General features: G+C 45.2%; 45 protein-coding genes, 4 tRNA genes, 3 rRNA genes and 4 pseudogenes (2 of these 56 only partly in view). 29 read left to right on the top strand and 27 right to left on the bottom strand.

Annotation, left to right across the window (positions count from 1 at the left end; translation table 11 throughout):
- Positions 1 to 1539, top strand: partial view of a catalase/peroxidase HPI gene (katG, locus tag P4S58_RS15350; protein WP_102964079.1) — the 3' portion only. Its footprint begins 636 nt before the window's first position; only the last 1539 of its 2175 coding nucleotides appear in the window; the start codon falls outside the window, past its left edge; it ends in the stop codon at positions 1537 to 1539.
- A 124-nt stretch (positions 1540 to 1663) separates the two neighbouring features.
- On the opposite strand, the gene ilvA is transcribed toward katG, so the two are convergent.
- The 4 genes from ilvA to ilvG are packed head-to-tail and all read right to left on the bottom strand — an operon-like array spanning position 1664 to position 7041.
- A complete protein-coding gene (ilvA, locus tag P4S58_RS15355) occupies positions 1664 to 3196 on the bottom strand; it encodes a threonine ammonia-lyase, biosynthetic (RefSeq protein ID WP_102964080.1) in 1533 nt (510 codons plus the stop codon).
- 4 nt (positions 3197 to 3200) lie between these two features.
- Positions 3201 to 5042, bottom strand: coding sequence for a dihydroxy-acid dehydratase (gene ilvD, locus P4S58_RS15360; RefSeq protein WP_102964081.1), 1842 nt, complete (start codon positions 5040 to 5042; stop codon positions 3201 to 3203).
- 55 nt (positions 5043 to 5097) lie between these two features.
- On the bottom strand, positions 5098 to 5382 hold the full coding sequence (gene ilvM / locus P4S58_RS15365; RefSeq protein ID WP_042489461.1) for an acetolactate synthase 2 small subunit: 285 nt from the start codon (positions 5380 to 5382) through the stop codon (positions 5098 to 5100).
- A gap of 12 nt (positions 5383 to 5394) precedes the next feature.
- Entirely contained in the window at positions 5395 to 7041 is a 1647-nt protein-coding gene (ilvG, locus tag P4S58_RS15370; protein WP_102964082.1) for an acetolactate synthase 2 catalytic subunit, read from the bottom strand.
- Positions 7042 to 7670: 629 nt separating this feature from the next.
- On the opposite strand from ilvG, the pseudogene P4S58_RS15375 reads away from it, so the two are divergent.
- A pseudogene (locus P4S58_RS15375) lies at positions 7671 to 9196 on the top strand (YifB family Mg chelatase-like AAA ATPase).
- Positions 9197 to 9336: 140 nt separating this feature from the next.
- The gene (locus P4S58_RS15380; protein ID WP_102964096.1) at positions 9337 to 10215 is read left to right on the top strand and encodes an acyltransferase; all 879 of its coding nucleotides are present in this window, start codon (positions 9337 to 9339) and stop codon (positions 10213 to 10215) included.
- A 38-nt stretch (positions 10216 to 10253) separates the two neighbouring features.
- On the opposite strand, the gene P4S58_RS15385 is transcribed toward P4S58_RS15380, so the two are convergent.
- The 5 genes from P4S58_RS15385 to P4S58_RS15405 form a co-directional block, all read right to left on the bottom strand.
- Complete coding sequence (locus tag P4S58_RS15385; protein ID WP_102964097.1) at positions 10254 to 10856, bottom strand: thiol:disulfide interchange protein DsbA/DsbL; 603 nt, start codon at positions 10854 to 10856, stop codon at positions 10254 to 10256.
- Between the two features lie 34 nt (positions 10857 to 10890).
- A complete protein-coding gene (locus tag P4S58_RS15390; protein ID WP_102964098.1) occupies positions 10891 to 11877 on the bottom strand; it encodes a serine/threonine protein kinase in 987 nt (328 codons plus the stop codon).
- Positions 11878 to 11928: 51 nt separating this feature from the next.
- Entirely contained in the window at positions 11929 to 13353 is a 1425-nt protein-coding gene (ccoG, locus tag P4S58_RS15395; protein ID WP_102964099.1) for a cytochrome c oxidase accessory protein CcoG, read from the bottom strand.
- Positions 13354 to 13619: 266 nt separating this feature from the next.
- Positions 13620 to 13889: a YihD family protein gene (locus P4S58_RS15400; RefSeq protein ID WP_102964100.1), complete on the bottom strand. Its 270-nt coding sequence runs from the start codon at positions 13887 to 13889 to the stop codon at positions 13620 to 13622.
- A 117-nt stretch (positions 13890 to 14006) separates the two neighbouring features.
- Positions 14007 to 14174 (bottom strand): hypothetical protein, encoded by a 168-nt coding sequence (locus tag P4S58_RS15405; protein ID WP_102955528.1) that lies wholly within the window; start codon positions 14172 to 14174, stop codon positions 14007 to 14009.
- Positions 14175 to 14488: 314 nt separating this feature from the next.
- Here P4S58_RS15405 and P4S58_RS15410 point away from each other — a divergent pair, with 314 nt between their 5' ends.
- The gene (locus P4S58_RS15410) at positions 14489 to 15280 is read left to right on the top strand and encodes a sporulation protein (RefSeq protein WP_102964101.1); all 792 of its coding nucleotides are present in this window, start codon (positions 14489 to 14491) and stop codon (positions 15278 to 15280) included.
- A 90-nt stretch (positions 15281 to 15370) separates the two neighbouring features.
- Complete coding sequence (gene trhA, locus P4S58_RS15415; protein WP_102964102.1) at positions 15371 to 16015, top strand: PAQR family membrane homeostasis protein TrhA; 645 nt, start codon at positions 15371 to 15373, stop codon at positions 16013 to 16015.
- On the opposite strand, the gene P4S58_RS15420 is transcribed toward trhA, so the two are convergent.
- The 6 genes from P4S58_RS15420 to def form a co-directional block, all read right to left on the bottom strand.
- Positions 16012 to 16563: a DUF3157 family protein gene (locus P4S58_RS15420; RefSeq protein ID WP_102964103.1), complete on the bottom strand. Its 552-nt coding sequence runs from the start codon at positions 16561 to 16563 to the stop codon at positions 16012 to 16014. The genes trhA and P4S58_RS15420 overlap by 4 nt on opposite strands.
- A 2-nt stretch (positions 16564 to 16565) precedes the next feature.
- The gene (locus tag P4S58_RS15425; RefSeq protein ID WP_102964104.1) at positions 16566 to 18011 is read right to left on the bottom strand and encodes a TrkH family potassium uptake protein; all 1446 of its coding nucleotides are present in this window, start codon (positions 18009 to 18011) and stop codon (positions 16566 to 16568) included.
- 15 nt (positions 18012 to 18026) lie between these two features.
- The gene (trkA, locus tag P4S58_RS15430; protein ID WP_042489427.1) at positions 18027 to 19403 is read right to left on the bottom strand and encodes a Trk system potassium transporter TrkA; all 1377 of its coding nucleotides are present in this window, start codon (positions 19401 to 19403) and stop codon (positions 18027 to 18029) included.
- Between the two features lie 62 nt (positions 19404 to 19465).
- A complete protein-coding gene (rsmB, locus tag P4S58_RS15435) occupies positions 19466 to 20746 on the bottom strand; it encodes a 16S rRNA (cytosine(967)-C(5))-methyltransferase RsmB (RefSeq protein WP_102964105.1) in 1281 nt (426 codons plus the stop codon).
- Between the two features lie 120 nt (positions 20747 to 20866).
- Entirely contained in the window at positions 20867 to 21814 is a 948-nt protein-coding gene (gene fmt / locus P4S58_RS15440) for a methionyl-tRNA formyltransferase (protein WP_102964106.1), read from the bottom strand.
- A gap of 15 nt (positions 21815 to 21829) precedes the next feature.
- Positions 21830 to 22342 (bottom strand): peptide deformylase, encoded by a 513-nt coding sequence (gene def / locus P4S58_RS15445; RefSeq protein ID WP_042489422.1) that lies wholly within the window; start codon positions 22340 to 22342, stop codon positions 21830 to 21832.
- Between the two features lie 138 nt (positions 22343 to 22480).
- Between def and P4S58_RS15450 the strand changes: the two genes are divergently transcribed.
- The 4 genes from P4S58_RS15450 to P4S58_RS15465 are packed head-to-tail and all read left to right on the top strand — an operon-like array spanning position 22481 to position 25764.
- On the top strand, positions 22481 to 23578 hold the full coding sequence (locus P4S58_RS15450; protein ID WP_180980174.1) for a LysM peptidoglycan-binding domain-containing protein: 1098 nt from the start codon (positions 22481 to 22483) through the stop codon (positions 23576 to 23578).
- Between the two features lie 12 nt (positions 23579 to 23590).
- The gene (gene dprA / locus P4S58_RS15455; RefSeq protein WP_102964108.1) at positions 23591 to 24706 is read left to right on the top strand and encodes a DNA-processing protein DprA; all 1116 of its coding nucleotides are present in this window, start codon (positions 23591 to 23593) and stop codon (positions 24704 to 24706) included.
- Between the two features lie 2 nt (positions 24707 to 24708).
- Positions 24709 to 25185 (top strand): DUF494 family protein, encoded by a 477-nt coding sequence (locus P4S58_RS15460; RefSeq protein ID WP_042489417.1) that lies wholly within the window; start codon positions 24709 to 24711, stop codon positions 25183 to 25185.
- A gap of 15 nt (positions 25186 to 25200) precedes the next feature.
- Positions 25201 to 25764, top strand: coding sequence for a DNA topoisomerase family protein (locus P4S58_RS15465; RefSeq protein WP_102964109.1), 564 nt, complete (start codon positions 25201 to 25203; stop codon positions 25762 to 25764).
- A 51-nt stretch (positions 25765 to 25815) separates the two neighbouring features.
- Here P4S58_RS15465 and P4S58_RS15470 read toward each other — a convergent pair whose 3' ends face one another.
- Both P4S58_RS15470 and purE read right to left on the bottom strand, forming a co-directional pair.
- The gene (locus P4S58_RS15470; RefSeq protein ID WP_102964110.1) at positions 25816 to 26949 is read right to left on the bottom strand and encodes a 5-(carboxyamino)imidazole ribonucleotide synthase; all 1134 of its coding nucleotides are present in this window, start codon (positions 26947 to 26949) and stop codon (positions 25816 to 25818) included.
- A gap of 3 nt (positions 26950 to 26952) precedes the next feature.
- Entirely contained in the window at positions 26953 to 27438 is a 486-nt protein-coding gene (gene purE / locus P4S58_RS15475; RefSeq protein ID WP_042489409.1) for a 5-(carboxyamino)imidazole ribonucleotide mutase, read from the bottom strand.
- A 236-nt stretch (positions 27439 to 27674) separates the two neighbouring features.
- Here purE and P4S58_RS15480 point away from each other — a divergent pair, with 236 nt between their 5' ends.
- The 4 genes and pseudogenes from P4S58_RS15480 to P4S58_RS15495 all read left to right on the top strand — a co-directional run bounded on the left by P4S58_RS15480 (position 27675) and on the right by P4S58_RS15495 (position 30360).
- Positions 27675 to 28232, top strand: coding sequence for an L-threonylcarbamoyladenylate synthase (locus P4S58_RS15480; protein WP_102955518.1), 558 nt, complete (start codon positions 27675 to 27677; stop codon positions 28230 to 28232).
- A gap of 35 nt (positions 28233 to 28267) precedes the next feature.
- Positions 28268 to 29182 carry an oxygen-dependent coproporphyrinogen oxidase gene (hemF, locus tag P4S58_RS15485; RefSeq protein WP_102964111.1) on the top strand — a complete coding sequence of 305 codons (915 nt, stop codon included), beginning with the start codon at positions 28268 to 28270 and terminating at the stop codon, positions 29180 to 29182.
- 82 nt (positions 29183 to 29264) lie between these two features.
- Positions 29265 to 30094 (top strand): annotated as a pseudogene (gene aroE, locus P4S58_RS15490) (shikimate dehydrogenase).
- Positions 30094 to 30360, top strand: a complete 267-nt coding sequence (locus P4S58_RS15495; protein ID WP_102964113.1) for a DUF1488 domain-containing protein — start codon at positions 30094 to 30096, stop codon at positions 30358 to 30360. Before aroE ends, P4S58_RS15495 begins: the two are co-directional and overlap by 1 nt.
- Here the strand turns inward: P4S58_RS15495 and P4S58_RS15500 are convergent, their stop codons facing one another.
- Complete coding sequence (locus P4S58_RS15500; RefSeq protein ID WP_102964114.1) at positions 30361 to 30912, bottom strand: gamma carbonic anhydrase family protein; 552 nt, start codon at positions 30910 to 30912, stop codon at positions 30361 to 30363.
- Between the two features lie 565 nt (positions 30913 to 31477).
- On the opposite strand from P4S58_RS15500, the gene P4S58_RS15505 reads away from it, so the two are divergent.
- The 10 genes and pseudogenes from P4S58_RS15505 to nagE form a co-directional block, all read left to right on the top strand.
- Positions 31478 to 33019: ribosomal RNA gene (locus P4S58_RS15505) — 16S ribosomal RNA — on the top strand.
- A gap of 67 nt (positions 33020 to 33086) precedes the next feature.
- Positions 33087 to 33162: transfer RNA gene (locus P4S58_RS15510), tRNA-Glu, on the top strand.
- Position 33163: 1 nt separating this feature from the next.
- Positions 33164 to 33239, top strand: a tRNA-Lys gene (locus P4S58_RS15515).
- A gap of 62 nt (positions 33240 to 33301) precedes the next feature.
- Positions 33302 to 33377, top strand: a tRNA-Val gene (locus P4S58_RS15520).
- A 355-nt stretch (positions 33378 to 33732) separates the two neighbouring features.
- Positions 33733 to 36621 (top strand): 23S ribosomal RNA (locus P4S58_RS15525).
- Positions 36622 to 36709: 88 nt separating this feature from the next.
- A 5S ribosomal RNA gene (rrf, locus tag P4S58_RS15530) occupies positions 36710 to 36825 on the top strand.
- Together the 16S, 23S and 5S rRNA genes with 4 tRNA genes alongside form the textbook arrangement of a ribosomal RNA operon.
- Before the next feature lie 107 nt (positions 36826 to 36932).
- Positions 36933 to 37023 (top strand) — tRNA-Ser (locus P4S58_RS15535).
- Between the two features lie 155 nt (positions 37024 to 37178).
- Complete coding sequence (locus P4S58_RS15540; protein ID WP_337164452.1) at positions 37179 to 37334, top strand: hypothetical protein; 156 nt, start codon at positions 37179 to 37181, stop codon at positions 37332 to 37334.
- Between the two features lie 32 nt (positions 37335 to 37366).
- A pseudogene (locus P4S58_RS15545) lies at positions 37367 to 38401 on the top strand (IS630 family transposase).
- Positions 38402 to 38414: 13 nt separating this feature from the next.
- Positions 38415 to 39779: pseudogene (gene nagE / locus P4S58_RS15550) on the top strand (N-acetylglucosamine-specific PTS transporter subunit IIBC); the annotation flags it as partial.
- A 55-nt stretch (positions 39780 to 39834) separates the two neighbouring features.
- Here the strand turns inward: nagE and P4S58_RS15555 are convergent.
- On the bottom strand, positions 39835 to 41121 hold the full coding sequence (locus P4S58_RS15555; protein ID WP_102964116.1) for a sensor histidine kinase: 1287 nt from the start codon (positions 41119 to 41121) through the stop codon (positions 39835 to 39837).
- Positions 41105 to 41779, bottom strand: coding sequence for a response regulator transcription factor (locus P4S58_RS15560; protein WP_102964117.1), 675 nt, complete (start codon positions 41777 to 41779; stop codon positions 41105 to 41107). The genes P4S58_RS15555 and P4S58_RS15560 overlap by 17 nt, the downstream gene beginning before the upstream one ends.
- A gap of 320 nt (positions 41780 to 42099) precedes the next feature.
- Between P4S58_RS15560 and P4S58_RS15565 the strand changes: the two genes are divergently transcribed.
- Positions 42100 to 42630: a hypothetical protein gene (locus P4S58_RS15565; RefSeq protein ID WP_146029096.1), complete on the top strand. Its 531-nt coding sequence runs from the start codon at positions 42100 to 42102 to the stop codon at positions 42628 to 42630.
- Between the two features lie 30 nt (positions 42631 to 42660).
- Here the strand turns inward: P4S58_RS15565 and ilvY are convergent, their stop codons facing one another.
- Entirely contained in the window at positions 42661 to 43551 is an 891-nt protein-coding gene (gene ilvY / locus P4S58_RS15570) for an HTH-type transcriptional activator IlvY (RefSeq protein WP_042489822.1), read from the bottom strand.
- A 137-nt stretch (positions 43552 to 43688) separates the two neighbouring features.
- On the opposite strand from ilvY, the gene ilvC reads away from it, so the two are divergent.
- Positions 43689 to 45173 carry a ketol-acid reductoisomerase gene (gene ilvC, locus P4S58_RS15575; RefSeq protein WP_102954948.1) on the top strand — a complete coding sequence of 495 codons (1485 nt, stop codon included), beginning with the start codon at positions 43689 to 43691 and terminating at the stop codon, positions 45171 to 45173.
- Between the two features lie 149 nt (positions 45174 to 45322).
- Here ilvC and ubiK read toward each other — a convergent pair whose 3' ends face one another.
- From ubiK to P4S58_RS15590, 3 genes are all read right to left on the bottom strand, one after another.
- Entirely contained in the window at positions 45323 to 45574 is a 252-nt protein-coding gene (ubiK, locus tag P4S58_RS15580) for a ubiquinone biosynthesis accessory factor UbiK (protein WP_042489818.1), read from the bottom strand.
- A 117-nt stretch (positions 45575 to 45691) separates the two neighbouring features.
- Positions 45692 to 48799: a multidrug efflux RND transporter permease subunit gene (locus P4S58_RS15585; protein ID WP_102954949.1), complete on the bottom strand. Its 3108-nt coding sequence runs from the start codon at positions 48797 to 48799 to the stop codon at positions 45692 to 45694.
- Between the two features lie 11 nt (positions 48800 to 48810).
- The gene (locus P4S58_RS15590) at positions 48811 to 49917 is read right to left on the bottom strand and encodes an efflux RND transporter periplasmic adaptor subunit (protein WP_102964119.1); all 1107 of its coding nucleotides are present in this window, start codon (positions 49915 to 49917) and stop codon (positions 48811 to 48813) included.
- Between the two features lie 270 nt (positions 49918 to 50187).
- Here P4S58_RS15590 and rep point away from each other — a divergent pair, with 270 nt between their 5' ends.
- Positions 50188 to 52203 carry a DNA helicase Rep gene (gene rep / locus P4S58_RS15595; RefSeq protein ID WP_102954951.1) on the top strand — a complete coding sequence of 672 codons (2016 nt, stop codon included), beginning with the start codon at positions 50188 to 50190 and terminating at the stop codon, positions 52201 to 52203.
- Positions 52204 to 52238: 35 nt separating this feature from the next.
- On the opposite strand, the gene P4S58_RS15600 is transcribed toward rep, so the two are convergent.
- From P4S58_RS15600 to P4S58_RS15610, 3 genes are all read right to left on the bottom strand, one after another.
- Positions 52239 to 52925 (bottom strand): Lcl domain-containing protein, encoded by a 687-nt coding sequence (locus P4S58_RS15600; RefSeq protein ID WP_102964120.1) that lies wholly within the window; start codon positions 52923 to 52925, stop codon positions 52239 to 52241.
- A 13-nt stretch (positions 52926 to 52938) separates the two neighbouring features.
- Entirely contained in the window at positions 52939 to 55305 is a 2367-nt protein-coding gene (locus P4S58_RS15605) for an Lcl domain-containing protein (protein WP_337164456.1), read from the bottom strand.
- A gap of 293 nt (positions 55306 to 55598) precedes the next feature.
- Complete coding sequence (locus P4S58_RS15610; protein ID WP_337164458.1) at positions 55599 to 56486, bottom strand: hypothetical protein; 888 nt, start codon at positions 56484 to 56486, stop codon at positions 55599 to 55601.
- Between the two features lie 258 nt (positions 56487 to 56744).
- Here P4S58_RS15610 and P4S58_RS15615 point away from each other — a divergent pair, with 258 nt between their 5' ends.
- The 3 genes from P4S58_RS15615 to cpaB all read left to right on the top strand — a co-directional run.
- A complete protein-coding gene (locus P4S58_RS15615) occupies positions 56745 to 56945 on the top strand; it encodes a Flp family type IVb pilin (protein ID WP_237292787.1) in 201 nt (66 codons plus the stop codon).
- A gap of 13 nt (positions 56946 to 56958) precedes the next feature.
- Positions 56959 to 57249 (top strand): prepilin peptidase, encoded by a 291-nt coding sequence (locus P4S58_RS15620; RefSeq protein WP_337164459.1) that lies wholly within the window; start codon positions 56959 to 56961, stop codon positions 57247 to 57249.
- Between the two features lie 134 nt (positions 57250 to 57383).
- Positions 57384 to 57671, top strand: the beginning of a protein-coding gene (gene cpaB, locus P4S58_RS15625) for a Flp pilus assembly protein CpaB (RefSeq protein WP_102964123.1). Its footprint extends 600 nt past the window's final position; the window shows 288 of its 888 coding nt (coding positions 1-288); the start codon lies at positions 57384 to 57386; its stop codon lies beyond the right edge, outside the window.

Below are 57671 nucleotides of genomic sequence, written 5' to 3' on the forward strand. Positions count from 1 at the left end.
GAAAACCCTTTAGCAGCAGTAATGATGGGCTTAATCTACGTAAACCCAGAAGGTGTGGACGGAAAACCTGACCCACTTAAAACTGCGGCTGATATGCGCGTGACCTTTGCTCGCATGGCAATGAACGATGAAGAAACCGTAGCGCTAACGGCTGGTGGTCATACTGTAGGTAAAGCTCACGGTAACGGCAAAGCTGAAAATCTAGGCCCAGATCCAGAAGGCGCTGATGTTGAAGAGCAAGGTCTGGGCTGGAACAACCATAAATCACGTGGTATCGGTCGCGACACAGTGACAAGTGGTATCGAAGGTGCATGGACAACTCATCCAACACAGTGGGACAACGGCTTCTTCAAGATGCTGCTAGAGCACGAATGGAAACTGACTAAGAGCCCTGCAGGTGCATGGCAATATGAGCCAGTAGACATCGCAGAACAAGACAAACCAGTAGACGTTGAAGATCCATCAATCCGTTACAACCCAATGATGACGGATGCGGACATGGCTCTGAAAGTTGACCCAGATTACCGTAAGATTTCTGAGCGTTTCTACCAAGATCCAGCGTACTTTAACGAAGTGTTTGCGCGTGCTTGGTTCAAACTGACGCACCGCGATTTAGGTCCGAAAGCAAACTATGTTGGTCCAGATGTGCCAGCAGAAGATTTGATTTGGCAAGACCCTATTCCAGCAGGCGTAACTGGTTACGATGTTGAAGCGGTAAAAGCAAAAATCGCAGCGACGGGTTTAACTGTCTCTGAGTTGGTTGCTACTGCATGGGATAGTGCGCGTACCTTCCGTAATTCAGACTTACGTGGTGGTGCAAACGGTGCTCGTATTCGCCTTGCTCCACAAAACGCATGGGAAAGTAACGAACCTGAGCGTCTAGCTCGAGTGCTTGCTGAATTAACTAAGATTGCACAAGAGTTTGGTATCAGCATTGCAGATACGATTGTTCTTGCAGGTAACGTTGGTATCGAGAAAGCGGTTAAAGCAGCCGGTTACGACTTTAAAGTACCATTTGCAGCGGGTCGTGGTGATGCGACAGCAGAGCAAACCGATGCCGAATCATTTGATGTACTTGAGCCTGTCGCAGACGGTTTCCGTAACTGGCAGAAGAAACATTACACAGTGACACCTGAAGAAATGTTGCTAGACCGTGCTCAACTGCTTGGTTTGACTGCGCCAGAAATGACAGTGCTTATTGGTGGTATGCGTGTACTAGGTACTAACCACGGTGGCAGCAAACACGGCGTGTTTACAGACCGCGTAGGTACTTTGACTAACGATTTCTTCGTTAACCTTACCGACATGGCATTTACTTGGAAACCAACAGGCCGCAACTCTTACGACATCTGTGACCGTAAGACTGGCGAAGCTAAGTTCACTGCAACTCGTGCTGACCTAGTGTTTGGTTCAAACTCTGTCTTGCGCTCATACGCGGAAGTGTATGCTCAAGATGACAACCAAGAGAAGTTCGTAAAAGACTTCATCGCCGCTTGGACTAAAGTGATGAACGCAGACCGTTTTGATCTGAACAAGTAAGACTTAGAAATCTAAGTGTCATTAAAGCTCCTGCCATTGGTGGGAGCTTTTCTTTTGCGGAAAAGCCAAAACAAGCAGAAAAAAGAAAAGCCATCGACTTTCGATGGCTTTTGTACTGAAGTTGCTATTTCGCTAAGAAGAAACGGTAAGACGGGTTGTCGGTTTCATCTTTACAGCGATAGCCCAGCTCAACCAGATGAGCAGAGAAACGCTCTAAATCAGATTGTTCAAGCTCAAAACCACACAGTACGCGACCATAGTCAGCACCGTGGTTACGGTAGTTGAACAGACTGATGTTCCAGTGAGTACCAAGAGTGCTTAAGAACTTAAGCAGTGCGCCCGGATATTCAGGGAATTCGAAGCTGTATAAACGCTCTTTCAATGGCTTAGATGGCTTACCACCAATCATATAGCGGGTGTGCAGTTTCGCCATTTCATCGTCAGAGAGATCCTGAACTGGATAACCAGAGTTATGCAATTCTTTGATGATGGATTGTAGCTCTTCCTGACCGCCTACCAAGCGAACACCGACAAAGATGTTTGCTAGTTCGTCATCGCTATAACGGTAGTTGAACTCTGTCACTGCACGGTTGCCAATGATTTGGCAGAACTTAAAGAACGCACCTTTCTGCTCTGGAATGGTGACCGCAAGTAAGCCTTCGCGTTTTTCACCCAATTCACAGCGCTCAGAAACATAACGCAGACCGTGGAAGTTTGTGTTCGCACCCGATAGCACGGTTGCCAGCTTTTTATCTTTCAGTTGGTTTTTCTCAGCGAATTTTTTCAATCCAGCCAGAGCTAAAGCGCCTGAAGGCTCGGCAATTGCACGAGTATCTTCAAAGATATCTTTTACTGCGGCGCAGATTTCATCACTTGATACCGTGATATGACCGTCCAGATATTGCTGACATAGGCGGAAGGTTTCATCGCCGATGCGTTTTACTGCCACGCCGTCGGCAAACATGCTGACTTGGTCTAACACCACAGGTTCACCTGCATCCAGAGCAGCTTTTAAACACGCTGAATCTTCAGGTTCTACCGCAATAACTTTAATTTCCGGCATCAACTGCTTAACCAGTACCGCAACACCCGCTGCTAAACCGCCACCGCCAACTGGGACAAAAATGTAATCGAGATGGCCGTTTTGTTGCAGCATCTCCATACCAATAGTGCCTTGGCCTGCAATGACCAGTGGGTGGTCAAAAGGTGGCACAAAGGTATAACCGTTTTCTACCGATAGACGTTCAGCTTCCGCTTTCGCTTCGTCAAAATTGCTGCCGTGAAGAATGACGTTGCCGCCAAAACCGCGAACTGCTTCAACCTTAATATCCGGTGTGGTGCGAGGCATAACTATGGTGGTTTTAATACCGAGCTTAGTCCCTGATAGCGCCATACCTTGAGCGTGGTTGCCCGCAGATGCCGCGATAACACCGGCTGCTTTTTGCTCTTCAGTCAGGTTTGCCACCATGTTGTAAGCACCACGCAATTTAAACGAGTGCACTGGCTGGCGGTCTTCACGCTTGATCTGCACTTGGTTACCGATACGAGCAGACAGACGAGGCATATCTTGAAGTGGCGTGACATTTGCCACCTCATAGACAGGAGCTCGAAGGACTTGGCGCAGATAATCTGCGCCAGTTTGTTGGGTTAAGGTCATAAAGCTAGCCCTCTAGCTTAGATTTATCTCGCACCGCACCTTTGTCAGCACTGGTTGCCATGCTGGCATAAGCTTTTAGTGCAAAAGAAACTTCACGTTGACGATCAACCGGCTTCCAACCAAGTTTATCTTGTTCAGCGCGGCGCTCAGCAAGCTCCTGCTCTGATACTTGTAGAGAAATAGTACGGTTTGGAATGTCGATTGAGATAGTGTCGCCTGCTTTCACCAAACCGATCGTGCCACCATTAGCTGCTTCAGGAGAAACGTGACCAATCGACAGTCCAGAAGTACCGCCAGAGAAGCGACCGTCAGTTAATAGTGCACACTCTTTACCTAGACCCATAGATTTTAAGTAAGTGGTTGGGTAAAGCATCTCTTGCATACCCGGACCACCTTTAGGGCCTTCGTAACGGATAACGACCACATCACCAGATTTCACTTTGCCACCAAGAATGCCTTCAACCGCATCTTCTTGGCTTTCAAATACCACTGCTGGACCTTCAAACTTGAGGATACTTTCATCTACGCCTGCAGTTTTAACGATACAGCCATCCAATGCGATGTTACCGCTAAGCACAGCTAGGCCACCGTCTTGGCTGAAAGCGTATTGTTTCTCACGGATACAACCTTCTTTACGGTCAACGTCCAGCGTGTCCCAACGGCAGTCTTGAGAGAAAGCTTTAGTAGTACGGATACCCGCAGGGCCTGCGCGGAAAAAGTCTTTTACCGCGTCCGAATTGGTCTGCATCACATCGTATTGACTCAGCTGCTCTTCCATCGTTAAACCTAGCACCGTGTTGGTTTTACTATGTAGCAAGCCTGCACGGTTGAGTTCGCCCAAAATACCCATTACGCCACCAGCGCGGTGAACGTCTTCCATGTGATATTTCTGAGTTGATGGCGCCACTTTACACAGATGAGGAATTAAGCGAGACATGCGGTCGATATCGGTCATATCGAAATCCACTTCGCCTTCTTGAGCTGCAGCAAGCAAGTGAAGAACCGTGTTAGTTGAACCACCCATTGCGATATCTAACGCCATTGCGTTTTCGAACGCATCTTTGTTCGCGATATTGCGTGGCAGAGCGGTTACATCATCTTGCTCGTAGTAACGCTTTGTCAGTTCAACGATACGACGGCCTGCATTGAGGAACAGTTCTTTACGATCAGCATGCGTTGCAAGCATTGAACCGTTACCCGGTTGAGAAAGACCGAGAGCTTCTGTCAGACAGTTCATTGAGTTTGCGGTGAACATACCTGAACAAGAACCACAGGTTGGACATGCAGAACGTTCTATTTGCTCACTTTGCGCATCAGAGACTTTAGGGTCAGCACCTTGCATCATGGCATCAACAAGGTCTAGCTTGATGATTTGGTCAGAAAGCTTGGTTTTACCCGCTTCCATTGGACCACCAGAAACAAAGATCACCGGAATATTCAGGCGCATTGACGCCATTAGCATCCCCGGAGTGATTTTGTCACAGTTAGAGATACACACCATTGCATCAGCACAGTGTGCGTTCACCATGTACTCTACTGAGTCTGCGATAAGTTCACGAGATGGCAATGAGTAAAGCATACCGCCGTGACCCATTGCGATACCATCATCAACCGCGATGGTGTTGAATTCTTTTGCGATGCCGCCTGCGGCTTCGATTTCTGCGGCAACTAGCTGACCTAAATCTTTTAGGTGAACGTGACCCGGAACGAACTGAGTGAACGAGTTGACGACAGCGATAATTGGTTTACCGAAATCTTCTTCTTTGACGCCAGTGGCACGCCATAGTGCGCGTGCTCCAGCCATATTGCGTCCATGTGTTGTTGTGGCCGAACGGTATTTAGGCATGTTGTGTTTCCTTACCTTATTTCTTTATAAATTAGTGGCTTTAAGAACTAATGCTTTAAGCGCAAATTTGTTGTTGTAAATTGTTATTTGGCAGCTCGTCGTTTCTGATGTTGGTCACATCAACAGTGCGAACATCCCATAATTTTTCAATCTGATTGGTCAATGTTGTGATTGGCCTGTCGCTGTCGACAATAATCTCTACACTTGCAACCTTGCTTTCATGGTTTTGAGTTGCCGCTACTTGTCTAATGATAAAACCGCGGTGGCGAATAACACGCAGAACACGCTCAAGTAGTACTGGTTTATCGTCTGCTTTGATGTCTAACAGATATCTTTGCATGGTGAGCCTCTCTTAAGTGTTCTCTAGCATGTCATTGTTGGATGCGCCCGGTGGTACCAGCGGCCATACGTTTTCTTCTTCATCAATTAAGACATGAAGCAGATAAGCGGTTTTGCTTTCAAGCATCTCTTTTAGTGCGGGTTCAACTTCTTCTTTCTTAGTGATGGTTTTACCCGGAATATCGAAGGCTTTTGCCAGCATGACGAAATCTGGGTTATCGTCTAGGATAGTTTCACTGTGGCGACCATCGAAGAATAGCGATTGCCATTGACGTACCATACCTAAACGTTGGTTGTTCAACAGAACCATCTTCACCGGAATTTTACGGCGTTTCAGGGTACCAAGCTCTTGAACGTTCATCATGAATGAACCGTCTCCAGAAACCAGAATCGATTGGTCTTCTGGACGAGCGACCGCTGCGCCCATCGCCGCAGGTAAACCAAAGCCCATCGTGCCTAGACCCGCTGACGAGATGAAGTTTTGTGGCATGCGCGGCTGTACATGTTGCGCTGCCCACATCTGATGTTGACCTACGTCGGTAGAAACAATCGAGCTATCAGGCATCATGTCAGACAGTTGCTTCAATAGCAGTGGAGCATAAATAAGATCGCCCGGATGGTCATAGCGCCATTTAAAGCCACTGCGTAAGCTTTCACTGTGGTGAACCCAAGGAGCAATGTCGTGGCTCAGTTCCAGTTGAGGCAAGATGCTGTTGATGTCACCACGCAGTGCGGCATTCGCTTTACGTAGTTTGTTGAATTCCGCTGCATCAATATCAATGTGAATGACTTTCGCGTGTGGCGCAAAGGTATCCAGCTTGCCGGTTACACGGTCATCAAAACGAGCACCCACTACGATCAACAAATCACTTTCCTGAACGACTAGGTTAGCGGCTTTGGTACCGTGCATACCCAACATACCAAGGTAATGTGGGTCGTGGCGCTCGATGGTTCCCAAACCTTTCAGTGTGCTCACTGAAGGCATAGGGTTCAAACGTAAGAAGTTGCGCACGCAGTCGGTAGCATGAGCCAGTTGAACACCACCGCCGACATACAAAACAGGACGTTTGCTTTCAGTCATCAGCTGCTGAGCTTTGACTAACTGCTGAGGGTCAACTTGAGGAATCGCTGGTGGGGTAAAGCTCGGTAGCGAAGTCACTGGTGCTTGACCAAGTTGCACATCTTTAGCGATATCAACGATAACAGGACCTGGGCGGCCAGTTTTGGCAACTTCAAATGCTTCTGCAAGTGTTGGAGCAAGCTCATTAATATCGGTAACGAGGTAGCTGTGCTTGGTACAAGAGAGAGACATACCTATCACATCCATTTCTTGGAAAGCGTCAGTACCAATGTGAGAGCTGGCGACCTGACCTGTGATAGCAACGAGTGGAACGGAATCTAGAAAGGCATCGGCAAGGCCGGTTACAAGGTTAGTGGCTCCAGGGCCTGATGTTGCCATACATACTGCTACGTCTTGAGTTGCTCTGGCCATACCGATGGCAGCCATTGCAGCACCTTGTTCGTGGCGACACAGTATGTGTTCTACTCCGCCATCATACAAAGCATCATAGATGGGCATGATTGCGCCACCCGGATAACCAAAAACGGTCTTGATACCCTGCTGTTTTAAAGCGGCTACGACTAGTTGCGCTCCCGTCATCGTATGCCTCCGTTATTGCGATTTGAATCGCTGTGATTGTTTGTTGTGTTGTGTTTGCACGTCATGTGCGCTCCCATTCTTCCTGACATATCCGACTAGGTATTAATCAGTATGTGCTTTTTATTTATCCCCTTCCTACTTGAATCTGCAGCGGTGTTGTCTTCGTTCGTTCACCCCAATCACATAGTTATCTATGCTCATGGGGATTTACTCACTTGCCGCCTACCTGCAACTTCAAGTAGTTTGGGTATAGTCTTATTGTTTTTGTTTCAGCACAAAGGCTGTAAAAAAGCCCCCGGACTTTTCAGTGCGGGGGCTTTTTGAATCTTGGCAATTATTTTACGCCTGCAAGTCCCCGCGCGGTCTTAATAATGACCACGATAATCAGGGTAATCAGAGAGTTAAAGCGGGCGTTCAAATTCATTATTTGCTCTAAAAAATCGTTTTAATAGTATGCGCAATTGTTTGCGTCTCTAGTGGTAACACACATCTCCGTTACATGACAAGCAAAAACTCATTCTTTTTTCACATTCTCGTTTTGAACTGCCACGATATATAACAATTGCCACTAGCCGATTGGAGACTCGATTGGCTGCTGAGTGATTGTTAATCAAAGAATAAGGGAAAAAATGGGACTCGCGATTATTCATAGCCGGGCAAGTGTGGGTGTGGAAGCACCTTCAGTGACAGTGGAAGTTCATATTAGTAACGGCATGCCGGGGTTCACTCTGGTGGGGTTACCTGAAACCACCGTAAAGGAATCAAGAGACAGAGTACGCAGTGCCATTATCAATTCTCAGTTTGTGTTTCCTGCCAAAAAAATCACGGTTAACTTAGCACCCGCCGATCTGCCTAAGGAGGGGGAAGATTTGATTTGCCTATTGCGTTAGGCATCTTGGCGGCATCGAACCAAATTTCTCAAACCAGTTTGAATAAACACGAATTTATCGGTGAACTTGCTTTGTCTGGTGAACTTCGTCGTGTGAAAGGTGTGCTACCAGCGGCGTTAGCGGCGTCTAAAAAGAGTCGTTGTTTGGTTGTTCCGCATTGGAATGGCGATCAGGCTGCTCTCGTAGACAGAAAGCTACATAAATCAGCGCAAACTTTACTGGAAGTGTGTGCAGACCTTTGTGGACAGAAAACACTGAGCTTGTTTGAGAGTTCAAATATCGCACCAAGCGCACACACTCAAAGAGACTTGCAAGATATTATCGGTCAACAACAGGGCAAGCGAGCTTTAGAAATTGCAGCGGCGGGTAACCATAATCTGCTGTTTTTGGGGCCACCCGGAACAGGCAAAACCATGCTGGCTTCGCGTTTATGTGACTTATTGCCGCCAATGAGCGACGTTGAGGCAATGGAAACCGCCTCTGTCGCTTCCCTCACTCAGCAAGAGATCAATATTCACAACTGGAAGCAAAGACCGTTTCGTTCGCCTCATCACTCCAGCTCTATGGCGGCGTTAGTGGGCGGAGGTTCGATTCCTCGTCCGGGAGAAATTTCGCTCGCTCACAATGGATTGCTGTTTCTCGACGAAATGCCCGAGTTTGAACGAAAAGTCTTAGACTCACTTCGTGAACCTTTGGAGTCTGGCGAAATCATTATTTCTCGCGTGCAAGGTAAGACGCGTTTCCCCGCTCGTTTTCAGCTGGTGGGGGCATTAAACCCAAGTCCGACTGGGTATCACGAGGGGGAACAAGCTCGAGTCAATCCTCAGGTGATTTTGCGTTATTTGAGTCGCCTGTCAGGTCCATTGCTCGACAGGTTTGATATGTCGATAGAGATCCCCGCTTTACCGAAAGGCACACTGTCTAATGGTGGAGACAGAGGAGAGCCTACGGCGAATGTCAAAGAGCGAGTGCTGCAAGCGCGTGAAATAATGTTAGAGCGAAGCGGAAAAGTGAATGCCTTGCTGCAGAGCCGAGAGATAGAGCAAGTTTGCCCTTTAACTAAGCCGGATGCGGAATTTCTAGAAAATGCTCTGCACCGTTTGGGGTTATCCGTTCGGGCGTATCATCGCATCATCAAAGTCGCGCGTACGATTGCTGATTTACAGGGCGAGATACAGATAAATCGTTCTCACCTAGCGGAAGCATTGGGTTACCGAGCGATGGATAGGCTACTCAAACAACTTACTTCACAGTCGATTGGTTAATAGAAACGGATGTTTAGTTGACGTTTACTTATAAGCACTGGCTATGAGTACTCTGACCATTGCTGAACGATATTTTAAAAAAAGAACAAACTTGTATAATTGGGCGCTTATTTTTTGTTCATTGAATTGAAGGCTCTGCGTTGTCTTATTTTCTGCTCATTATTAATGCATTACTGGTTATCGTTAATACGGCGATAAGCTCTCTGATTATCTGTGCAATTGCTGTCATTAAAGTGCTGTTGCCAACTCCAAAACTGAAAGCGCGAGCCACTCAGATGGCAGATAAAGCTATGTGGATGTGGGCGACGGTGAATACTAGATTGCTTGCTGTTTCAAATCCTGTGCAGTGGGATATTGAAGGGGGTGAAGACTTAAAGAAAGATGGCTGGTACTTGCTGATCAGCAATCATTTGAGCTGGACGGATATTGTGGTGCTGTGCTCGGTATTTAAGGATCGTATACCTATGCCAAAGTTTTTCTTAAAGCATCAGCTCCTGTATGTGCCTTTTGTTGGAATGGGTTGTTGGGCGCTTGATATGCCTTTTATGCGTCGTTATTCCCGTGAATATTTGCTTCGTCATCCGGATAAACGTGGTCAGGATTTGCAAACGACTCGCCGCTCATGTGAGAAGTTTAAGTTTCATCCGACCACAGTGGTTAACTATGTTGAAGGTACTCGTTTTGATACCCACAAGCAGCAAGTGGTACGTTCTTCTTATCAACACCTTCTGCCGCCGAAATCCGGTGGTATGGCTTATACCTTAGCGGCGATGGGTGAGCAGTTTGAAAACATTATAGATGTCACTCTGGCGTATCCAGACAATTTAGAAAAACCATTCCGAGACATGTTGATGGGGCGTATGAAAAGAGTTGTCGTGCGTGTTCGAGTATTGCCTGTTGATGAGAATGTCTCTGGCGATTATTTCAATGACAAACCATATAAACGTCAGTTTCAGCAGTGGCTGGGGGATGTGTGGCAAGACAAAGATAAGATGTTGGAAGAGATTTATAAATCTTAATCAAAAACAAAAGGGAGCTTGAGCTCCCTTTGTTGTGTTTATTTCTTATTGACTAAGAAGTTCACCAACTCGAAGTATTCATCCAATGTTTTGATGCCTTGAGCCTGAACCAAGTAGTGGTTGTTGACCACAACCGCAGGAACACCGCTTAGACCACTTTCTTGGAACTGTTTGTCAAAACGACGAACCATAGAATCTACCGCAAAGCCGTTAAATGCAGCGTCGAACTTGCCGCCATCAATACCTTCATCAGTAAAGATCTGACGAAGCTCTTGATCGTCTTTTGGTGTCTTACGCAAGTTGTGAATACGATTGAACATGACAGGTATCATTTTATCTTCAACGCCTAGTGCAATCATAGTTGCGTAAGCTTTGCTCATTGATTTACCCATGTTACCGCCCATGAAAGATACGTGATTCTTTTGCAGTTTCACGCCTTCTGGCAGCTTGTCTTTTAGTTGGGCAATGATCGGCTCAAACGAATTACAGTGCGGGCAGTAAAAAGAGAAATACTCTACTACGTTAGGTTTTGAAGAAGGGGTTAGGTCGAGCTCTTTGTAGTGCACTCCTTCCTGAAAGTCTGTTGCGTAAGCCGAAAGGCTGAACATCAGGGTTGCAACTAGTGCAAACAATTTTTTCATTACGGACTCCATTTTTCCTTTTAAAGGCAATAAATTACCATTGTGGCATCAGTGAGAGCGCAGGCTCGTCTAATGCTGAGATTTGTTCTTTGAATGACAGCACTTGGCTTTCCCAATATTTAGGATCGTTGAACCAAGGAAAGGCGATTGGGAATGCTGGGTCATCCCAACGTTTTGCCAACCAAGCCATGTAGTGCACCATTCGTAGACCACGAAGTGGCTCAATTAGTTTCAATTCCGAGACGTTAAAATCGCAAAACTCTTGGTAGCCTTCAAGCAAAATATCCAGTTGAACGAGCTTATCTTGTCTTTCACCGTTAAGTAGCATCCACAGATCTTGCACGGCAGGGCCATTACGAGCGTCATCGAGATCGACGAACATAGGACCGTCACGCCATAAAATATTACCGGGATGGCAGTCGCCATGGAGGCGAATGTTTGCATGTTTACTTGACCATTGCTGCTCGATTTTCTTGATCAGATAGTCTAGGTCATTAAAGAAGACATTCTCTAAATGCATTGGAATGCACTGAGAGTTTTGTAGCAGCTCTCGAGGCTGATATAGGTATTCTTCCAAGCTCAAAGTTGGTCTATGTTGGAAAGTTTTCTCAGAACCGATTTTATGAATTCGTCCTAAAAAGCGACCCACCCACTCCAATTGCTCTTCGTTATCGACTTCAAATTGACGACCACCGACACTATTGAACAGTGCAAAGTCATAGCCTTGATAGTGATGAAGGCTAGCACCGTTGATGACCAGTGGTGGGACTAGCGGGATCTCCGCTTCTGCCAATTCGAGTGCAAATTCATGTTCTTCGCGAATTTGGTCGGCAGTCCAGCGTTCTGGACGATAGAACTTTACGACGAAGCGTCGTTTGTCTTCATCCACAAACTGATACACACGGTTTTCATAGCTATTAAGAGCAAGAAAGCCGGATTCTGCACGAATACCGATGCTCTCTAGTGCGTACCACATGAGATCGGGGGTTAATGCGTCAAAGTGAAACGTTGCTTGAGTCATTGATTAAAAAGGGCTCATTACTGAGCCCTTTTCCTTTGATAATGATGAAGTCTATAGCTTCTTAATAAAGCGGCTTTCAACTTCTATCGTGAATTGGTTGGTATCGTCGCTGAGTATAAACTGAATTGTCGCAACAGGAGAACTTAAGCTATCCGGTTTGACACCTAAACTCATTGGTAGGTTGACCACTTCGCCCGGTTTCACCTGTACTGTTTGTTTACCATACCAAGTCACATCAGTGAGCCCTGAGACATCGAGTTGATAATCTTGGGTCTGTTGTGTTTTGTTGATGACTTTTAGCGTGTAGGTATTTTCTACTTCACCTGCGCTATTGGTTCTAAATAACTGGTTCCGATCGCGAATCACGCTTAGACCAGCAGGGTCGACCGCGGCAATTTGAGCAACAAACAGCCCGCACATGACCAGTAACACAGCGCCATAGCCAATCAGTTTTGGACGCATAACTTTGGTGTGTTTACCGGATAGACGATGCTCTGTGGTGTAGCTAATCAAACCTTTCTCATAGCCCATACGTTCCATTGTAGTATCACAAGCATCGATACAGGCACCACAGTTGATACACTCATACTGCAAGCCGTCCCGAATATCGATACCAGTAGGGCACACCTGAACACACAAGTCGCAGTCAATACAGTCACCCAAACCTAGTGCTTTAGGATCGGCTTTGCGTGAACGAGGTCCACGTTGTTCACCGCGATCGGTGTTGTAGCCAACAATGAAGGTGTCTTTATCAAACATAGCAGATTGGAAACGAGCGTAAGGACACATGTGAATGCACATGATTGAACGCATCCAACCTGCATTACCATAAGTACAGATGGCAAAGAACAGAACCCAGAACACCGGCCAGAAAGTTGCATTTATAGTGAAAAAGTCGACAACTAGGTCGCGAATAGGCACGAAATAGCCAACAAAAGTGAAGCCGGTGATTAAAGCAATCGCAAACCAAGCAATATGCTTGAGCGTTTTACGCATTGCCAGTTTAGCCGTCATTTTGCCTTCATCTTGCTTACGACGTTTATTGGCGCTGCCTTCGAGCTTTTCTTCAAACCATATGTACATAAAGGTCCATACGGTTTGTGGGCAGAGGTAGCCACACCATACTCGTCCTAAGAATGTGGTCAGGAAGAACAGTCCGAATGCGGCAATCATAAACAGGAGTGCAAGCAAGGTTAAATCTTGCGGATAAAGTGTGGTGCCGAAAAAGTTGAACTGTTGGTTACCCATATCCAATAGAATAGCTTGGCGATCGCCGTAAGAGATCCAAGGTACCAATCCAAAAAGTAATAATAAGAACCAGCCACCATAGCGACGCAGTTTCTGGTAAGTGCCTTTACTTTCTCGAACGTATATCCCTTTGCTCGGGTTGAATCTGTCTCCTTCCTGACCTTTGTGGGTTTTGGGATTAAAGACTTTGGGAGTCACATCTTTAATGTCTATTTTGTCCTGACTCATGGAATATTCCTTTGGGCTTTTTGGTGCCGTTTCAAAATGACGGCACTCTCTGACATTGCTTTCCCCTTCCGCACTCAGTGAGAAGGATGAGTATTGTTTTAATAAGTGGGCGATTATAACGCCATCAACATTTTTATTTCTTTAAGGCAATCAATCTTTAACAACAAAATGTGTATTTCTGCTCAGTTATCAACACAAACTCGTTGCTAAAAAAACGGTGATAACAAAAAAGAGCGACATGAAAGTCGCTCCGTTCGATGAGTTTCTTAATCTTTGATGACACCACGAGCACGAAGCAGCGCGGTTTTAAAATCATCTTCGTAATCTTTCTTTAGCCCGGGAATGACTTCATCTTTTGAGCTGTTACGCATTTTAAGGTGATAGATGAGAACATCGTCAGTGAGTTCTTCCAACTGACCTTTGTAACCCGCTTCGCCTGCTAATTTCACGATGAACTGGAGCAAGTTACATTCAGAATCTTTTTGCCATTCAGGCTCAAGTAACTCAAGTAACTCTTCAATACGGTGACACTTCATAGCTTTCTCCACAGTCTTTTAATGGTTTTAAGCTAAAGGTACCAAATGTAGGAAAAAGTAGAAAAGAAAAAAGCGCAGATTACTATTTGTAAGCAAATAGCTCTGCGCTTTTCTATATTAAGCAGCCTGTTCGACTTTTGTTTCTGGCGATGCAGTCAGTGCATTGGTCTCAACAAGAGTTTTTGCAGGTGCAAGCTTTTTCGCAACCGGCGCAGCAACGAAGCCACTACGACGACGCATTGCACTGCGGTTTGTGTGCGAAAACCTGACAGTTGTTGGGCGCATTCATTTACCTAACAGTCAGGCATATCCATTGCCGATGTAATGGACCTAGGCAACTATGAGCTGCTCTTCTGGCACCGAGGTGTTTGAAGGATGGCTCCTTCTGGCAATCGCCAATCCACTTAAATTGTCTAGGAATAACGATATAAATCATATCGAAGTTAGATTAGCACCAAGTTTTCAATTGGTCGATAGTTAACCAGTTAATATGTTAAAAAAAATGAATTGGTTGTGTGAGAGCTGTAATTGAGTTTTTTTATTCATACGTTTTACTATGGAATACGCTTTACTATGAATAGCGATAGAAGGAGGTGTGTATGTCGTTTATCAAGAAAACCCTCGCAAGTTTTGGAATAGGTTCAGCAAAGGTGGATTCCGTTCTGCAACAAGAAGTGCTTTATCCCGGTCAATCAGTGAAATTTACCGTTCACGTTTATGGCGGTTCTAGTGCACAGGATATTGATAATATTGAATTAAAATTGTGCTGTCGCTATGTAGAAGAAGTCTTGGAAGACAGGTCCAAACAGCATGGTTCGCGTAAGCGTAAAGTTCATCAAACTCACGTTCTAGCGGATTGGTCGTTGCCGTATTCATTTACTATTCAGCCGGGCGAGACGCGTGATTTTGATGTTGAGATGGATGTGCCTTGGAACACCCCAGTGACTATTGGCGATGCAAAAGTTTGGTTGGAGACTGGTCTCGATATTGCGATGGCGCTTGATCCGACCGATAAAGATATTTTAACTGTTCGGCCAGATCCTCTGATGGATGGCATTTTTTCTGAACTGGAAGAGCAGGGGTTACGCTTACGTCAGGTTGAATGTGAAGCTGCAAAAGGCTTTGAGTTACCATTTGTGCAAGAGTTCGAGTTTGTTCCGACCACCGGGCCTTTTCATGGACGCTGGCGTGAGTTGGAAATTGTCGCTTATCGCGACAAGGACTCTTTGCAAATGTGGTTTGAAATTGATCGCTACCAAAGAGGGGCGACTGGCATGTTAGCGAGTCTTTTGGGTTTAGGTGAACTAAAACGTCAAATGACGATTACGAGCGGTGAATCACCACAAGCTGCTGGGACAAGAGTGCTTGAATATCTGGATTCTCACTCATAGTTGCTTAACTAAAAATTAACATTTCTAGCTTACAGTTGTAAGCTGAATATGTCATAATCTGCTTACTGTCCTGTTCTATGTGGGTGTGGTATGTCGGTGAGTGAATACAGTGTGAAAGAAGAAATAGCCAATGCGATTAGCCATGGCATTGGTTTGATATTGGGTATTGTTGGCTTGGTTTTATTGCTGGTAAAAGCGGTAAACCATAGTGCAGATACCCTGACTATTGCCAGCATGAGTGTATATGGTGGCAGCATGATCGCACTGTTTCTTGCTTCGACGCTTTACCACGCCGTTCCCTATCAAAGAGCGAAACATTGGTTAAAAATCTTCGACCACTGTGCCATTTACTTATTGATCGCGGGTAGCTATACCCCTTTCCTGCTCGTTGGCTTACGCACTCCGCTTGCTTTTGGTTTGATGATAGTAATCTGGTCGATTGCTCTGTTGGGTATCGTCATGAAAATCGCTTTTGTGTATCGATTTAAGCGTTTTTCACTGTTCTCCTATCTCGCAATGGGTTGGCTATCTCTGGTGGTGATTTACCAACTCGCTTTGAATCTGGATGTGGGCGGATTAACACTACTGGCGGCGGGTGGCGTGGTTTATTCACTGGGTGTGATTTTCTACGTAGCGAAGCGCATCCCATATAACCATGCGATTTGGCACGGATTTGTTCTTGCGGGTTGCGCTTGCCACTTCTTGGCGATCTATCTGTACGTAAATCCGATTTAGCGGGTTTCTAGGTTTGAAACCGTCGCAATAAGCTGATAGCTCTCTGCTTTCGGCACTTCAATTTCTATCACTTTGCCTTCTGCGGCTGTCTTTGGTCGCAGATAGGTGTCCGCCAGACGTTTTATAGATTGCCAAACCGTCGTTTCTTGCTCTGTGAGCTTTTTCCCCTGGCTGTCCAAAAGCTCTATCTTGAGTTGAACATTGATCACCGATAGCGAACTTTGGTTGGTGATAGCGGTTGGTAAAACGACCTTACCATTTTGGTAACTTGCGGTACCAATAACAATATCCACACCAGAGTCAGACAGTTGCAGGCTTGGTTTACCGCTCTCAAGTGTGAGCGTTGTCCCGCGTTGTGAAGAGATAATGGGCGCAGCTACAGCAAGGGCTGTTGCTTGATGAGTGTTTTCAGGCTGAATATATTGCCAAGTAAAATCATCATTGAGCTGAACTTTACGTCCATCCTGTAGTTCGATGACTTGGCTAGCCGCTGCATTAGCAGTGATGGCAATTAAAGTGATTGCCACTGAAGTAGGGATACATTTCATGATTAGCGTCTCCAGAACGCTGGGAAGAACAATACCAGTATTGTCAAAATTTCTAAACGCCCCATCAGCATGCCAAAACTTAACACCCACTTTGCTGCATCCGGCAGTGGGGCAAAGTTACCTGTTGGACCAATAACAGTGCCCATTCCCGGTCCAACGTTTGCTACTGCGGTGATCGACCCTGAAATACTGGTCACAGGATCCAGTCCCATCGCGGATAAACAACCTGCAATTAAAATGATGGTGATGGCAAAGGTAAGACCGAAAGCAACCACGGAGCGGACAATATCTTCATTCACAGGGCGTTGGTTATAACGCTGAACGAAAACACCATTTGGGTGAATCAGCCTCATCATCTGGTTTTTGAGTAAGGCGAAGCAGATTTGGAAACGGAAGATTTTAATACCACCCGCAGTCGAACCGGAACAGGCTCCCACCATCATAATAAAACCAAAGAGTGTGGTTGGAAGTGCGCCCCAAGCCGTGAAGTCATCAAGCCCATACCCTGTGGTGGTGACCACGGAAACAATGTTGAACATGGATACGCGCAGAGCGTCCAGTACTGAGTAGCCATTGTTAAGATTGAGCCATGCCGCAACCATTAGACTTGCAACAATGAACAGCAGGAAGAACCCTTGTATCTGTGCATCCTTCAACAGCACCATAGGGCTACGTTTTCTCAACGTAGCCACAAACAGCAGGAATGGCAGTCCACCAAGGAACATAAACAGAGTAGCAATCCAATGAGCACCATTAGAGAAGTGATTCATTGAGCTGTCAGAAGTTGAGTAACCACCAGTGGACAGCGTGGTGAACGCATGGTTAATGGCATCAAATAAGCCCATTCCAGTCAGCATGTAGCCCATAATGCACAGTAGGGTCAGCACTAAGTACACCGCAACAATGTTCTTCGCGACCGTTTTGGCTCGTGGGCTGCTTTTATCAGACCAATCTGAAGATTCCGTTTGGAACAGTTTCATACCACCGACGTTGAGCATTGGTAGTACAGCTACGGCCATTACGATAAAGCCTACACCACCAAGCCATTGCAAAATCGAACGCCATAACAGGATGCTTAGCGCCATATCATCAAGCCCACTCAACACGGTTGAACCTGTGGTCGTTAAGCCAGACATGGTTTCAAAGTAGGCATCGGTAAAGCTGATGTGGTTGATGAAGACAAAAGGCAGTGCAGCGAACGCACTGGCAACTGTCCACACTAAACTGGTGATAAGGAACATGTCTCGCACACTGAGACGAAAATCAGATGTCCGGCCTATGGTCAAGCAAATGAAAGCCACAATGTGCGTGATGATGACGGCTTGTGCGAAATCGAGGAATCCGCCTGTACCCGTTATGAATGCGACTATGGTTGGCACATACATAAACAGGGCTAGTTTCGAGAGAACTAACCCTACAACAAACAAAATGGGGCGTAAATTCAGCATAGTGACGCCGGCATCCTATAAGAAGAAAGGACTTGGTTGGAACAATGCTTCGACATCCGGCACGTATTTCTTGTTTACAAGGAACATAACGACGTGATCATCCTGTTCAATAACCGTACGGTCATGGGCAATCAAAACTTCTTCGCCACGCACAATAGCACCAATGGTGGTACCCGGCGGAAGCTTAATATCACCGACTGCACGGCCAACAACTTTTGAGGTCGTTTCATCACCATGAGCGATGGCTTCAATCGCTTCCGCTGCGCCTCTGCGAAGAGAAGATACGTTAACAATATCTGCACGACGAACGTGAGTAAGCAGCGCTGAAATGGTCGCTTGTTGCGGCGAAATCGCCACATCAATTACACCACCCTGAACCAGATCGACGTATGCGCCACGCTGGATCAGTACCATTACCTTTTTCGCACCAAGGCGTTTTGCCAGCATCGCTGACATGATGTTGGTTTCATCTTCGTTGGTTAAGGCAATGAACACATCAACTTGGTCGATGTTTTCTTCCGTTAGCAGTTCTTGGTCTGCGGCGTCGCCACAGAAAACGATACTGTTCTCCAGCTCTTCGGAAAGTTGTTCCGCGCGGCTGTAGTTACGTTCAATCAGCTTAACGCTGTAAGTGTGTTCAAGACGTTTTGCTAGGCTTGAACCTATGTTACCGCCACCAACAATCATAATTCGGCGATAAGGCTTTTCTAAACGCTGCAATTCACTCATGACAGAGCGAATATGGTTACTTGCTGCGACGAAGAACACTTCGTCATCCGCTTCAATGATGGTTGTACCTTGAGGGCGGATAGGTCGACCTTGACGGAAGATAGCTGCAACACGGGTATCGATGTGAGGCATGTGCTCGCGTAGTGCTGACAGGGCATTACCCACCAGTGGACCACCGTAATAGGCTTTTACCGCAACTAGACTGACTTTCTCGTCCGCAAAGCTAACCACTTGTAGAGCGCCTGGATATTGAACTAAGCGTTCGATATAGCTTGTCACCAGTTCTTCAGGTGCGATTAGGTGATCAACGGGTACTGCGCCTGACTGGAATAGCGCTTCTTTTTCAGCAAGATATTGAGGTGAACGAATACGGGCAATTCGGTTCGGGGTGTTAAACAGAGTAAAAGCGACTTGGCAGGCTGCCATATTGGTTTCATCGGTATTGGTTACCGCAACCAGCATGTCTGCATCTTGTGCGCCCGCTTCTCTCAGTACGTCAGGGTGGCTGGCATGGCCATTCACAACGCGTAAATCATATTTATCTTGCAGTTCTCTGAGGCGGTCACCGTTTTTATCAACAACAGTAATATCGTTGTTTTCGCCCACTAAGTTTTCGGCGAGTGTGCCGCCAACTTGCCCTGCACCAAGAATGATGATTTTCATACCTGTTCTCTTATTCTCTACTAATATCAAAGGCAGCCTGAGGCTGCCTTTGATTCAATAACTTACGCGTTTTTAACCATAACAGCGTAGTAGAAGCCATCCATATCTTGCTCACCAGGAAGAATTTGACGACCTGGTTGCTCTGGATCTGAACCAATCAGTTGCGCGTCAGCTGTACGCGCTAAAAAGTCTTTAACCTGCAGGACATTTTCCTGAGGGGTAATTGAGCATGTTGCGTAAACTAACGTACCACCAGGCTTCAATTGTTGCCACATTACCTGCAATATTTCACGCTGTAGCTCGGCTAATGCATCAATATCATTCGCGCGGCGTAACCATTTGATGTCCGGATGACGACGAATGACACCTGTCGCAGAACATGGCGCATCGAGCAAAATACGATCAAATTGTCCGCCTTGCCACCACTGTTGCGGATAACGTGCATCACCACAAATAACATCGGCCTTCAGGTTTAAACGTTCTAGGTTGTCGTGCACTCGATTCAGTCGTGTCGCATCGCTATCAAGCGCAACCACTTCTGTATCTTCGGTATGTTCCAGAATATGTGCAGTTTTACCACCCGGCGCCGCACAGCAATCAAGAATGAGTTCACCTTCTTTTGGTTGAAGGTAATCAATCGCCAACTGAGCTGCTGCATCTTGCACCGATACCCAGCCTTTTTCAAAGCCCGGAAGCAAGGTGACATCACAAGGTGTGGTCAGTTTAATCGCATCAGCCGCTTCTGGGTGAAGAGTGTATTCAATCTCCGCCTCGTCCAGAAGGATTTGGTATTCATCTCGAGTATGATGCTGGCGGTTCACACGCAACCACATTGGTGCTTTGCTGTTGTTCGCTTCTACGATCGCTTCCCACTGTTGTGGGTAGCTTTCTTGCAGCATTTTAAGAATCCAGTTTGGGTGACCATATTTACCCGCGTTGTGACTAACGGCGAATTGGTCCAGCTCTTCTTGATTGCGCAGATAATTACGCAATACAGCGTTAATGAGTCCACTCAGGTTTTCACCACGCAGAGTTTTTGTGCCTTCCACTGTATCAGCAACTGCTGCGTGAGAAGGAATGCGCATGAAACCTAATTGATACAGCCCGACCAGAATCAGGTGGTGAAAAACGCGCTTCTTACCCTTGAGAGGATTCTCCATTAGCTCATTGGCAATAGACTCTAAACGAGGAAGATAACGTAGAGCGCCGTAGCAAATCTCTTGCAACAGAGCATGATCTCTCGGGCGAATGGTTTTTTGAGCTGCTGGAAGAGCGTGAGAAAGTGAATGACCTTTGTCGACCACTTGGAAAAGGACGTTAGCAGCTGCTGCGCGAACATTCATGGTGAAACCCTTAAAATTCAATAGGGACATCTCTGCCCCTGTGATTAATGTACTTTCCCTTACTGACATCATTCAGTTCAGGGAGATCTAGCCACAACTCAGTGAAGTGGCTAGGAACCGTTAGTTCAGTAGAGAGCCGACTTCAAACCAGCTTGCGCGTGCATTAAGGATGTCTTGTACAGGCATTGCTTTTTTACCCGGAACTTGAAGCTGTTCTAGTACCAATACACCCTTGCCTGTTGCCACATAAATACCGGTTTTGTCGGCTTGTATTATGGTACCAGCAGGTTGGTCTGAGCTTTGATCCACAACACGGCTTTGCCAAACTTTGATGCTATTTTCTGCAACTTCAAAGTGACTCATTGGCCATGGGTTAAATGCACGAACGCATCGTTCGATGTGTGCTGCATCATCACTCCAGTTGATACGAGCTTCTTCTTTGCTCAGTTTCTTGGCGTAATTGGCAAGCTCATCGTCTTGTTTTTCAGCTTTCGCATTGCCGTTCGCAATATCGACTAAACATTCAACCAAAGCTTGTGGGCCTAGATCTGCAAGTTTCTCGTACATGGATGCGCTGGTATCCGTTGCTTCGATTGGCAGCGTAGCAATTTTCAGCATATCGCCAGTATCTAAACCGATGTCCATTTGCATGATGGTTACACCTGTTTCCGCATCACCCGCCCAGATAGAGCGCTGAATCGGAGCCGCACCACGCCAGCGTGGCAGGATTGAACCATGCACATTAATACAACCCAGTTTTGGTGTATCTAAAACTGCTTGTGGTAACAGTAGACCGTAAGCAACCACAACCATTAAATCAGCATTTAGATCAGCCAACTCTTGTTTGGCTTCATCTGATTTAAAGTTCTCAGGTTGATAAATAGGAATATCATACTCAAGCGCTAGAGTTTTTACTGGGCTGGCAGTCAGTTTTTTACCGCGGCCCGCAGGACGGTCCGGCTGAGTATAAACTGCAATAACTTCGTGCTCCGAAGACAACAACGCCGCCAAGTGACGGGCGGCGAAATCCGGAGTACCTGCAAAGACAATACGTAATGATTGGCTCAAGGTAACCTCTCTATTTTATTGATTCTTATCGTTGAAGCGTTTGATTTTCTCTAGCTTCTCTTTGATGCGCTTACGTTTTAGCGGTGAAAGATAATCAACAAATAGTTTGCCTTCTAAGTGGTCTAATTCGTGTTGTACACAAATCGCCAGAAGGTCATCTGCTTCAAAAGTATATTCTTCACCATCACGGTTAAGAGCTTTAACGGTGACTTCAGCAGCACGTGGCACAAGAGCACGAGCACCAGGGACAGATAAACAGCCCTCTTCAATACCATCTTCGCCGCGCTTCTCAATAATTTCTGGGTTAATCAATACCATTGGCTGATCACGGCTGTCAGAAATATCAATCACCACGATGCGTTGGTGAATGTCGACTTGCGTCGCAGCTAAACCAATACCTTCTTCGTCGTACATGGTTTCAATCATGTTATCTACGATGGTTTGGATCTCTGGTGTGACTTTTTCAACCGGCTTGGCAACGGTGCGAAGACGGTCATCTGGGAATGTTAATACTTGTAATACAGACATATACACTCGAAATATTGAACTAGGCCGAAACAGGATAAAGCTTGTTGGCTCAATTCTAGACATTTTATGAGTCAAATGACAGCATCCTGCGTGATTTATCAAAATCATTCTCATTCATTTAACGCAGGATATAAGGTCATGACTCGATTGAAAGGTTATTTTCTCCTAGTGTTCATTGCGCTAAATGGCTTTTCTTTAAAGGCTTTCGCCCAACAACCTACCCAATTGACGCTTAAGCAAGGCGCGCCGACGACTTACACAGTCGTGAAAGGAGATACCTTGTGGGATATATCGGCCATGTACTTAAACAACCCTTGGTTGTGGCCGCAGCTGTGGGACATCAACTCTGATATTGAAAACCCACATTTAATTTATCCCGGTGATCAGCTCTATTTAGTCTGGAACAACGGTAAGCCTCAGCTGAAGTTCAAACCTAAAGTCACCCTAAGCCCTAAAGTTCGTAAAGTGAAAAAGCAACCGGTGCCGATTGTGGAACAAGGTTTAGTGATGCCTTATTTACAGTCTGACCGATTGATAAGCAAAGACGTTTTGGCAACCAGCAGTAAAGTAATAGGGGATAGTGAAGGACATCAGTACATCACCCAACAAGATCAGCTCTATTTTACTGGGCGTCACACTCAAGCCCAATGGGGGGTTTATCGCCCCGCCAGTGAATTTGAGCGAGAGAAGGAAGTATTAGTGGCACTGCGCCTAATCGCGACGGGCGAACTTGTCCAAGCCGACGAAACGATTTCAACATTGCGTATTAAAGAACAGTCTCAAGAAGTGGTACAAAACGATATCGTTTTACCCCTAGTTGATATTGAGAGCTTAAAACTGACCACCACATTTTTCCCTCATCCTGCTCCAGAAAGTGTCAATGCCCGTATATTGGGAGCACTGGAAGGCAGTCAGTATTATGCCCAAGGGCAGGTTGTTATTTTGAGCCAAGGTGGTGAAGATGGCTTAAAACAAGGCTGTATGTTCGAAGTTTTTAATACGGGCAGTCATGTTTTTGGTTCGCAAGGTCAGTTTAGCTATGAAAAGAAATGGTTTGATAAAGGGATGCGATTGCCAAGCAAGAAAGTCGGCGAGTTAATGGTCATCCGTCCGTATGACAAATTCAGCTTAGCGTTAATCACCCGCAGTCAAACGGCATTCAATCAAGATGTTATGGCCTTGTCTCCGCTCGCGGCTAATGCCGCTCTGCCTCAATCTTTTGATACGGACGATTAAATAGAGTCAGTCATGAATGAAAGGGATTTATCAGCATGGTTGGCGCTAAGTTTTACGCCAAAATTGAGCAAAAAGTCTGTTAAACAGTTATTGAGCCGAGATTCCCTCTCCAACATTTTTAGCTATTCAGCCAGCCAGTGGCAGTCGGCTGGCTTGTCTTCAAATCAGGTCCACTATTTAGTGCATGATGCTCAGCGAGAGGTGGAAGAATCTCTCGAATGGTTAAAGGCACAAGCCGGAAGGCATATCATCACGCCATTTTGTGATTCGTATCCTGCTCTACTGCAACAAATCTCCTCAAAACCAGATGTTTTGTTTGTTGAAGGACAACCGGAAACATTGAATCAGCCACAAATCGCTATTGTTGGTAGTCGTAACGCCAGTATTGATAGTCAGAAGATTGCTCATCAGTTTGCAGGGCAGTTAGTGGAACAAGAGTTGGTGATCACTAGTGGTTTAGCCTTGGGAGTTGATGGCTATGCACATGATGGTGCCTTAAAAGCAGGTGGCAAAACGATCGCTGTTTTAGGTTCTGGGCTAGCGTCTATCTATCCTTCAAGACATAAAAATCTCGCTGCTCGTATTATTGAAAACGGAGCTTTAGTTTCAGAGTTTCGTCCTAATGCGAAACCTCGCCCAACCCATTTTCCTCGGCGCAACCGAATCATCAGTGGTTTATCTATGGGGGTTCTGGTTGTTGAGGCGGCCGAAAAAAGCGGATCTTTGATTACCGCTCGCTATGCAACAGAACAAAACCGAGAGGTTTTTGTGGTACCGGGATCTATTCTTAATCCCAATTGTGTGGGCAGTAATCGCTTAATTCAGCAGGGCGCATGCTTAGTTCAGAATGTACAACAGATTGTTGATGAACTTGAATCTATGCTGGATTTCAATCGCTTACAGCATCAGCAATGTCAGCATACACTTTTTTTACCCTTAAATAGCGAAGATGAATTGCCATTTCCCGAGCTGTTAGCTAACGTAGGAGAAGAAGCTATACCAGTTGATATTCTTGCAAGCAGGACCCATATACCTGTCCAAGAAGTCATGATGCAGCTCTTAGAGCTTGAGCTTTCAGGGCATGTTGTTGCAGTTTCCGGTGGCTATATTCGTAAGGGGAGGGGCTAGCTATGATGATGGATATTCTGATGTATCTGTTTGAAACTTATATCCATAGCGATGCAGAGTTGCAAGTGGATCAAGACGAGCTTGAAGATGAATTGCTTCGAGCAGGGTTTCACCAAAAAGATATCTACAAAGCCCTAAACTGGTTAGAAGAGCTAGCAGCATTGCAACAAACGGATGCACAGTCAGCGATTTCAACCAGTGCGGCGACATCTATGCGTATTTTTACAGCGCAAGAGATGGAGCGTCTAGACCTAGAATCTCGTGGTTTCATCCTATTTTTAGAGCAAATTAAGGTATTAACACCTGAAACTCGCGAAATGGTGATCGATCGAGTGATGGGGCTAGAGACCAATGAATTAGAGTTGGATGACCTGAAGTGGATCATTCTAATGGTGCTGTTCAACGTTCCCGGGAATGAGAATGCTTATACGCTTATGGAAGAGCTCTTGTACAGCAAAGAGCAAGGTATTCTTCATTAAGCTAATAGACGTATTATGAGCGGTAAAATTGATAGCGAGCTATTTTCAGCTCATGAGCATGCGCTGAACGAACCTTGTCCGAAGTGTGGCGGAGCGTTACAGCTTCGCCATGGCAAACACGGCCCGTTTCTCGGCTGTACTCAATATCCTGATTGCGATTACATAAAACCACTGCACCAGAATGACGGACATATAGTGAAAGAACTTGGTGTGCCATGTCCTGAATGTGGGAGTGAGTTGGTATTGCGCCAAGGGCGTTATGGCATGTTTATCGGCTGTAGTGCTTACCCTAAATGTCACCATATCGAATCGCAAGATAATCCTGCAGATGAAACTAAACAAAGCAAGTTACATGCTTGTCCTGAGTGCGGTAAAGGGCATCTTGCCGAGCGTAAAACGCGTTTCGGTAAAACGTTTTATGCTTGTGATACTTATCCTAAGTGCAAATTTGCCGTTAACTTACCTCCAGTAGCAGGTAAGTGCGAGAAATGCGGTTTCTCATTACTGGTTGAGAAGAAGCTCGCTAGCGGCACTAAGTATCAATGTGCGGATCGCAAGTGTGGGCATATTCAGGAATAGAACCATAAAAAACGGCGCTTTAAGCGCCGTTTTTGTATCTGGAATTAAATCTTAAGATTTAAATTGTTTGGCAACTTCCTGAACTGCTGGAAATGCTTCTGCATCTAAAACATCCGCCAGTTCACACAGTTTACGAACTAGTTCGCCGTGGTAGTCAGCCGTCACGTTGATGTGGCCCATTTTTCTGCCCGGACGCTTTTCTTTTCCGTACCAGTGAATATGGCAACCTTCCATTGCTAGCAGACTTTCTGGTAACGAGTCTTCGCCAAGAATATTGATCATCGATGTCTCGCGAACCAGTTTGGTACTGCCTAATGGCATGCCGCAAACCGCGCGTAGATGATTTTCAAACTGACAGGTTTCCGCACCTTGTTGTGTCCAGTGACCAGAGTTGTGTACGCGAGGTGCAATTTCGTTAACCAGCAGTTTTCCTTGAACATCAAAGAACTCTAGAGCTAAAACGCCAACGTAATCTAAGCTGTTTGCCACAGCTGTAAACATCTCTTTTGCTTGTTCTTGTAGCTCAGGAGCATCAATAGCGGTTGAAAGGCTAAGGACGCCATTCACGTGCACGTTTTCAGCTAATGGATAAACGGCAACTTCGCCATTTTTGCCTCGAGCACCAACCAGAGAAACTTCACGGTCAAAAGGAACAAATTCTTCTGCAACAATCGCTTGGTTATTAGAAGAAGCAATACACTCTGCCATTTCTGGCCAAATTTCATCTGCATCTTCCTTGTTCTTCAGACGCCATTGACCTTTGCCGTCATAACCACCTAAAGCACTTTTTAGTACCATAGGAACGTCTACATGAGCGATCGCAGTATCGAAATCTTCACGGCTATTGATAACGGTGTACTTTGCATTACGTACGCCAGCGTTATCTAACAGTGCTTTTTCAAGTCGACGGTCACCGCCAGCTTTAATGGAGTCTGTGCTTGGCAGGAACTTTCCGCTACGTTCACACACTTCAAGCACATCATGAGGAATATGCTCAAACTCAGCGGTAATGACATCTGCCTTTTCAATCGCTTGCTCTAAACCATGACCAATCACAGCTTGAGTTAAAGGATGAACAACATTCTTGCTGTTAACGTCAAACGCAGAAATTTCAATATTAAGTGGTGCGCCAGCCAATGACATCATACGTGCAAGCTGACCTGAACCTAATACCAATACGTGCATCAATTATTCCTCGGCTGGATTTGGATTTGCCAGTACAGATTCTGTTTGAGCCGTGCGGAAAGCTTCCACTTTTGCCATCACTTCTTCATCAAAAGTACCGATGATTTGAGCCGCTAGAAGCCCTGCATTAGCCGCGCCAGCTTCACCAATCGCAAGCGTACCTACCGCAATGCCTTTTGGCATTTGAACAATAGAGTATAGGGAGTCTAAGCCAGAAAGAGCACGAGACTGAACCGGTACACCAAGAACTGGCAAGCTAGTGAATGCTGCTGTCATTCCCGGTAGGTGGGCAGCACCGCCAGCACCAGCGATAATAACCTTTAGGCCGCGTTCTTTCGCGCTGCTTGCGTAGTCTGCTAGGAGTTGTGGAGTGCGATGAGCTGAAACTACTTTCGTTTCATAAGGAACACCGAATTGCTCTAGCATCTCTGCTGCAAGTTTCATGGTTGGCCAATCCGATTTGGAACCCATGATAATACCGACTTTCATCTCAAACTCCTTCAAGCATATTTATTTTGGTGAGCGAACGCCGCGCATTATACGAGGATTTTTACATCAAGCAAACGATTGCGTTGTTGTAATCAACAAATGTTGGCGGACAAATTACCCTTCGATGTTCATGGAAGCGTGGTTTGAACTTCCGCTCGTTAAGGTATAGGCGAAATCACCGATAATTTGTACACTGGGCGCAAATAGAAATAAGTCAGCTCAATTAGGTAGTTTTCGTGAATAATTTTGAACAAGCTTTACATGCATTGAAGTCTGGTGAAGTGATTGCCTACCCGACAGAAGGTGTTTTTGGTGTGGGTTGCGATCCGGACAGTCCAGAAGCCATCGAGAAGTTACTGCAACTAAAGCAAAGACCTGTAGAGAAAGGTTTGATTTTAATTGCAGCCTCATACGAACAACTGCTTCCTTATATAGATGAAAGCCAGTTAACCGCAGAACAATTACTACAAATCAAATCAACCTGGCCCGGTCCTGTTACTTGGGTTGTACCTGCGAGCAGTAAAGTATCCAAATGGGTGAGTGGTCAGTTTGATACCATCGCAGTGCGTGTGACCGATCATCCTCTGGTTCAACAACTGTGCAACGCTTACGGTAAACCGCTAACCTCAACCAGTGCAAACTTAACTGGTCAACCTTCGTGTATGACAACGGAAGAAGTTGAAGAGCAGCTTGGCGACAAACTGGTTGCGATTCTGCGTGGCGCAACTGGCGGGCGTAACAAACCAAGTGAAATTCGCGATGCGAAAACCCTACAAGTATTAAGACAGGGCTAACTCACTCTGCGATGGGAATGCGTAAGGAACAAAAGATGTCGACAATTAATAAAGAAGCCGTAAAGCAGTTTTTGCTTTCACTACAAGATCAAATCTGCCAGCAATTAGAGGATGTTGATGGTGGTGCCAAGTTTATTGAAGATGCGTGGCATCGAGAGCCAGGCGAAAAGTTGGGCGGCGGTGGCCGCTCTCGTGTGATGCGTGATGGTTTGGTGTTTGAACAAGGTGGCGTGAACTTCTCACATGTTACTGGAAAACAAATGCCAGCGTCAGCAACGGCGCATCGCCCTGAACTAGCGGGACGTAAGTTTGAAGCTATGGGTGTCTCTTTAGTTATGCATCCGAAAAACCCTTATGTTCCAACATCTCATGCCAACGTGCGCTTCTTTATTGCAGAGAAAGAAGGTGAAGAGCCAATTTGGTGGTTTGGTGGTGGTTTCGACTTAACACCTTTCTATCCTTTTATTGAAGATTGCCAGCAGTGGCATTCAACCGCAAAAGCGTTATGTGAACCGTTTGGTGATGATATTTATCAGCAACATAAAGAATGGTGTGATCGCTATTTCTATCTTCCCCATCGAGAAGAAACTCGCGGTGTCGGTGGCCTTTTCTTCGATGATCTGAATCATTGGGAGTTCGATAAGTGCTTTGACTATATCAAAGCGGTCGGTGAAGGTTACTGCCAAGCTTATGTGCCGATTGTTGAACGTCGTAAAGCAACCGAGTATGGCGAGAGAGAACGTCAATTCCAGTTGTATCGTCGTGGTCGCTACGTGGAATTTAACTTAGTGTTTGACCGAGGAACGCTTTTTGGCCTGCAGACTGGTGGTCGTACTGAATCAATACTGATGTCTATGCCGCCACTCGCTCGCTGGGAATATAACTACCAGCCGGAAGCTGGCAGCAACGAAGCTAAACTGAATGAGTTTTTAGTGCCGCGCGAGTGGTGACAGAAATTGCACTGAGTGATAGGGTCGTTAAGTATTGTTAAATAACAGACTTAGCGACCTTTTTATTGGTAGAGGCAGGGATATGGCTTTTGTAAAAGATCACTATGCGGTATTTGGTAATCCTATCGGACACAGCAAATCACCGTTCATTCACACATTGTTTGCGCGTCAAACCAATCAAAGCATGGAATACACCGCTGAGTTAGCGCCAGTTGATGGGTTTGTAGCTACTGCAAAAGCTTTTTTGCCAACGGTGGCCGTGGTTGTAATGTTACGGTTCCTTTTAAAGAAGACGCCTACAAGTTTGCAGATCGTTTAACCGAGCGAGCACAACTTGCTGGTGCGGTGAATACGTTGAAGAAACTGGATGACGGTGAGATCTTAGGTGATAACACCGACGGTGAAGGTCTGGTACAAGATCTTATGCAATATCAGGTGCCGCTGAAAGGCGCTAAAATTCTACTGATCGGTGCTGGTGGTGCAGCTAAAGGTGCACTGAAACCATTGATTGATAAAGAGCCTGAAAGTATTACCATTACCAATCGAACGTTTGCAAAAGCGGAGTCATTAGCGAACGCCTTCAGCGGTTTAGGAAAAGTGAATGCTGCAGAGATGAGCCAAATTGAGGGCAGCTTTGATCTTATTATCAATTCAACCTCTGCAAGCTTAGATGGAAAGTTACCGGAAATTTCGCCTTCTATATTCAGTGCCCAGAGTGTGGCCTACGATATGATGTATGGCAAAGGCCTAACCATCTTTAACCAGTGGGCACTGGATAATGGCTGTGGTCATGTCTATGACGGCTTGGGAATGTTAGTTGGGCAAGCAGCCGAGAGCTTTATGTTATGGCGCGGTTTGCGTCCCGGCACAAAACAAATCCATCGTGAATTAAGAAAAAATTTGGAAGGCTAATGAACCAATCGATTCTTTTCCCTGACATGCAAGAGTGGAACAGTGAGCTACAAGCCGTAACATTCCCTGCTCAGCAATCTGGTGCTTTAATTGAATGTATTGTTACGCTCGATGAGCTTGCGAAGATCTCGGGTGTCACTATTAGTAGTGAGCAAGAAGCGTTAGCCGCATTTGAGACTGTTCGCTTTGACCTAGAGGAATTGGCTGAGGAACTGATTGAAGACGAAGCCTTCAATCAGCTTGGACAAATAGAAGTTGTCAGCTAATCAAAGCACAACATCTTTAACATCGTTTAAATAGTCATTTTTCGTCTGCACGTAGTTATCGGCAGATTTTTGTAGGAAAGCTCGTTCTTTATCAGAAAGAGGACGAGCTTGCTTAACAGGGCTTCCGACATATAAGTAGCCACTCTCAAGGACTTTCCCCGGAGGAATCAAGCTGCCTGCCCCAATCATTACATCACTCTCTATTACAACGCCATCCAGAACAATAGCGCCCATACCAACGAGTACGCGATCGCCAATTGTACATCCGTGTAGCATAACTTTATGACCGACAGTCACATCATTACCTATAATGAGTGGGTAGCCGTTCGGGTTATCGGCATTTTTGTGAGTGACATGCAATACGCTACCATCTTGGATGTTAGAACGTTCACCAATATGTATGTGGTTAACATCGCCGCGAGCAGAGACTAATGGCCAGATACTGGCGTCGTCTCCTAATTGAATATCGCCCACAATTATAGACGTTGAATCGATATAAACTCGGGAACCGATGTTAGGTACGATACCTTTGTAACTACGAACAGGGCTCATGTGGCCTCCTTTTTCTGGCTGACAATGGCATATTAAAAGCCAATTAGTTGCATTTATAGCCCGTTGCGCGCAAAAAACAGTCAAACAAACAAAAAATAGAAAAAAAGCCAAAAAAGCACTTGCCAATGTGAAGCTGATCTCTATAATGCCCCCTCGCTGACACGGACAAGCTTCGAAAGAAACAAAAGGTGTTCAGCAAGGTTGTTTTGTAAGGCTGAAAGCCTACGAAAATAAACTTAAAAAAGTGTTTGACACGAAAGTTTATATCGCTAAAATGACCGCCTCTTCCGAAGTGACCTAAGTCACTAACGTGTAGGAAGAAAGCTCTTTAACAATTTAAACCTATCAATCTGTGTGGGCACTCGTTGATGAAAATCAAAGTTAAGTCTTCTCTCTTGTAGTGAAGCAACTTAGGTTTCAATGAACTGAGTGACCAATCAAGACTTCGGTCTTGGCACAGTCAATTCATTACCATTCTGTTGGAATGGTAATAGCTTTAAAATTACGTCTTACTTTCGAGTAAGAGCAGTTTTGAAGTCAGTATTCGTTGAGCCGACAAAATCTTAAATTGAAGAGTTTGATCATGGCTCAGATTGAACGCTGGCGGCAGGCCTAACACATGCAAGTCGAGCGGCAGCACAGAGAAACTTGTTTCTCGGGTGGCGAGCGGCGGACGGGTGAGTAATGCCTGGGAAATTGCCCTGATGTGGGGGATAACCATTGGAAACGATGGCTAATACCGCATAATAGCTTCGGCTCAAAGAGGGGGACCTTCGGGCCTCTCGCGTCAGGATATGCCCAGGTGGGATTAGCTAGTTGGTGAGGTAATGGCTCACCAAGGCGACGATCCCTAGCTGGTCTGAGAGGATGATCAGCCACACTGGAACTGAGACACGGTCCAGACTCCTACGGGAGGCAGCAGTGGGGAATATTGCACAATGGGCGCAAGCCTGATGCAGCCATGCCGCGTGTGTGAAGAAGGCCTTCGGGTTGTAAAGCACTTTCAGTCGTGAGGAAGGTAGTGTAGTTAATAGCTGCATTATTTGACGTTAGCGACAGAAGAAGCACCGGCTAACTCCGTGCCAGCAGCCGCGGTAATACGGAGGGTGCGAGCGTTAATCGGAATTACTGGGCGTAAAGCGCATGCAGGTGGTTTGTTAAGTCAGATGTGAAAGCCCGGGGCTCAACCTCGGAATAGCATTTGAAACTGGCAAGCTAGAGTACTGTAGAGGGGGTAGAATTTCAGGTGTAGCGGTGAAATGCGTAGAGATCTGAAGGAATACCGGTGGCGAAGGCGGCCCCCTGGACAGATACTGACACTCAGATGCGAAAGCGTGGGGAGCAAACAGGATTAGATACCCTGGTAGTCCACGCCGTAAACGATGTCTACTTGGAGGTTGTGGCCTTGAGCCGTGGCTTTCGGAGCTAACGCGTTAAGTAGACCGCCTGGGGAGTACGGTCGCAAGATTAAAACTCAAATGAATTGACGGGGGCCCGCACAAGCGGTGGAGCATGTGGTTTAATTCGATGCAACGCGAAGAACCTTACCTACTCTTGACATCTACAGAAGCCAGCGGAGACGCAGGTGTGCCTTCGGGAACTGTAAGACAGGTGCTGCATGGCTGTCGTCAGCTCGTGTTGTGAAATGTTGGGTTAAGTCCCGCAACGAGCGCAACCCTTATCCTTGTTTGCCAGCGAGTCATGTCGGGAACTCCAGGGAGACTGCCGGTGATAAACCGGAGGAAGGTGGGGACGACGTCAAGTCATCATGGCCCTTACGAGTAGGGCTACACACGTGCTACAATGGCGCATACAGAGGGCAGCGAACTTGCGAGAGTAAGCGAATCCCAAAAAGTGCGTCGTAGTCCGGATTGGAGTCTGCAACTCGACTCCATGAAGTCGGAATCGCTAGTAATCGTGAATCAGAATGTCACGGTGAATACGTTCCCGGGCCTTGTACACACCGCCCGTCACACCATGGGAGTGGGCTGCAAAAGAAGCAGGTAGTTTAACCTTCGGGAGGACGCTTGCCACTTTGTGGTTCATGACTGGGGTGAAGTCGTAACAAGGTAGCGCTAGGGGAACCTGGCGCTGGATCACCTCCTTACGTAAAGATTCTCTTGATGAGTGTCCACACAGATTGATTAGGTTTAGAAAGATAAGAGTATCTTAGTGTCCCGTTCGTCTAGAGGCCTAGGACACCGCCCTTTCACGGCGGTAACAGGGGTTCGACTCCCCTACGGGATACCATGGGTCGTTAGCTCAGTTGGTAGAGCAGTTGACTTTTAATCAATTGGTCGCAGGTTCGAATCCTGCACGACCCACCATTTCCTTCCACAGGAAACTAGTTTGATTTCACTTTTTAAAGTGAAGACAAGTTAGAAAATGTGGGCGATTAGCTCAGTTGGGAGAGCACCTGCCTTACAAGCAGGGGGTCACTGGTTCGAACCCGGTATCGCCCACCACTCTTTAAGCATTTTTGGATAAAGAATCCAAACCACTTCAATAAAACGTACGTGGTTCGGACTTTTGACGACGAGGATCCTTAAAAAGTGATGAAAATGCACTTTGCTCTTTAACAATTTGGAAAGCTGACAGTTAATAATTTGATTTAATTATTAACTATTAAAAGTTCTCAAATCCTATATCTCATAGAGATGTAGGTACCAATACACATTCAAGTGTTCTTGGGAATCTTACTTTTTAAGTAAGTATTCATATTTGAGTCCGGCAAAATCGAAATGTCTCTCGCTCATTCAAATAATGAGAGACAACAAACCTTGGTTGTTTGCCATACATAAAGACCTCTTGGGGTTGTATGGTTAAGTGACTAAGCGTACACGGTGGATGCCTTGGCAGTCAGAGGCGATGAAGGACGTATTAACTTGCGATAAGCGTAGATAAGGCAGTAAAAGCCACTTGAGTCTACGATTTCCGAATGGGGAAACCCACTCACATAAGTGAGTATCATTAACTGAATACATAGGTTAATGAGGCGAACCGGGAGAACTGAAACATCTAAGTACCCCGAGGAAAAGAAATCAATTGAGATTCCGAAAGTAGCGGCGAGCGAAATTGGATTAGCCCTTAAGCTTTTAATGACACAGGTGAAGGCTCTGGAAAGTGCCGCGATACCGGGTGATAGCCCCGTAACCGACATGTCATTTTGAGTGAAAACGAGTAAGGCGGGACACGTGATATCCTGTTTGAATATGGGGGGACCATCCTCCAAGGCTAAATACTCCTGACTGACCGATAGTGAACCAGTACCGTGAGGGAAAGGCGAAAAGAACCCCTGTGAGGGGAGTGAAATAGAACCTGAAACCGTGTACGTACAAGCAGTAGGAGCCTCTTCGTGGGGTGACTGCGTACCTTTTGTATAATGGGTCAGCGACTTATATTCAGTGGCAAGGTTAACCGTATAGGGGAGCCGTAGGGAAACCGAGTCTTAACTGGGCGTTCAGTCTCTGGATATAGACCCGAAACCGAGTGATCTAGCCATGGGCAGGTTGAAGATTGAGTAACATCAATTGGAGGACCGAACCGACTAATGTTGAAAAATTAGCGGATGACTTGTGGCTAGGGGTGAAAGGCCAATCAAACTCGGAGATAGCTGGTTCTCCCCGAAAGCTATTTAGGTAGCGCCTCGGACGAATACTACTGGGGGTAGAGCACTGTTAAGGCTAGGGGGTCATCCCGACTTACCAACCCTTTGCAAACTCCGAATACCAGTAAGTACTATCCGGGAGACACACGGCGGGTGCTAACGTCCGTCGTGGAGAGGGAAACAACCCAGACCGCCAGCTAAGGTCCCAAATGATTACTAAGTGGGAAACGATGTGGGAAGGCTCAGACAGCTAGGATGTTGGCTTAGAAGCAGCCATCATTTAAAGAAAGCGTAATAGCTCACTAGTCGAGTCGGCCTGCGCGGAAGATGTAACGGGGCTAAGTAATCAACCGAAGCTGCGGCAATGCAATTTATTGTATTGGGTAGGGGAGCGTTCTGTAAGCCGTTGAAGGTGTGTTGTAAAGCATGCTGGAGGTATCAGAAGTGCGAATGCTGACATGAGTAACGATAAAGGGGTGAAAAACCTCCTCGCCGGAAGACCAAGGGTTCCTGTCCAACGTTAATCGGGGCAGGGTGAGTCGACCCCTAAGGCGAGGCCGAAAGGCGTAGTCGATGGGAAACGGGTTAATATTCCCGTACTTCTTACAATTGCGATGGGGGGACGGAGAAGGCTAGGTGGGCCTGGCGACGGTTGTCCAGGTTCAAGTGCGTAGGCTTGAGAGTTAGGTAAATCCGGCTCTCTTTAAGGCTGAGACACGATGTCGAGCTACTACGGTAGTGAAGTCATTGATGCCATGCTTCCAGGAAAAGCCTCTAAGCTTCAGATTGTAAGGAATCGTACCCCAAACCGACACAGGTGGTCGGGTAGAGAATACCAAGGCGCTTGAGAGAACTCGGGTGAAGGAACTAGGCAAAATGGTACCGTAACTTCGGGAGAAGGTACGCTCTTGACGGTGAAGTCCCTCGCGGATGGAGCTGATGAGAGTCGCAGATACCAGGTGGCTGCAACTGTTTATTAAAAACACAGCACTGTGCAAAATCGTAAGATGACGTATACGGTGTGACGCCTGCCCGGTGCCGGAAGGTTAATTGATGGGGTTAGACTTCGGTCGAAGCTCTTGATCGAAGCCCCGGTAAACGGCGGCCGTAACTATAACGGTCCTAAGGTAGCGAAATTCCTTGTCGGGTAAGTTCCGACCTGCACGAATGGCGTAATGATGGCCACGCTGTCTCCACCCGAGACTCAGTGAAATTGAAATCGCTGTGAAGATGCAGTGTACCCGCGGCTAGACGGAAAGACCCCGTGAACCTTTACTACAGCTTGGCACTGAACATTGAACCTACATGTGTAGGATAGGTGGGAGGCTTTGAAGCGCAGACGCTAGTTTGTGTGGAGCCGTCCTTGAAATACCACCCTTGTATGTTTGATGTTCTAACTCAGACCCGTTATCCGGGTCGAGGACAGTGCCTGGTGGGTAGTTTGACTGGGGCGGTCTCCTCCCAAAGAGTAACGGAGGAGCACGAAGGTGGGCTAAACACGGTTGGACATCGTGTGGTTAGTGCAATGGCATAAGCCCGCTTGACTGCGAGAATGACAATTCGAGCAGGTGCGAAAGCAGGTCATAGTGATCCGGTGGTTCTGAATGGAAGGGCCATCGCTCAACGGATAAAAGGTACTCCGGGGATAACAGGCTGATACCGCCCAAGAGTTCATATCGACGGCGGTGTTTGGCACCTCGATGTCGGCTCATCACATCCTGGGGCTGAAGTCGGTCCCAAGGGTATGGCTGTTCGCCATTTAAAGTGGTACGCGAGCTGGGTTTAGAACGTCGTGAGACAGTTCGGTCCCTATCTGCCGTGGGCGTTGGAGAATTGAAGGGGGCTGCTCCTAGTACGAGAGGACCGGAGTGGACGAACCTCTGGTGTTCGGGTTGTTACGCCAGTAGCATTGCCCGGTAGCTAAGTTCGGAATTGATAACCGCTGAAAGCATCTAAGCGGGAAGCAAGCCCTGAGATGAGTTCTCCCTGGCACTTTAAGTGTCCTAAAGGGTTGTTCGAGACTAGAACGTTGATAGGCAGGGTGTGTAAGTGCTGTGAGGCATTGAGCTAACCTGTACTAATTGCCCGTGAGGCTTAACCATACAACACCCAAGGGGTTTTGTGGGCTCAAAGCAAGAACAGAATTGAATGTGTAGAGAACATTAGCAGCTTTCCGAATTAACAAATTTGCTTGGCGACCATAGCGATTTGGACCCACCTGATTCCATGCCGAACTCAGAAGTGAAACGAATTAGCGCCGATGGTAGTGTGGGGTCTCCCCATGTGAGAGTAGGACATCGCCAGGCTTTTATTTTCTTTCACTTTTTTAAAAAGTGAAGATAAAAAGGTAAGGTTACTTGTAGTAACGAGTAACAAACATCATCAGTGTACTAATCTGACGATGACAATTTGTGGAGAGATGGCTGAGTGGTTGAAAGCACCGGTCTTGAAAACCGGCGTACGTTAATAGCGTACCTAGGGTTCAAATCCCTATCTCTCCGCCACATTGCAAAGCCCGCTAGAAATAGCGGGCTTTTTGCTGTCTGTACCTTTTCTAAAACCATCGTGAAAAGATTAATAAAACTTAATCTGCACACAACCACCGCTTAATCATCCTGCACGTATCCTTTCTTAACAATTAAACGCAAGAGGATAAAACGTGAACATTTTAGGATACTTACAAAAAATCGGTAAAGCACTGATGGTGCCTATTGCCGTGCTGCCTGCCGGTGGTTTGATGCTTGGCCTTGGCTACGCTTTAGACCCATCAGGATGGGGGGCGAATAATACCAATCTAAGTAAAAATGTGATCTAATTGAGGCCATCCAACAATAAAACTGATTCTCTATGGATAGCCTCAATAATATCGACTTTAAAAAGCTCGCAAGCCAGCAGAAATCCATCCAGATGAAAATGAGACTGCTGGCCCTCGCTCATTTCAAAGATGGGCAATCACGCACACAAATCGCCAAGTTTCTCAAGGTAAGTCGAACCAGTGTCAATAAGTGGGTTCAAGCTTTTCTTGAAGAAGGGCTGGAAGGGCTACAAGAAAAGCCAAGAACTGGAAGACCGCCATTCTTAACTTCCGAGCAAAAAGAGCAATTGAGCCAATACATAAAAGATAAAGCCAATGATACACAAGGCGGACGACTGACTGGTGCCGACATCCACGCTTATATTGTGAAAGAATTCGGCCAGCACTACCACCCTGATTCTATCTATTACCTGCTCGACCACATGGGCTTTTCATGGATAACTTCCCGCTCAAAACACCCCAAACAATCTCAACAAACACAAGACGATTTTAAAAAAATTCAAAATCGAAACGATCCTTAAGATCCCGGGACATATAGCTTTAGAGTGTGTCGATGTCTGGTTTCAGGACGAAGCCAGATTTGGGCAACAAAACACGACCACACGTTTATGGGCTGAAAAAGGAACTCGCCCAAGAGCCGTGAAGCAACAACAATTTGAGTATGCCTATCTGTTCGGTTCAGTCTGTCCCAGCAAAGGAATTGGTGAGGCTATCGTTGTCCCTTGGGTTAGTAAAGACATCATGATAGAGCACTTAAAACAAATATCGGCAGTCACGGAGAAGGGACGTCACGCCGTCGTTGTTATGGATGGGGCAGGATGGCATACAGAAGACATTACCAATGACTTTAAGAATGTCAGTGTCATCAAACTTCCCCCTATTCTCCAGAGCTAAACCCTATCGAACAAGTATGGAGTTGGTTGAGGCAACGCTATTTAGCCAACCAATCTTTTACTGATTACGACGATATCATCGCCAAAATCTGCGATGCATGGAATCGTTTTTTGGATAGCCCTAAAAGAGTCACCAAAATGTGCTCAAGAAGATGGATAGACCTGACCAGTTAATTTTCCAGATTGGTATAACCCATTGGCTGCTGTACTGGTTTACGGTGGTAAAGGGATTATGGATAACCAAGCTTGGTTGTTTGCGGTTGGCGTCGCTTATGGATTAGCGAAAGATAATAACGGTGCCGCCGCGCTATCTGGATTACTTGGTCTGCTAATTGTCGAGATGATTGTCGGAAATCCTGCCGTGATTTCTCAGATCACCGGAGTGCCTGTCGCTGATATGAGTTCTTCGGAACTGATTGCGTCCGCGGCTGCTGTTAGTGCATTTACCGGTATCATGATGGGGATAGTGGCTGCCACTCTTTATAACCGTTTCCACACTATCAAACTGCCTGCTGCATTAGGTTTCTTTGGTGGTAAACGTTTCGTGCCCATAGTGACTTCACTGGCTTCTATTCTGATCAGTGTTGTAATGGTTTACGTATGGCCTGCAGTTTATGGCTCCTTAGTTAATTTTGGCGTTTCGATTTCTGAAATGGGCGCAGCTGGGGCTGGCATATACGGTTTCTTCAACCGTCTTCTTATTCCTGTTGGTTTACATCACGCCCTGAATCAGGTGTTCATCTTTGATCTTGTCGGTATTAACGACATTTCTAAGTTTTGGTCTGGGACTGGCGAATTAGGCGTCACAGGTATGTACCAAGCGGGCTTCTTCCCATTTATGGGATATGGTTTACCTGCTGCATGTTTGGCTATGTATCACTGTGCTAAGCCTGAGAACAAGAAAAGAGTTGGCGGCATTCTTGGGGCGTCAGCACTGACTGCAATATTAACCGGTGTTACTGAACCTATTGAGTTTGCATTTATGTTTGTGGCACCAGCGTTATATGTTGTTCATGCTTTACTTGCCGCGTTATCCCTTTATATTGCCGCGAGTATGCAGTGGTTTGCGGGTTTCACATTCAGCGGTGGTTTAATCGACTTCATTCTGTCTTTCAATTTGCCTCTCGCAATCAAACCGTACATGTTGATCCTACAAGGGTTTGCCTTCGCGGTTATCTACTACAGCGTGTTCCGATTCGCTATTGTTAAGTTTGATTTGAAAACACCGGGACGCGAAGATGCAGAGGTTGCTGAAGAGAACGAAACAACAACCAATGAGAAAGCTGCTCAGTATCTGAAAGCGTTGGGAGGTCATAGTAATCTTACTTCTATCGATTCATGTATTACGCGCCTTCGCTTAACGTTGAAAGACATTTCCATTGTTGATGAGCGTACGCTTAAAGCCATAGGGGCGATGGGTGTAGTGAAGATAGGTGCGAATAACGTGCAGGTAATTATTGGAACAGAAGCCGAAGAAGTGGCTCACTCGATGAAGCTTATTCCAGAGACACGAGATCTATCGGATGTAGTTGTTCCTAACTTCTCTGCTTAACTGGACATCAAAATAAGACAAAGGCTAAGTAATGACTTAGCCTTTTTTATATCGATTAATTATCAAAGTAGAGCCGTGCACGTAGACCTGGATTGTTGTCACGTAAGAACAGGTGTGCGTTATGCAGATTAACGACCGCATCAACCAGAGATAACCCTAGACCATTGCCTGCTTCAGAACGGCTTTGGTCAGCCCGATACATAGGGCGGCAAACATACATTTTGTCGTAGTCGGAAATACCAATTCCAGTATCGGCGATGACAACACCATAGCAGTCAGCAACGATATCAATCGATCCACCGCTTGGAGTGTATTTCACTGCATTTTCCAGCAGGTTAAATACGGCTCTAAACAGCAGCGAGCGATCTCCGGTAACCTCGCAAAGGGTGTCTTGCCTGAAGGTTAAGCGTTGTTGTTTCGCTTCAGCTACTGGGGCTATGAACTCTATGGCGTCTTGAGTTACTTTGCCTAAATCGATGGATTCTTTACTGATGTTGATTTGGCCGCTGTTCAGTTTGGCAATTTCAAGCATGCTATTGAACAGTGACAGGATGAGTTCCAATTCATCATAGCAAGCGGAAATACTCGCTCTTTGAGAGAGCGATAGCTTGTCTTGATCTAGAATGTCTTCGAGACGCAGTTTAAGCCTCGCCATCGGTGTTCTCATATCGTGAGCTAAACCTGTGGTCAGAGATTTAAGGCTAGATTCGTTCTTGGCCATTTGTTCAATCATGAAGTTGAGATGAATGGCTAAAATATCAAACTCATCATCCTGCCGAGAAACCGCTATTTTGACGTTATGCTCTCCGCACAGAACGCGATTCATAGCGTGATTCACTTTTTCCAACCGCTTGAGAATAAGTACGGTGAAAAACAGTGCAGATATAATCATGACGGCAACAGGGAGAATGATCCCAGAGAAGACAATCGGAATGAGGGATTTTCGATATTCTTCAACTGCGGTTTTATTCACACCGATCTCCAGCTTGAGATTATTCCCGACCAGAATGTTATGCCTGTTTCTTTGCAAATCGATTGGGTAGTAAGAGTGTGGCAAGTCGATTTCGTCAGTTTCAATCAGGTTGTAGTAGAAAGGAGTTGTGGCGGATCGCTTGGTTTCTAAAAGTTGTCTTACATCTTCCGTGCTCTGCTGTGCTGCAAAGTTGAACTCCAAAATCTCTTCATTGAGTTGTCTGGCGAGTTGTTGGCGGTGGAAATTATCTGAATCTCTGTAGACTTGGTGTATCACTATGATGTTGATGAGAGTCACGAGTAAAAACAGACTTACCAATGTTTTAAATACGGATGAACGGGTTAATGCATAGTCATCGACGAAGGACATACCCGACACCTCTCACTGTATGTAACAGCCCTGAACATCCGGCATCTTCCAGCTTGCGGCGTAGGTTCGCTACATGCACATCAATGACGTTGGTTCTAGGATCAAAATGATAGCTCCAGATATTTTCGAACAGACGCATGCGCGATACCACTTGCTCACTATGTTCTACAAAGTATTGAATAAGTTGGAACTCTTTCGGCTGAAGAATGATTTCCTGCTGATTGCAGGTCACTTTGTGTGCTTTGAGATCGACTTGTAAACAGTGGTAATTAAGGACGTGTTGAGTCGTTTGGGGTCTATGTGTGCGGTTGATAATGATGTCGACTCTTGCAATAAGCTCTGCCAATGCGAACGGTTTAATCAAGTAGTCGTCGCTACCCGCTTGCAAACCATCGACGCGGTCATTGACGCTATCCATTGCACTTAATATCAGTACAGGAAGCTGCTCTTCAGCGGCTTTAATCGCGGCCAGCACTTTCATTCCATCAAGGTAGGGCAACATTCTGTCTAGGATGATCAGTTGATATTCAGAACTTAGCGCCATCATCAGCCCTTTCTTACCGTCTTCTGCTTGGTCAACAATATAGCCGTGTTCCGTTAGCCCTTTACTGACAAACTCTCGAGTTGTGCTGTCATCTTCAATGATGAGTATTTTCATAGGATGTCCTTTTTGATTAGTACTTTACTGGTGAAAGCAAGTAGGAAGGGAATGAAAAAAGTAGGCTCGCGTGACTAATGCGAGCCAATACGATTTAGGGGGTAAATCGTTAAACATTGCAGCTTTGTATATAGGTTGTCGTGCAGATTGTATGTGAACCTATATTGAGCAGACCTTTTGGAAAGATTAAAGATAGTTAATGATGTACTCAGCTAAAAACTGAAATGTTCACGTCTAAATTGCCGTATTAACTTAATGTGCACTGTGAAACAGATAAGCACGCACAGGGTTTTGATGGCATTTAGAGATTGAGGTTTCCTTTGAATAAGTATTTGGCGTTATTGCTCATCACATTGAGTAGTTCAGCAATGGCATTCAATGATGATGAAGATTTCAGTAAGTTATTCTTTGAAGTTGGATACAGCTGGGTTGAGCCATTGTATGTTGACGGGGATTTTGATCTCGATACAGAAATCTCAAGCGTGTTTAGCCTTGGATATAAAGTCGATGACGCAAGTTGGCTTATGTTAAGCCATCAAGATGTGCTTTCTTATACTTCAATCAGCTATAAACGCAGCATTACAAAGTGGGCTTTTGATGAGCAGCGTTTTGTTCCCTACTTCAGTGTCGGGCTTGGTATGGGGAGTGATGAAGTCGGAGATGCCGACATCAATGTCTTTGGTGTAACGGGCAGCTTCGGTGTGGATTACCGAGTCAACTCTTATGTAGAGCTGACCGCTTCTGTTTCGTTAACCGACCAAAGTTTTGAAATGGATAGTAGTACAGAATCAATTTCAACTTACGGCATTTCAAACAGTGCTAACTTCGGTGTGCGAATTTACCCGTTTTAATATCGGCAGCTCTACGTTTAGAGCATGCCTTTACTGAGAAATAAATGTCCCTTCAGCCAGCTCCCATAATGCTCTAACCAATGGGTTATCCAGCTGTGAGCGTCGGCAACAAACCCCGAGTTGAAAGGGTTTAATCGGAGAGTAGGACAGGCGTTGAATACTGTCTCGCACAGGGCTGTTGTTAATGACAACGTCGGGTGCGATTCCGACACCACAGCCGAGCGCTACCATACTGACAATCGCTTCATGACCAGCAATCTGTGCATAGATGCTAGGTTTGATTTTCATTTTCTTGAACCAAGTATTGGCACGATCGCGGGCGGTTCCTGATTCGGGAACAATAAAAGGAATCTGGCTCCAGTCAGGTTTTTCTTTATGCAGCTCTTCAACCCAACTGCTAATTCCTATCGGCGCAATCACTGAAAGTGGTATTTCACTGATGGTGGTGAACTCAACTTTAGACGGTAAGCTCTCAGGCATGGCGGAAATTGCGATATCTGCCTCATCATTTAAAATCTTATCGATTGCCTGAGCAGGATCTCCGGTAAGCAACTTAAATTCGATGAATGGATGTTTAAGCCTGAATGAACTCAGTAGCTGCGGAAGATGGCTGTAGCTTGCGGTTACTGAACAAAAGAGGCGAATTTCACCTTTGAGTTCATGATCTTGTGCGTTGATTTGAGACTGAAATTGCGTCCAGTCGTGAACCATTTTTATAGCAACTGGTAATAATTTTTCCCCTGCTGGAGTCAACTCTACACTACGGTTATCGCGAATAAACAGCGGGTGCCCAATCTCATCTTCCAACTTCTGTATTTGACGGCTTAATGCTGAAGGGCTGACATGCATGGATGTGGCCGACTTGCTGAAATTCTTGCTGTCGCAGATATTGAGAAACAATTTGATGGTTTTGATATTCATGAACTTTTCCACGTTGCATTTATTGCAATAACTAATTGTGAATATATCACTTTCAGCAATTAAATGTCTGCTTTAGTATGAACTCATTCGGTGCAGAGCCACCGACCCTACGGAAAGATAATTACAGGAGCACCACAATGGCTAACTATTTCAATACCCTAAATCTACGTGAACAATTGGACCAACTAGGTCGCTGTCGTTTCATGGATCGTGAAGAGTTCGCGACAGAAGCTGATTACCTGAAAGGTAAGAAAGTGGTTATCGTAGGTTGTGGTGCTCAAGGTCTTAACCAAGGCCTGAACATGCGTGATTCAGGTCTAGATGTTTCTTACGCACTTCGCCAGGCAGCAATTGACGAAAAACGTCAATCTTACAAAAATGCAAAAGACAACGGTTTCAACGTAGGCAGCTACGAAGACCTTATTCCTCAAGCAGACCTAGTAGTAAACCTAACTCCTGATAAACAACACACAAACGTTGTTGAAACAGTAATGCCTCTAATGAAAGAAGGCGCTGCACTAGGTTACTCACACGGCTTCAACATCGTTGAAGAAGGTATGCAAATTCGTAAAGACATTACTGTTGTAATGGTTGCGCCTAAGTGTCCGGGTACAGAAGTACGTGAAGAATACAAACGTGGTTTCGGTGTTCCTACACTGATCGCAGTTCACCCAGAAAACGACCCTAAAGGTGAAGGTTGGGATATCGCTAAAGCTTGGGCTGCAGCAACTGGTGGCCACCGTGCAGGCTGCCTAGAGTCTTCATTCGTAGCAGAAGTAAAATCTGACCTGATGGGTGAGCAAACTATCCTATGTGGTATGTTGCAAGCGGGTTCTATCGTTTGTTACGAGAAAATGGTTGCTGAAGGTATCGATGCAGGCTACGCAGGTCGTCTACTTCAATACGGTTGGGAAACAATTACAGAAGCATTGAAGTTCGGTGGCATCACTCACATGATGGACCGTCTGTCTAACCCAGCGAAAATCAAAGCATTCGAGCTTTCTGAAGAGCTAAAAGAGCTAATGCGTCCGCTGTACAACAAGCACATGGATGACATCATCTCTGGTCACTTCTCTAGCACTATGATGGCTGACTGGGCAAATGACGATGCGAACCTTCTAGGCTGGCGTGCAGAGACTGCAGAGACTGCATTCGAAAACTACCCAACATCAGATGCTAAGATCAGTGAGCAAGAGTTCTTTGATAACGGCATTCTAATGATTGCAATGGTTCGTGCTGGGGTTGAACTGGCATTCGAAGCAATGACTGCATCAGGCATTATCGATGAGTCTGCTTACTACGAATCACTACATGAGCTTCCACTGATTGCGAACACGGTTGCTCGTAAGCGTCTATACGAAATGAACGTGGTTATCTCTGATACTGCGGAATACGGTAACTACCTATTCGCTAACGTTGCAACGCCTCTACTACGTGAGAAGTTCATGCCAAACGTAGGTACTGACGTAATCGGTAAAGGCTTAGGCGAAACGTCTAACCAAGTAGATAACGCGAAACTTATCGAAGTGAACAGCATCATCCGTAACCACCCAGTGGAATACATCGGTGAAGAGCTACGTGGCTACATGAAAGACATGAAGCGCATCGCGGTAGGTGACTAATAGAAAATAAATGCCAGCCAAACACTAAAAATTCAAAGGCTGGCATAGCGTTACCGCAATAAATATAAAAGCAAACACAACAAGAACAAAAAGGGCTGAGTCGTGAGATTCAGCCCTTTTACTTTTTATCGAATTATCGATGAATAAAATTATTTATCAGCCAGTTTGCTTTCCAGCTCTGCTAGCTTTTGTTCCATCTCAGTCAGCTTCTGACGAGTGCGAAGCAGCACTTGAGTTTGTACATCAAACTCTTCACGGCTCACTACATCCAGTTTGTTAAGCTGGCCTTGAATTACTTGGCGAACTTTCTGTTCCACATCCGCACCCAGCTCTTTGACCGGTTGAGGCATTGATTCGTGAATTTGCTTAGCAATTTGCTCGAGTTTCTTTGGGTCAAACATCGGGTTTCTCTCCTATCTTTCTGGTGAACATTCTATTCAATTCGCACCAGAAAGTCGTTAATTGCTGCAATAAAAAAGGCCACAGATGTGACCTTTTGTGATTATGAGAACATGAAGTTATTCATGACTCGCTTGTTGCTCTTTGTCAAAACGCGCCAGAGCTTCGAGTTCTTTTGCTTCGACAAACACTGGTAGTGGTTTGTGTTTTTCTGCTAGGTAGCTGTAGATCACGGGCAATACGAACAGTGTGAACAGCGTACCAATAGAAAGACCAGCGACGATAACAATACCGATACTGAAGCGTTGAGCCGCACCTGCACCGGTTGCGTACATCAGCGGGATCAAACCTGCAATCATTGCTGCGGTTGTCATCAGAATCGGGCGAAGACGAACTTTCGCTGCTTCAGTAACCGCTTCAATACGGGATTTCTTATTATGAAGCTGTTCTTCTTTTGCAACTTCACAAATCAGAATACCGTGTTTGGTGATCAGGCCAACCAGAGTAATCAAACCTACCTGAGAGTAGATGTTCATGGTTGACGCACCCCAAGCCAGCGTAATCAGCGCACCACAAATCGCCAGAGGTACCGATACCATGATGACCAGTGGATCTTTCAATGATTCAAACTGAATAGCGAGAACCAAGAAGATGATAGCCAGAGCTAAAGCGAATGTAGCGTAAAGCGCATTACCTTCGGTAACGTACTGACGAGCTTCACCCATGTAGTCATGGTTATATCCGCTAGGAAGCTTCGTTTTTGCAACATTCTCAAACCAGCTGATTGCATCACCCATTGCGGTACCTGGCGATGGCACTGCGCCAATGGTGGCGGAGTTTAACTGGTTGAAGTGTGGCAGTGAACGAGGTTCTGCGACAACATCAATACTGATCAAGCTACCTAGCGGCACAGCTTTACCATCAGTCGCGCGAACGAAGTAGTTCTTCATCGACTCAGGATTTAGACGATATTTGCGCTCCACTTGTGGGATAACTTCATAAGAGCGTCCATCTAGGTCAATTCGGTTCACATAGCCGTCCGCCATCATGGTACCCAGTGTGGTACCAATGTCTTGCATGGTTACGCCATAAGCACCGGCTTTGTCTTTATCAATATTGATTTTCATTGTTGCGGAGTCGTAATTCAGATCCAAATCTGAATAAACAAACAATGGGCTCAATTTAACGTCGGTCAATATTTCAGTGGCGATGGTAAACAGACTTTCGAAACTGTTTGGTGTCGTCAAAACAAACTGGATTGGCAGACCAGAACCTGCACCCGGCAGTTCAGGCATTTGGAACGCAGTCACAGCCATACCCGGAATGTTTTGGATTAACGTTCCCACTCGGTTAGTCACTTCAGCTTGGCTTGCTTCTCGCTCGCTCCAAGGCACCATAGATGCGATACCAAACGCTTGGTTTGAGTTTGGAACACCGGTAAATACCTGAGCAAACTGAACTTCTTTCTGCTCTGACAGAATCTTATTCACGTCATTCATTGTATTTTGCAGATAGTCCAAGTTCGCATTTGAAGAGCCAGTACCCATCAGTACCACAACACCTTTATCTTCTGATGGCGCAAGTTCACTTGGGATAAACTTAAACAACATTGGTAAGCTTGCAAACACGATGAAAGCAAATGCAATGATGACTGGACGACGTTGCATCACAGCGTCCAGCATTCGAGCGTATCTCTCTGTCATCCCGTCTAGGATATGGTGAACTTTTTGCTCAAACTTGCTTGGCTCTGCATTTGCTTTCAGCATTTTTGAACACATCATAGGAGATAGTGTTAAGGCAACAATTCCTGAAACAAATACTGCACCCGCAAGCGTCAAAGCAAACTCTTTAAACAAAGATCCGGTAATACCACCCATCATGGCGATAGGAGCGTATACCGCACCTAAGGTTAAAGTCATCGCAATTACAGGAATAGCAATTTCTCGCGTACCGATAATTGCGGCTCGGAATGGTGTCTCGCCTAGCTTGATATGACGGTCAACGTTTTCCAACACAACAATCGCATCATCCACCACCAAACCAATAGCCAGTACCATTGCCAGCAAGGTCATCAGGTTCCATGAGAAACCCATAGACTGCATCACCATCGCAACACCGATCAGTGAAAGCGGGATCGTCACAATAGGAATCAGCACAGCACGGAATGAGCCAAGGAATAATGTAATGACGATCAGTACAATTAACGCCGCTTCTAAGATGGTTTTAATTACCTCTTGAATCGACTCGTTAATTGCGATGGTAGAGTCATACATCACATTCATTTCAATGGTGCTAGGTAAGTTGCTCTGTAGCTGAGGCAAAAGTTCTAACACATCAGCGGCAATATTAATTGGGTTCGCGCTTGGCGCTGCGTTAATAGCAGCAACTACCGCTTCGCGTCCATTAGCACTTGCACGATAAACATCGTGACTTTTTTCCAAAGAGACTTTAGCTACATCGCTCAAACGGATGACAGAACCTTCGCCCGTTTTAACAACCAGGTTCTTAAGTTCATCCACGTTCGATACTTGTGTATCTGCACTACCGTTATAGAGGACGAACTCACCCGTTGCTTGACCAGTTGCTGATTGGTAGTTATTGGCATTCAATACACCCATAACATCGCTAGCAGTCAGGTTCAGTGCCGCCATTTTGGCTGGGTCAAGCCAAACGCGTAGCGCGTATTTCATACCACCATACAAGTCGACTTTGGATACACCGTTTACGGTAAATAGCTGCGGGTTGATTACACGTTCCAGATAGTCAGTGATCTGACTAGATGCCAATTCGTCACTGGTAAAACCGATATATAAAACAGCAGTCGTTGAACCGGTCGACATGGTTACAGACGGGTCTTCTGCTTCCTTCGGTAGTTGCGAACGCACAGAGTTGGTTTTTGCCAATATGTCCGATAGAGCAGCATTTGGGTCAGTATTGAGCTTCATCATCACCGTAATAGTGGATTTACCTAATACGGATGACGATGTCATATAGTCAATGTTGTCAGCCTGAGCGATGGCTTGCTCCAAAGGCTGAGTAATAAAACCTTGGATTAAGTCGGCACTGGCACCGTAGTAACTGGTTGAAACCGTTACTACTGTGTTCGTCATTTCCGGATATTCACTCACCTGCATTTTGAACACGGCTTGTAAACCAAGCAAAGCGATCAAAACGCTGATTGATATCGCGAGAACTGGACGTTTTATAAAAACATCAGTAAAGCGCATGAGTCCTCCAATTACAGCATCGGTGTTTGAGCTGGTGGAGTAGTTGCACTGCTTTCTACTACACGAACTTTCGAATTGTTACTTAGACGAACTTGTCCTGAGGTGATCACAACATCACCAATCTCTAAACCATTAAGGACATGAGCATCTGCTCCTTTACGTTCGCCAACTTTTACGACGCGCTGCTCTACACGATCAACACCATCGACCTTTTTCATGACATAGATACTATCGCCATACAGGGTAAAGGTAATCGCAGTTTGCGGAACAATTACTTGGTCAACCAACTTCGGTAAGATGATATTCGCTCGAGCAAACATACCACTACGAAGAAGACCATCGTTGTTTGGGATATCTGCTTGAACTTGAATCAAGCCACTCTGCACACTGACAGCGGGTTCAATGGCTGTAATTGAACCGGTAAATGAAGTTTCTGGGTAAGAATCAACGAAAATATTAACCTCTTGACCTAGCGAGATGCGTGAAATATCGGTTTGTGAAATCGTAAAACGCAGACGCATTACGCTGGTATCTTCCAAACGTACAATGTCTGTGCCCGGTTGAAGGTATTGACCTAGGTAAACATTACGGATACCCACTACGCCAGCAAATGGCGCTTTGATTTCACGACGTTCAATCGCTGCTTTGAGGCTTTCGATATCCGCAGACAGAGACAAATAGTTCGCTTCGGCTTCATCGTAAGACTCTTTTGAAATTGAGCCTTTGGTGTAAAGACCTTTATAGCGTTTGTATTTTGCTTCAGCGGCAGGTAGGCGAGCCTGAGTACTTTTTAGGTTGGCAATTTCTACTTTTGAATCCAACAATACCAAAGGTTGCTCTGCAGATACCTGAGTACCTGATTCAAACGTAATCTTGTCAATCACCCCACTAGTTTCAGAGGTTAACGTGACACCTTGGTTTGGTTCAATAAAGCCAATAGCTTCAATCACTGGTGTCCAGTCATTGGCTGTTACTTCAGTGACAGTAACAGGAAACTCTGGTTCAGGACGGTTTGCCATATACTCGGCGATTTTCTGTTGCTTGAATAAATTGAAACCAATCACGCTGCCAAAAAGTAGCACAGCTATCAGTAACATAAAAAAGGTCCACTTTTTCATTTGGCTCAGAGCTCCAAGTTCGTGTTGGATTGATATTTAGTTACTTTAAATCAAGCCATTAAACACGTTTGCTAACGAGTAAACCCGAGAAGAGGATTCTCCTCGGGAAAAGATAATTTCATAAGTTGGCGGTATTATGCGCAACGAAGTATCTATTTTGCAATACACTTGTGCAATAAAATGATAAATAGTTACACTTTTAACTTAGTTGGAATTGATCGCTTATGCGGATTATCATAAGCGGCCTTTATTTATTGACTCGAGAACACTATGAAGCTGAACCCTAGACAAGACGAAGCCGTAAAGTATGTATCTGGCCCATGCTTGGTTTTAGCGGGTGCTGGTTCGGGTAAAACTCGTGTAATCACTAACAAAATAGCCTATTTAGTTCAGCAGTGTGGTTATAAAGCGCGCAATATTGCAGCGGTAACGTTTACCAATAAAGCGGCGCGTGAAATGAAAGAGCGTGTCGGACAGACTTTAGGACGCCAAGAGTCCAGAGGTTTGATGGTTTCCACCTTTCATACCTTAGGTTTGAATATCATTCGTCGTGAGTTTAAGCACCTTGGTTTAAAAGCGGGTTTCTCTCTGTTTGACGATCAAGATCAGTTGGCGTTGCTAAAAGAGTTAACGGAAAAGCAGTTAGATGGCGACAAAGACTTGCTGCGCCAGTTGATGAGTACCATCTCCAATTGGAAAAATGACATGATTACGCCTGAGCACGCCAAAGCGATTGCTCAAGGCGAACAAATGCAGTTGTTTGCTTTCTGTTTTGAAATGTATCAAACCCAGATGCGCGCTTATAACGCATTGGATTTTGATGATTTGATTCTCATGCCTGTAATGCTTTTGCGTGGCAATGAAGAAGTTCGCCAACGCTGGCAAAATCGTATTCGATATCTATTGGTCGATGAATACCAAGATACCAACTCCAGTCAGTATGAACTGGTAAAACTGCTGGTGGGTGAACGAGCACGTCTCACCGTCGTTGGCGATGATGATCAGTCCATCTATTCATGGCGTGGGGCGAAACCACAGAACTTGGTGTTGCTTGGCCAAGATTTTCCCAATTTAAAACTGATTAAGTTGGAGCAGAACTACCGTTCAACCAGCCGTATTCTTCGTGCAGCTAACATCCTGATTGCGAACAACCCGCACGTGTATGAAAAATCGCTGTTCTCTGAAATTCCCGATGGGGAAAAACTCAAAGTCATCTTAGCGAAAAACGATGAACATGAAGCTGAACGTGTAACCGCGGAAATCATTGCTCATAAGTTTCTTAATAGAACCGAATACAGAGATTATTCAATTCTGTATCGCGGGAACCATCAGTCACGATTGATAGAAAAGTATCTGACGCAAAACCGGGTTCCGTACAAAATCTCCGGTGGCACGTCGTTTTTCGCTCGTGCGGAGATCAAAGACATCATGGCTTATCTGCGAGTGTTGGTGAATCCAGATGATGACAATGCGTTCTTACGCATCGTCAATACACCTCGCAGAGAGATAGGCCCTGTCACACTGGAAAAGCTGGGCAGCTATGCCAATATGAGAGGAAAAAGCTTGTTTGAAGCGAGCTTTGAACTGGGTTTAGAACAACATTTATCGGGAAGAGGTCTTGAGAACTTACAACGTTTTACTCAGTGGTTGGTCGCGATTGCTGATAATGCGGAACGTGGTAATACGGTTGAGGCGGTACGTTCACTCGTTCGTGATATCAACTACGAAGACTGGTTGTATGAAACCTCATCAAGCCCTAAAGCGGCAGAGATGCGAATGAAGAACGTCTCTGATCTTTACTCTTGGATTGTTGCCGACTTAGAAGGTGATAATCCAGATAAAGAAGAGAAAACACTGAAAGAAGTGGTTCAGCGATTGACCCTACGTGACATGATGGAACGCGGGGAAGACAATGATGATAGTGATGCTGTGCAGCTGATGACTTTGCATGCGTCGAAAGGTCTTGAATTTCCGTACGTTTACTTGCTCGGTTCTGAAGAAGGTATTCTGCCGCATCAAACCAGCATTGATGAAGACAATGTAGAAGAAGAACGTCGCTTAATGTACGTAGGTATCACACGTGCGCAGCGGGAACTGACTTTTATTATGTGTAAAGAGCGCCGCCAGTTCGGTGAACTGATAAAGCCGACACAAAGCCGATTCTTGGATGAACTTCCGTTTGATGATGTGGAATGGGAAAGTCAGAAAAAACCACAAACGGCAGAAGAGCGCATGGCAAAAGGGCAGGCGCACATTGCTAATTTAAGAGCAATGTTTAAGAAATAGTTTAACGCCCAGAGAGACTCTGGGCGTTTTTTCTATTATGGGATTTTACGTACCAATCTTAACAGACCACTGGATTTTCGGTCTTTATCTATTGGCGTACTCCACCCGTTAAAGTTGACCGTGTAATAGTACATATAATTGTTGTGTGTTACGGCTGTATCCGATACAACGGTGTGATTCTGATAGGCTTTCCCTCTGTCTCTTAAGCTAAATATCGTATGGTATTCCTGCCAATTGTTATGTTCTAAGGGAGTGTTAATCAGCGCTGCTATCTCTTCGGGATAGGTATTCAGAGAGTGGCTGAACATAGAATATGTCGCTGGTTTACAGTGTTCATTGTAAATGCTTAGCAACTCTTTGATATTGGGTAGCCGCCATGACAGGTTTCGCCCATCTAAGCGTTTACTCTCCAGTTGTATCTGTTCTATCGTCGCTCTACGAATATTTGCATATCCCTCTGTTTGAGTGTCATAGGGCACCGTAGGTTTCCCGATGCAATCAACCTGATTGGCATCAAGTTCTTGGCCTACAAAGCAATAACTCCATTGCAATCCGGTTGCTGCATCATTCACAACTTTATAATCGCCCATATCAGTAGTAATTATCTGTTGGGTGAAGCGTTGATTTGGGTTTAAGTCTGTACCTGTTCTGCACTCTTGGATTACTTCTGTCGTATGTGCTGATAAGGTTACTAACGCTAGGCTTAATGTTAGATATTTCATGAAGTACTCCTTATTATGGCTTTACATAAAAGCCATCACTGACCAAGGTTAGAGGTTTATGATTGCTAGTATCTACGTGCATGGTAATCAACCGCTGTAGAGACAATGCTAGGTAGCCTGATTTATCTAAATTAGGCGCGTCTAGCCACATCGACTTAATGTGTGGGAAATAATGGTGATCGATACCGGAAGGCGCATTTGACATGTTTGATGGCGCATAACTGAAATCAAGCAAGGTGTGAGATTCATGAAAATTTGGCAATCGCCAATTACTTAAACCACAGCGTTGAATGCTATTAAATGTTTGGATTTGTTTGGCGACGGTACACTGGTTAGGGTCAGTCGAAATTTGATTTGTTTCATGTATGGTGCAAGTACCGCCAAACTGAGTAGCTCCATTTGCTGGCTGCATGACAAACATGTTGTCACTGTCATAAATGGTGTAGTCTTCTTCGCCACTACGTTGGTGTTTGGTTTCCCACACAAGACCTGTATGGGCATCTAATACACATGCAAAAGGTAAAGCGTTATAACTTAAATCCTGGCGAGCAAGGGGTTTACCTGCTGCATCTAATTTGAGATAGCGAGCGCCGAGTAAGCCGTCATCGTTAGTGTTTTCAGCTTTACCAGTCAGAGGGTCGCAAGCAGAGCTACTGTCTCTTCCTCGAGAGCTGTCATCTCCATCTAACCCTTCTGTAGTTCGCGAATCAGCTACATGGATATGGCTCGGTGAGTAAGACATTAACGCACTCGGGCTGCCAGTATTGCTTTGCACCCGAATGTAATAGTTCTTGTTAAATTCCAACCCCAAAATGGTGGCTCGCGTGTGGCCTTGTTTATCGATAGCTAAAACATTTCGAGCTTCGATAATCTGATCAAAATGGATTTCATCCCAGCCTAATGTATAGCTAGAAGCACCAAGTTGCTCATCCCATCCTATGGTCACCCAATGTCCCGATTCGTTTTGCCCCTTACCTTCGAGTCTTAGGCCAACCAATTGATTTTCTTGCATTGATTTTTGGCAAGTGACATCAATGGCTGTAACTGGGTAGACTGTAACCCAACTTCCTGGCCGAATTCCGCTAGGGAAGTAATACTGATCGGTTTCCGAATCTTGTAAGCGGTTGGTTATGGTTTGAATGATATGCGAAATATTCACATCTGGGTTTTCTATTAGAACTTTATTGATAGCGTAAATATTGGATATCTTGTTTTGTAGTTCTTCTGCCGAAGGATAAGTATTGCTTCTACTTAGGCTGTATCCACCAAAAGTAATATCCAGTAGCGCCAGTAGATCTTCGTATAACGTTCCACGTTCACCAAGATCTACCGTTGAGGTAAATAACGTCCCATTTGCTTGAAGAGCCATAAATGCAGAGAGAAGCTCAACCTGTTTTCGTGGCATTTGGTTATATCTGTCAGTTATTTCCTGATGTTTAAGAGGGGCAATGTAGTAACTGCCGCCACGTGAAGTTAACGAAGATTTTAAAAGCAGTGCGGCTTTAGCGGTACTGACATAACCCACATTCAGGCGTTCAAACTCTTCATGACTGAGGATTCCATCTTTGTTGCCTTGTTGCTGATCCAACTTAGCAATTTCACAAAATGAACCGAGAACAGACCGAAGTTCAACACCGGTAATTTTATCGCGAAGATGAATCGTCAATGTGTCCTGCATTTCATCAGAAGTATGATCATTTTTTACTAAGCCGGGCTTGCAGTATGAATACAAATTATCAATGTCACGAAGTGCAATGGTAGCCACAAAGCTACTTTCACCACTAAGATCTAATTCTTTGCGCCGCTGGTTTTCGTTATCAATAAGCTCAACAGGTAGATGACGCTCTGGGTGCCTATCTAAAAGCTCTGGTTGATATTTGACTAAGCCGGGATCCGGGTTTGGTCGACTGCCTAGTATAATACTCATCGTGGCCTGTTTAAGTTCTTTGGGGAAACGGCCACTGATTTTTAGGTAACGTTCAGGTGCTAGGGATAAAATAGCGGGTTTTAGTGGATGAGTGTGCCCTGTATTTCTTAAATTCTGTACATGGTTTTGAAATAGATAAGCTTTTTGTGTGTCAGGAGAAAGAACTTTACTAAGCTCCTGATATACGGTAATTGAGTTACGCGCAGGTACAAATTCATTTTGATAATGTTGCCATAATTCTAATGAAGGATTTGAATCGGCAGCTTTTAATATCAGGTTGCCAACTTGTTCAAAGGTTTTGTCTGATATAGGCCATTGCGCTTGCTTGATAGCAATGGTGAATTCCGCAAATCCATTTTCTTCTACCGCTTTTTTGTACTTGTCATAAGCACGGCTCATTTCATCTGCGCTAATCTCGATTTTTGCTTCATTACCTACAGGTATGTCAAACATTCCCATTTTTCTAAGTGAGTCGCTATCGATGGCAATGCTATAGCTTTGTGTAACCGTTTTAGACTCAATTTTTTCGATGAGAGCGGCTCTGTCATACCTGCTAATGACAAGATCAGTGATCTTTGGTTTAAGGAGCATTTGGTAAAAAACGGCTAACTCAAGCACCAGCTGTTGGGAATAAGTGAGTTCATTGTGTATAGCATTGCTCTGATTAACACTGAGGATTAATGGCCCCTGAGTTTTCGAATAATAATGATTGGTATATAACTCATTAAGTTGCGATGTATTGATTTTTATAGCTTTTTTTCATCTGGAGTGTTGAGTGGACCATTGATGTCAGCCCATTGCTCCGGTGTTAAATTAAGTGAGTACTCACCAAAAACCTTATCATTTTGGATATCAATGTGTGTGACTATTTCCTGCTTCTGACTGTCCGTCAGTTTTAGCTGCGCCATTTTACTTTTGTTAGACAAATACTGGCGAACCGCTTCGATTTTTGAGTCATAAGGTAATTGGCTGTAATTACTTAGCTTATCGCTGAGTAGATGTTTAGCCACAATATTGAACGCCATGTTCACAGCATTAAGCGATAATGTTGCTACCTCTTTTTCATCAAGCATCCCATCATCATTACTGTCTCTTTTTATCAGTTGCTCAATCGGAGCTACTTCGGTTTTGAAATATGAAGTCGAAAGCTCATTGATAGAGTTTGTTGGTTGGCTAGAAGCATTATTCTTTTTATTACCTTCGATGGTAATTGGGATGTTAAGGGGCCATTGAGACAGCTGAAGTTTATATTGGTACCGCCCGTCAGCCATTACCTCTTGCCAAGAGTCGCATACTTGGTTTGCACATACCCTAAATGCATATGTTTCGGTTGCTAGGCTGCCTAAAACAGATCCAGAAATTGTTAATGTCTTTCTTGAGAAGGCTGGTAAGGAAGAAGGCAAAATAGCCCCGTTATTATCACCCGAAGAAGAGTTTGTTAATGAAGGAGGCGGGGTTTGTGTCCCTGAATCCTGAGTATTATTGTCCCCTTTGTCTTGGATCTTACCGTCTATTCCAAGCGTATTATTTCCTCCTGTCGGTGGAGAGGTACTTTCTTCATTCTTGGGTTGTTCGCTACAACCTGCCAGCACAAAAATTATCGCACTGCGGGTAATGAGATGTTTAAAGAGCATTATTAGTTCCCTTGCACAATCACGTAAGTAACACGAGATAACGATGCTAAAAATGCGACTAACCACAAAAATAACCATTCATTATTTCGTACTGTAAAAGATGTAAATATTGTTCATATCAATAAATTAGGATTATTAGTCTTATAAATTGATATATTTTGGAGTTATTATATAAATGAGATTGATTTTTACAATGATATTGATAATAATTCTCAAATGTTTTGAATTAACAGTATGAATGTTAGGGGTACTTGAACGGTGAATGACTTTATCACTCTGATTAAGCGCTATTTTGATGATGAAAGTGGGGCTACAGCTATTGAGTATGGAATTCTGGCCGCAGGTTTGGCTGCTGGTATTTTGGCGATTTTTGGTTCGGATGGGCTTTTTATCACTGCTTTGAAAGATAAATTCCAAACTATTATTGATGGGATGAACATGGGTAGTGGTGGAGAGTGATTCTTATTTTTCATTGCAAATTATAACGGCGGGTGTGTTGGCTGTTATTGCTGTGAATGACGTGTTTAAGCGTGAGATACCTAATGTACTACTGCTGTTATTGATGGTTGTAATTGGTGTAAACACTCCGTTTTCTGTCTCCTCTTTGTTGGTTTTTCTATCCATTTTTGCATTTGGTATTTTCGCGTTTCACCATCGTTGGCTTGGTGCAGGGGATTCCAAGTTACTGGCCATATGTGCTTATGCTTCGTTAGAGCAGTGGTATTGGATGTTGATTACAACCGCTTTGTTGGGGGAGTCCTAAGTGTCATTTATGTGGTTTTCAATCGAATGGTTAGGCATGGCGTAATAATCGGAACACCATCCCAAACATTGCCTTATGCAGTAGCAATTAGTGGGGCAGCCATGACAACCATCCACTACATGTAGCTCTTATTCATGAAGAAATTAGTTTTTATTTTACTCAGTGGAATCGTTCTGAGTGGGATGCTTGCATTGCTTTGGTTCAATACCGAACCCAAGCAAAAAGTAGAAACAACCATTGATGAGGTTGTGGAAGAAGCAGTGATTCCTAAAGTATTAGTAGCCAAATATCCGATTCAAGCGGGAGCGTTAATTCGTGCTAAAGATCTTCGCTGGGAATCTCTGACTTCAGATAAAGGAGCAGATCTCAACGAGGTTTTTCTAGAAGGTTTCATCCAGGCTGCTGATATCGAAGGAAGCTTG

The sequence above is a fragment of the Vibrio sp. Hal054 genome (genome assembly GCF_037162405.1).
Taxonomy (GTDB): Bacteria; Pseudomonadota; Gammaproteobacteria; order Enterobacterales; family Vibrionaceae; genus Vibrio; species Vibrio diazotrophicus.

Bases quoted from the DNA above. Each gene is read 5' to 3' on its own strand.
- ilvA (WP_102964080.1), bottom strand. From the start codon at position 3,196: ATGACCTTAACCCAACAAACTGGCGCAGATTATCTGCGCCAAGTCCTT.
- ilvD (WP_102964081.1), bottom strand. From the start codon at position 5,042: ATGCCTAAATACCGTTCGGCCACAACAACACATGGACGCAATATGGCT.
- ilvM (WP_042489461.1), bottom strand. From the start codon at position 5,382: ATGCAAAGATATCTGTTAGACATCAAAGCAGACGATAAACCAGTACTA.
- ilvG (WP_102964082.1), bottom strand. From the start codon at position 7,041: ATGACGGGAGCGCAACTAGTCGTAGCCGCTTTAAAACAGCAGGGTATC.
- P4S58_RS15385 (WP_102964097.1), bottom strand. From the start codon at position 10,856: ATGAAAAAATTGTTTGCACTAGTTGCAACCCTGATGTTCAGCCTTTCG.
- P4S58_RS15390 (WP_102964098.1), bottom strand. From the start codon at position 11,877: ATGACTCAAGCAACGTTTCACTTTGACGCATTAACCCCCGATCTCATG.
- ccoG (WP_102964099.1), bottom strand. From the start codon at position 13,353: ATGAGTCAGGACAAAATAGACATTAAAGATGTGACTCCCAAAGTCTTT.
- P4S58_RS15400 (WP_102964100.1), bottom strand. From the start codon at position 13,889: ATGAAGTGTCACCGTATTGAAGAGTTACTTGAGTTACTTGAGCCTGAA.
- P4S58_RS15405 (WP_102955528.1), bottom strand. From the start codon at position 14,174: ATGCGCCCAACAACTGTCAGGTTTTCGCACACAAACCGCAGTGCAATG.
- P4S58_RS15410 (WP_102964101.1), top strand. From the start codon at position 14,489: ATGTCGTTTATCAAGAAAACCCTCGCAAGTTTTGGAATAGGTTCAGCA.
- trhA (WP_102964102.1), top strand. From the start codon at position 15,371: ATGTCGGTGAGTGAATACAGTGTGAAAGAAGAAATAGCCAATGCGATT.
- P4S58_RS15420 (WP_102964103.1), bottom strand. From the start codon at position 16,563: ATGAAATGTATCCCTACTTCAGTGGCAATCACTTTAATTGCCATCACT.
- P4S58_RS15425 (WP_102964104.1), bottom strand. From the start codon at position 18,011: ATGCTGAATTTACGCCCCATTTTGTTTGTTGTAGGGTTAGTTCTCTCG.
- trkA (WP_042489427.1), bottom strand. From the start codon at position 19,403: ATGAAAATCATCATTCTTGGTGCAGGGCAAGTTGGCGGCACACTCGCC.
- rsmB (WP_102964105.1), bottom strand. From the start codon at position 20,746: ATGAATGTTCGCGCAGCAGCTGCTAACGTCCTTTTCCAAGTGGTCGAC.
- def (WP_042489422.1), bottom strand. From the start codon at position 22,342: ATGTCTGTATTACAAGTATTAACATTCCCAGATGACCGTCTTCGCACC.
- P4S58_RS15450 (WP_180980174.1), top strand. From the start codon at position 22,481: ATGACTCGATTGAAAGGTTATTTTCTCCTAGTGTTCATTGCGCTAAAT.
- dprA (WP_102964108.1), top strand. From the start codon at position 23,591: ATGAATGAAAGGGATTTATCAGCATGGTTGGCGCTAAGTTTTACGCCA.
- P4S58_RS15460 (WP_042489417.1), top strand. From the start codon at position 24,709: ATGATGATGGATATTCTGATGTATCTGTTTGAAACTTATATCCATAGC.
- P4S58_RS15465 (WP_102964109.1), top strand. From the start codon at position 25,201: ATGAGCGGTAAAATTGATAGCGAGCTATTTTCAGCTCATGAGCATGCG.
- P4S58_RS15470 (WP_102964110.1), bottom strand. From the start codon at position 26,949: ATGCACGTATTGGTATTAGGTTCAGGTCAGCTTGCACGTATGATGTCA.
- purE (WP_042489409.1), bottom strand. From the start codon at position 27,438: ATGAAAGTCGGTATTATCATGGGTTCCAAATCGGATTGGCCAACCATG.
- hemF (WP_102964111.1), top strand. From the start codon at position 28,268: ATGTCGACAATTAATAAAGAAGCCGTAAAGCAGTTTTTGCTTTCACTA.
- P4S58_RS15495 (WP_102964113.1), top strand. From the start codon at position 30,094: ATGAACCAATCGATTCTTTTCCCTGACATGCAAGAGTGGAACAGTGAG.
- P4S58_RS15500 (WP_102964114.1), bottom strand. From the start codon at position 30,912: ATGAGCCCTGTTCGTAGTTACAAAGGTATCGTACCTAACATCGGTTCC.
- P4S58_RS15555 (WP_102964116.1), bottom strand. From the start codon at position 41,121: ATGTCCTTCGTCGATGACTATGCATTAACCCGTTCATCCGTATTTAAA.
- P4S58_RS15560 (WP_102964117.1), bottom strand. From the start codon at position 41,779: ATGAAAATACTCATCATTGAAGATGACAGCACAACTCGAGAGTTTGTC.
- ilvY (WP_042489822.1), bottom strand. From the start codon at position 43,551: ATGAATATCAAAACCATCAAATTGTTTCTCAATATCTGCGACAGCAAG.
- ilvC (WP_102954948.1), top strand. From the start codon at position 43,689: ATGGCTAACTATTTCAATACCCTAAATCTACGTGAACAATTGGACCAA.
- ubiK (WP_042489818.1), bottom strand. From the start codon at position 45,574: ATGTTTGACCCAAAGAAACTCGAGCAAATTGCTAAGCAAATTCACGAA.
- P4S58_RS15585 (WP_102954949.1), bottom strand. From the start codon at position 48,799: ATGCGCTTTACTGATGTTTTTATAAAACGTCCAGTTCTCGCGATATCA.
- P4S58_RS15590 (WP_102964119.1), bottom strand. From the start codon at position 49,917: ATGAAAAAGTGGACCTTTTTTATGTTACTGATAGCTGTGCTACTTTTT.
- rep (WP_102954951.1), top strand. From the start codon at position 50,188: ATGAAGCTGAACCCTAGACAAGACGAAGCCGTAAAGTATGTATCTGGC.
- P4S58_RS15600 (WP_102964120.1), bottom strand. From the start codon at position 52,925: ATGAAATATCTAACATTAAGCCTAGCGTTAGTAACCTTATCAGCACAT.
- P4S58_RS15605 (WP_337164456.1), bottom strand. From the start codon at position 55,305: ATGTTTGACATACCTGTAGGTAATGAAGCAAAAATCGAGATTAGCGCA.
- P4S58_RS15610 (WP_337164458.1), bottom strand. From the start codon at position 56,486: ATGCTCTTTAAACATCTCATTACCCGCAGTGCGATAATTTTTGTGCTG.